Raw genomic sequence first — 53423 nt, 5'->3', positions numbered from 1 at the left:
GGAGAGGGGAGTGAGGGGTGGGCGTGATAGCGTTGACGTGGATGTTTATCTACATCCGTTCAGAATGAAAGAAGTTGAAAAGTATGACACAGGGAACTGTGAAATGGTTCGACGGCGATAAGGGCTTCGGCTTCATCGCTCCCGACGGCGGCGCGAAGGATGTCTTCGTTCATTACTCGGAGATCCAGGGAAATGGATTCCGGTCGCTGGAGGAGAACCAACGCGTTCAGTTCGACATCGAGCAGGGCGCCAAAGGGCCTCAGGCAATCGGCGTAACCGCCGTCTAGCTTGCACGACGACTGTGGGCTGGTGGGAATTCCCACCAGCCCACTTTTCGTATAACCGTCTGCGCGGAGCAGATTACGTTCGCGCTCAACGCATTTCAAGCCGTGACGCGGTATCGAACCAAGTAGCGTAGGCTGAAGGTCTATCGGCGATATCTCGCACGCGACCATCTCAGATCGTGTCGTCACCGATGTGAGTGATTGAGCCGTTTCGGCGGCTCAGACGGGACCATCCCATGGCGGTACAAGAAGCCCCCAAAGTCTCCGATCGACGACACGACGGACCCGAGAACACCCCGCGATTGCGTTTGAAGCGAAAGGGGCCGACGAGTGGCTATGTCGACGGCGCCTGGTGGCCGCATAGCGAGGATCTTGAGCAGGAACTTCCCGACCTGCTCAGCGTTCTGTCGGTCCGTCTCGGACCCGTGTCGCGGGTGATGTACAACATCGCCGAGTGGGCGGAGGCGCCGCGGAAGACGGTCGTGGACGGGCGAGTCGTCCGCCTCGACGGATACAACCGCCAGCCGGCCAACACGATCGGGGTGCTGGACGGCAACGGTAACCGCATCACCCTGATGGTGGTTCCCACCGCCACCGATGCCGATTTCGCACACACCATCGCGATGGCCGCCGCCACGCCCGGCAACGCGTCGACGGTGAGCTCTCTTCTCACGACCGGCACGTGACGTCGCTCAAGCCTCGACGGGCATCGGAACAGCGCTGATGGGCACCACCCGCTTGTCTGTCAACGACGCCTTCGCGCTGCATACGCAAACCTCGACGACACCCGCGCACACCGTTGCACTGCTCGTCATCGAGGCGTCGGATCGACTGAGCCACGAACGCCTCAACAAGCTGGTTTTGGCCGCTTTGCCACAGATTGCACGCTTCCGAAGCGAGCTGGTGAGCAAACCGATGCTGATCGGACAGCCCGTCTGGGCCGAGATCGCCGACTACGACCCCGCACCGCAGATTGGCACGGCCACAGTGCCTGCGCCCGGCGGGCGCCGCGAGCTGGCCGATCTCGTGGCGGAGCTGAGCGCCAAGCGGCAAACCTCACGAGGACCGCTCTGGGAGGCTTGGACCATCGATGGATTAGCCTCTGGCCGTTGGGCATTGGCGGTGAAGATATCGCCGGTGCTCGCCGATGGAGGCCACGGACTCGAATCGATCTGGCGGCACCTGACAACCGCCGAGCCGAACGGTGACAACCGGTTGCCGACCGAGGCAGGTCCAGGCCCCACACCGTCCACAGGAGAATTGCTGGCAGACTGGCTGTCCGAGGTCATCGAGGGTCAGGTGACCGGGGTCTGGATGGTTGCCGAGGCCGTGACCAGCGGACTGCTGGCGGTGCGTCGTCGGCTGCGTGATGTCGTCGACTCGCGGATGGATCCCGAGACCGTCTCACCGATGCACGCCGCCGTGCCGGACACGGTGTTCAATGCGGCGCTGACGAAGCGGCGGTCGATGGGACTGACATCGATTCCGTTGGCCGACGTGCGAGCGATCAGCGACGCTTTCGGTGGATCCACCGCGAATGTCGTGCTCACCGCCTGTGCGATGTCGCTGAGGTCATGGCTACAGCGCCACGAAGCGGTACCCGATGACCCGCTACTGGTGACCGTCCCGCTATCGAGACCGACGGGCGACGCCGCCGAGGACGCCCATCCGCTGGGCATCGGACATGTGCGGCTCCCGGTTCACGTCGATGACCCGGTGCAAGTACTGACCGACCTCCATACCTCGACCGAGCGGTTGAACATCGCACACCTTTATCGTGACGAATCGACTGATTCCCCAGTCGATCTCGCGACGGTGGCATCATTGCTCCCACCCTGGCTGGCTCGCGCAGGCCTGCAGATGTTCAGCGGCGTCGGACTCAGGCGACGCGCGTCAAACTCCCAAGCAACAGTCTCATTCTCATCGGAGGATCCCGGCCGCGCATACTGCGCTGGCGCCAGGGTCGTCGCCATGTATTCATCTGAGCCGCTTACCGAGGGCTGTGGACTGAACATCTGCGTCACCACCCATGGCGAGGCGATGAGCCTGTGCGTTTCCGCGTGTCCCGACAATGTGCCGCGCGTCGATGACATCGCCAGCGGTGTCGCCGAGGCGATCGGCGTGCTACTTGCCGCCGCCGAAGACTCGCCGCGCGGTGAGGGGAGGTCTGTAGTGACCGAGCTGACGTCGCACAGGTCTCGACAGGCAGAACCGATGCGGTCATGAGGCGGCAGGTAGGGGTCGAACTCCAGGTCGAGATCACCGATCCGACCGAGTTGGAGTTCCAGATCGCAGTCGCGCCCCATCCGAATACCGAAGTGCACGAGCAGCTTTCGATACTCTTGGACGGGAAGCCCGTCGAACCGACCGAGATTGGCGGCGCCCATGGAAACCGTATGCACACACTGTCCGTGCCCGCCGGCACGTTGACGGTGGATTACGCTGCGACGATCGTCGGCCGCACGGATGCCGCGCCCGTCACCCCCTACGACCGGTTGATGTACCTGCGGCCAAGTCGCTACGCCGAAGCAGACAAGTTCTACGGTTTCGCCGCCACAGAGTTCGGTAGTTACCTCGACTCGACGACCCTGCTCGAGAACGTGTCGTCCTGGGTTGGCACCCGGCTGAAGTACGTTCCTGGCTCGAGCGACCCGATCGACGGTGCGGCCGACACACTGCTGGCCGGCGAGGGAGTGTGCCGCGATTTCGCGCACCTGGTCGTAGCGCTGCTGCGGGCGGTCAACGTCCCGGCCCGGGTGGTATCGGTGTACGCCCCCGGGCTGTACCCGATGGACTTTCATGCGGTCGCTGAGGCCCTCGTCGACAACGCCTGGCGCGTGGTTGACGCCACGCTGCTGGCACCGCGCCAGTCGTTGGTGCGTATCGCCGCCGGACGCGATGCCGCCGACATCGCCTTCCTGACCAACCACAAGGGCGCGATCACGCTGGACAAGCTGCAGGTGACGGCTGTCGTCGACGGTGAGCTGCCCAACGACTCGATCGACCAACTGGTATCGATCGGCTGACACCACCGCCGTCACTCCCGACGAGTTTTCTCTAGACTGGTCGTAGCCGACGTGCTGCCGTTGTCTTTCGTCGATTCCGGCCGGTGGTCCGCTGTCACCAATGGTTCGAACACGAGCCCGCTCCACCGCCCGCGCGAACACAGGACGAATCTTGGCAATCACCGACATCGGTGCGTACACCCACCTGACCAAAGCGGACATCGAGGCCCTCGGTGTCGAGTTGGACGCCATTCGCAGCGATATCGAAGAGTCGCTGGGCGAACGCGACGCGGCCTACATCCGGCGCACGATCATGTTCCAACGGGCGCTCGAAGTGGCGGGGCGGTTGCTCATCGGCGTCAGCCGGTCGCGCACCGGCTGGCTTTTCGGTACGGCGTCGTTGGCCTTCGCCAAGTGCGTCGAGAACATGGAGATCGGCCACAACGTGTCCCATGGGCAATGGGATTGGATGAACGATCCGGAAATCCATTCCACTACCTGGGAATGGGACATGGTCGCCGTATCGGCGCAATGGAGGTACTCGCACAACTACCGCCACCACGTGTTCAGCAACGTGGTCGGTGTGGACGACGACCTCGGGTTCGGCATCATGCGGATCACCCGCGATGAGCCCTGGCAACCGGTCCATCTGCTGCAGCCTTTGCGAAACCTGTTGCTGGCAGCCATCTTCGAGTGGGGTATCGCGCTGCACGGCGTCCATTCCGAACGCGACCGCGCCGAGGGTGACACGGTGCGGGTCACGCGGGAGAGAAGGAAGTTGCTCCGCAAGATCGCCCGTCAGGGTGTCAAGGACTACGTGCTCTTCCCGGCGCTGAGTGGACGGCGCTGGCGTCGCGCGCTGGCCGCGAACGCGTTGGCGAACCTCATCCGCAATCTCTGGACGTATGTGGTGATCTTCTGCGGCCATTTCCCCGACAGGGCCGAGAAATTCACCGCCGAGGCCATCAACGAGGAGAGTCGCGCCGACTGGTACCTGCGGCAGATGCTGGGCGCCGCCAACATCGACGCCGGTCCGTTGCTGGCGTTCTCGACCGGCAACCTGTGCTACCAGATTGAACACCACCTGTTCCCCGACCTACCGAGCAATCGCCTTGGGGAGATCGCGGTGCGGGTGCGGGCCGTCTGCGAGGAATACGACCTGCCCTACACAAGTGGTTCGCTTGTGCGCCAATATTTTCAGACGTTGCGAACGATCCATAAGCTGGCGCTACCCGACCGCTTCCTCACGGCGACGAGCGACGACGCCCCCGAGACCGCTTCGGAGCGAAAGTACGCGTGACCGGCGTACTGTGGTGAACATCGGGCCGCTTGCTCCGCAAGCCGAGATGTCCGGTTGAAAAGGACCAAGCGAATATGACCGTCACCGTCACGCTCCCCAACGGAAAAACAGACAAATACATGCGGTTCGGCGACGCTTACATCAAGCACGGCGACGGCACGCTCGACGTCGTCCGCGGTGGCGCCACACAGTCTCACAGATACGCGGTGGGGGAGTGGACCGACGTCAAAGGCGACGAAAGCCGCTGGAAGAAGCGGCGGTTCTGGGGCTAGGCGGCTACACCGAGTAGCCTTCAGCGCTTCTTGAGATCGCCGAACACATCGGCGGAAGCGGATTTAGCGGCGGCTTTGGCGTGCTTGTCTGCCCGTTTCTCCTTCAGAGACTTACCGGACTTCTTGGACATCGACTGTCGAGGAGACTTGTCAGACATTGCTGGCCCCTTGATCGCGGGGGCCTGGATGGTCCCGATGTCACGACACTACTCCACGTGTCGACCGCGCAGCTGTACCCGCAGGAGCCCGGCGATCCACCGCCGGTGTAGCCTCGAGGTGTTGGGAACCCAGCCATTCCGGAACGTGTCAGCCGACTTCCGCTGATCGCACCGAGCAACCGCTCATGCCGGACACGCCGGTACCAATCCTTCAGTTGGGACCGCCTTGAACGCATCGCCCACATCTGTCCTCGGCTCGAATTCCACTCAGCATCAACGTAATCCACACCGCACACGCATCAGCATACTCGGTACGCCCGCGCCGGAATCCTGCGGGCTGGCCCGGTTCACCGCGGGTCTGTCCCGTGCGCTGAGCGGCCAGGGTGTCGAGGTAAGCGTCGTGGGGGATTCCGCGAGCCCTCATTCGAGCGATCAAGCGCTCGACCAGGCCGACGTCGCGATCGTCCACCAGGACTTCTGCGCCGGCGGCGACGATGTACTCGACATCGTCGAGGGCTTGTCGATACCGTCGATCGTCATCATCGGACACATCCCGAAAAGACCGACAGCACACCAGACTTCGGTGCTGGAGGCGATCGCTGCGTCGGCGGCTCACGTAGTCGTGATGTCCGAAGCGGCACGGCAACGGCTGTGCCGCGACTATGACGTCGACCGTCGTAAAGTCAGGATGATCCCGCACGGCGTGACCGTACCCTCCGCCATCCGCATGAAGCGTCCCAGCAGGCCCACCATCTTGACGTGGGGCTGGTTGGCGCCCGGAGACGGCGTCGAGCGTGTCATCGAGGTGATGGCCTCACTGAACGACGTTCCCGGTCGGCCGCGGTATCTCGTCGCCGGCCCGACGCATCCGCAGGTCCTGGCCGTCGAGGGCGAGGCTTACCGGGAAGCCAGGATCGAACAGGCGCACGAGTGCGGCGTCGCTGGTTCGGTGTCGTTCGACCCCGGCCACTACGACGGAACCATGCTGGCCACGCTGTTCCAGCAGTCCTCGGTCGTCGTACTGCCCTACGACTCCACGGAGCAAGTGGCCTCCAGCGTGCTGGTCGAGGCGATCGCTCACGGCAGACCGGTGGTGGCCACCGCCTTTCCGCACGCCTCTGAACTCCTCACAGGTGGGGCCGGCGCGGTCGTCGACCACGACGACTCCGCCGCGCTGGCGGCGGCGCTCCGCCAGATCGTCACCCAGCCCCGGCTCTCGGGCGCGATGGCCGCAGAAGCGCGCCGTATCGCGCCCGACATGGCATGGCAGGCGGTAGCAGGTGCCTACCTGCGACTCGCTCAAAGTCTCCTGGTTGTCGAACCGGTGCGGATATGACGATCCGTGGTCGACCGGGGTGATGTGGAGATGCACGACCAGTTGCTCGCCGCTGTCACCGGTCGACGCGGAGTAGATGCCGCCGACCGGCTCTGCGAGGCGTGCGTGGTGCTGTTAGGCGTCGACGCGGTCGCCATTTCTCTGGTCTTCGACGGCGTCAGCAGCGCGACGCTGGGGTCAAGCGGTGCCTCTGCGCGCAGATACGACGAATTGCAGTTCATCCTCGGTGAGGGCCCGTGCCTGGACTCGGTCACCGGCCGTGCGCCGGTTCTGGTGAATGACCTCGAGGACCCCGACGAGCGCCGCTGGCCGGTTTACGCGCCGGCCATGGTCGATCTCGAAGTCCGGGGCGTCTTCGCGATGCCGGTCGTCATCGCCGGTGAATACGTCGGTGCCCTGGATCTGTTCCGGGTCGAGCCGGGTCCCCTCGAGCGAGACGGTCTCGCAGGCGCCGTCATCGCCGCCGAGATGGCCGGCGTCCCGCTGCTCGACATGCTCGACAATGACCTTCGCGCCGCCGTCACCGATCCCGGCAGCAATGAATGGTCAGAATTACACGCGTTGGCCAGAGTCGAGGTCAGCCAGGCAACCGGCATGTTGGTCGCGCAACTTGGGGTCGAACCGGCCGAGGCCCTGGTCCGGCTGCGCGCGCATGCCTACTCGACCGGACGCAGCGCAACTGAGGTGGCACGCGACATCCTCGATCGCCGGGTGCGGCTGGAGGCGGACTGATGCCCGATTTGACCCCGCGTTCACAATGGAGGGCACCGTGATTGACACCCCTCGTGAAAGCCGCGTCCTGGAGGCGGTGGTCGCCCTCGTGGACACTCTCCTCGAGGACTTCGACGTGGTCGACCTGCTGACCGAGCTCACCGAACGGTGCGCCGAATTGCTCGATGTCTCCGCCGCCGGTTTCCTGCTGGCCGACCCGTTCGAGCAACTGCGGCTACTGGCGGCTACCTCCGAGCAGGCCCGCGAACTCGAGCTGTTCCAGCTTCAGGCCGACGAGGGCCCGTGCGTCGACTGCTACGCCACCGCCCGGCCGGTCTCGGTGGCCAATCTGCGCGAGGCCGACGAGCGCTGGCCGAGGTTCGTTCCCGCTGCGCTGGAGGCCGGCTTCGCCTCCGTGCACGCCGTACCGATGCGCGCGGCTGGCCTTGTGCTGGGCGCGCTTGGGCTGTTCGGCACGAAGACGGGAAAACTCGACGACGCCGATCTTCTCGCGGCCCAGACCTTGGCCCACATCGCCTGTGTCGCGCTGCTGCAAGGGAGTGCGCCCACCCCGGCGACCGTTCTGCCACAATTGCGCGCCGCGCTGGCCAGCCGGGTGGTCGTCGAGCAGTCCAAGGGTCTTCTTCGCGAGCTGCTCGACGTATCGGTCGAAGACGCGTTCACCATGATGCGCTCGTATGCGCGCGCCAACGGTGAGCACCTGACCGACGTTGCCCGTCTGCTGATGACCGATCGGCGAGCCCGGCCCCGTCTCGTTGCGGAAATCTCCGAATTCGCCCAGCGGACAACGGGTTAGGGACGATTTCGGGCTTGTGCTCGGCGCACCGCCTCAGCCACCACGCGTTCGGCGACGACGTGCAGCTTGACGTTCTGCGACTGGCTCAGCCGCGTCAACCGGTCAAACGCCTCCTCCGCGCTTGCGCCGGATCGGCTGCGGATGATCCCGATCGCCTGGTCGATCACAGCACGGCTGCCCAACGCGCGCTGCAGTTGCTGCGTCCGCTCGCGGGCATGTGTGAGTAGTTGGCCGTTGTACACCGAAACCGCTGCGGGACCGGCGAATTGAGTCCCCAATTGCACCGCGTGTTCGCCGAAGGCATCGCGGGCACGGGCATACGCGTTGATCGCACCCACCACCGTGTCGTCGACGAGCAGTGGTAGGGACAGCGCCGAATGCACCGCCATCCGCGCCACCCGTCCGCCGAAATGAGGCCACCTGCTGTCTGAGCCCAACGACCCGCTGACGGTGGGCCGTTCGGTCTGCATCGCGGTCAAACACGGTCCCTCGTGCAACTCTTCGTACTGGACCCTGTCGATCTCGTTGACGAACTCCGCCGTTGCCGCCCACGCCTCGATGCGCGGTGTACCGTCGTGGAGCTGCCTCAGCGCGATGCCGGCGCCGTCGACGCCCGGTATTGCGCGTGCCGCGAAGTCCGCCACGTCCGCGAGTAGCGCTGTCATGTCGCGCGCATCCGCGACCATGCCGGCCACCCCCGCAAGGCCGGCGTACAGATCGGCCTCGTCGGCGTCGCGCTGCGCGGCCGGCAGATCGGCCTCCGAGGTCGATGGCCGTCCGGGTTGCGCGTCGTAAACCGCCATGGTGGGTCCCGAATCTACCCGTCTCACCGCGGCGATATCAGCTCACGAGCGCCAACGCGTGTGCCCGCCGCAACTTGCCCGACGGTGTCTTCGGGATCATGCCCGGTGCGAGCACCACGACGTTGCGGGGCCGCACGTCGACCTCGGCGAAGACCTCATGCGTGACCTGCCGCTCCACGCGGCGTACCTCGCTGGAATCCTCGAAGTTCTTGCATTCGACGGCCACGGCGAACGTTTCGCGCGACAATCCGGCGTCCAGCCGCACCGCGACGGCGCAGCCGGGGCGCACGCCGTCGACGCGGCCGGCCGCACGTTCGATGTCGGTCGGGTAGATGTTGCGACCGGCCATGATGATGACGTCCTTGACGCGTCCGCACACCACGATCTCACCGTCCTCGGTGAGGTAACCCAGGTCGCCGGTGTCGTACCAGCCGCGCGTGTCCTGGGCGGGGATGAAGCCCGCCAACGTGGTGTAGCCCCTGGTCACCGGGTCGCCGCGGACTTCGAGGACGCCGACGCCCCGCGGCGGCAGGTCGGCGCCGTCCTCGTCGATCACCCGTACCTCGAGACCGTGCAAGGGCTGGCCGAGCTTGACCAGCCGGCGGGTGTGGCCCTTGTTCGCGGGCACTGCGCGGTGCAGCACGGCCAGCAGGTCGGCATCGACCTCGTCGACGGCCATGCCGCGGCCGCATTCGGAGAACGACACTGCCACAGTGGTTTCCGCCATTCCGTATGCCGGCACGATCGCCTCGGGTCGCAATCCGAACGGTTTGCCCGCCTCGCAGAGATCCTCGACGTCCTGCGGGTCCACCTGTTCGGCGCCCGACAACGCCCAACGCAGCGACGAAAGGTCGTACTCGCCGGGCGCGGCCTGCCGTCGCAGCCGCTTGGCGAACAGTGTGTACGCGAAGTTGGGCGCGGCCGTCATGGTGCCCCTGTACTTGTGAATTAGCTTGGCCCACAACAACGTATCGTTCAGGAAGTCGACCGGTGTGATCTTGACCAGCTCGGCGCCGAAGTACATCGGGACGGTCAGATAGCCCGTCATCCCCATATCGTGGAAGCACGGCAGCCAACTGACGATCACGTCGTTGTCCAGGTCGAAATCGCAGCCGACCGTCATGGCCTCGGCATTGGCGACGATGTTGGCGTGCGTGATCTGAACGGCCTTGGGCGAGCCCGTGGACCCCGACGTCAGCTGCATCAGCGCGACGTCGTCGTCGGTGGTTTCGACCGGGTCGATGGAAGCGCCTGTCAGCAGTTCCTCGATGGTCAGCACCGTCATGCCCAACGACTCCAGCACGGGGGCGGCGGCCATGAACGGGTCGCTGACCACCACGGCCTGCGCGGAGATCATGTTGATGACGGCGGTGGTCTCGTCGGCCCAGCGCAGCAAATCGGTGCGGGGCGTGGGTTGGTGCAGCATGGTCAGGCTGGCGCCGCGCATCCAGGCGCCCTGCGCGGTCGGCGCGATCTCGACCGGGGCACCGGCCAGCACGGCGATCGCGTCGCCGTGACCGATGCCCGCCGCGGCCAGCCCACCCGAGATCCGACTGGCCCGCTCGTTGACTTCGGCCCAGGTGTGCCGCACCGGGGCGACCGGCTCGCCGGTGACCATCCCTCTGGTGCTCCACCGGGCGTTCCGGTACATGGTCTCGGTGAATTGACTCAATGGAATCCCTTAGCCCCTCGGGGTGACGACGCGTATGTAGGTGGTGCGGTAGCCCGGCAGCGATTGCCGGACGAATTCGTCTACCTAGGTGATCCGTCGCTTCGGCCGAAGCGAGGTGCGGAGCTTGTCAGGCATGCCGACTGTACTCACCTCGGGAGCGCTGGTGGTGGCAGCGCGCCGCGTTACGGCTGAGGTGGTGGCTGTGCCACTGTCGGCGGGGAAGTCAGATCGCCGCCGTGACGAGTACCGCGAGGCTGGGATATCAACCCAAGATAGAACGGTACAGCCTCGGTTCGGCGGTCAGCAAACATTTGGCAGCGAATGTCAATCGCGGCCGAGGTCAACCGGCCGCCGAATGTGAACGTGTGGCGAGATTCGGACACCCGAATTCCGCAGAGGATTCACACTCGGCAGCGGCGTGAGGTGTAGGGCCAGGGAGTGTTGCGCTCCGGGACGGACTCCGCGCGGGCCTGCTTGAGTTGCATGCGCAGGTGCTGACGCAAGTCATGCAGCTCCGGATCGGTCCACCGGTTACGGGCCTCGCACGGGTCGTCGGTCAGGTCGTACAGCTCCCACTGGTCGTCGAGCGGCGACGTCCGATATGCCTCACCGCCGATGCCGTTGGCCGCGAGATGACGCACCCCCGGCTCCGTCCACGTCGACGGATCGTCGAACGTCCGTACCAGCTTCCACAGATGCCCCTGGCCGCCGGCGGCGTCTTCCTCGTTGACGCGCACCACCAGTCCCTCGAAGTTCGATGCGACGTGCGCCGGCACCCGAATCCGCAGAGGCGCAGGGGGTTTCGCCGACAGCTTCAGCTTGCGGGCCATACCGGACGCGCCGGTGTCACCTTCGAGCACGTTGTCGCGGGTCATCAGGTACACCGCTCGCGATTCGTCCACCGCTCCGCCGTCGACCACCGGCATCAGATTGCGGCCCGGCAGGTCGTGCACCTCGGAGAAGGTTTCGGCCAGCTTCGCTGCCGCGGCCTCGACGTCGACTCCGGCGGCGCCCAACAACGTCGGGACGATGTCCACGTGCGACGTCGGCGCCGTCACCGTCCGTGGCTGCGTGGCCTGCTCACCGATGCGCGCCACCACGAAAGGCACCCGCGTCGCCTCGTCGTACAGGTTGAACCACTTCTGGTGCAGTCCGCCGTGCGCGCCGAGCAGGTCGCCGTGATCCGAAGTGCGGACCAGCACCGCGTTCTGCGAGCCGCCCTCGGTGACCGCGCGTCGCACGCGATCGATCGGGGCGTCGACCTCGGCGTGCAGCCGGTAGTACAGGTCCCGGTACCGCTGGGCCTGACGGGTGTAGGTGCGGTCGATGGCCGGAGCCGGTCCGTAGCCCGAGTAGTAGGCCTCCCGGTAGGCGATCTGCGCGGCGGGTTTGGTCGACAGGTCCTCGTCGGCGGTCGGCGCCGGCGGGATCGGCGGCGGGTCGAGCGGCAACGGGCGTACCGGACTGCGCCGTTGCCACGCCGGGAACAGCACGATGTCGTGCGGGTTGACGAAGCTGGCCACCAGCAGGAAGGGCCGCATCGCGTCGACGTCTCCCGCACGGCGGCGGTCGTAGCGGTCCCTGAGCCACGCCACCACGCGGTCGGCGATCAGCGGATCGCGCCGGAGTCCCGCGTTGGCCAGCGGGGCGCCATGCGGCTCTGGGCCGACCCAACCCGAAAAGCCATACGGTGCAAGGGGATCGGCGTCGAGATAGCGTTGCACCGCTTTGGGGTCGACGACGCCGTTGGCGTCGTTGGTGGCCAGCGGCTGACCGGTCGACGGGTCGGTCAGGTCGGCGTGCGAGATGTGCCACTTGCCGTCGTAGTGCGTGTCGTAGCCGGCCGCCCGGAACCAGTTGCCCAGCGTGGGTACCTCATTCGGGCGCAGCCAGCGCATGCGGGAATCGTCGTAGACCTTGCCGATGCCGTCGGTCTGCGTCACGCCGTGCAGGTCGGGGTACTGGCCGGTGAAGATCGTCGGGCGACTGGGCACGCATGCCAGCGATCCGGTGTAGTGCCGTTGGAAGCTCACGCCGTGCTCGTCGAACCAGGCGCGACCGGTGAGGGTGTCGCGTCGCCAAGCGAGGACGTCGGGCGCCTCGTAGGGCGGCACCGCGCGCTCCTCGTCGGTCATCACGATGATGATGTCGGGCCGATCTGTCATGGGGCGTTCTCCAATCGCTTCGCCAGCGCGGCGAGCATTTTGTCGGATCCGCGGGCCAACGCCCGGCTGGCCAACCGTTCGACGAGTTGCTGCGTTCTGCCGCGGCCTTTTCGCACGGTGCTGGTGATCGTCACGACCGTCTCGCCACCGCTGGTCGGTTCGAGTTTCCAGCGGTTGCTCACCTTGCCCAAGAACGTGGGCAGGCCCTCGATCTCATAAGCGAGGACATATTGCGGATCACATTCCGTGACGGTTTCGACCAGCGTGTTGCGGCCGATCTGCACGCGCCGCGCCGTCCCGACCAACGCGCCGTCCGGACCGCGCGTCAGGATGCAGGAGTGGTCGACGTCGAGCCACGACGCGATGGCGCCGAAATCGGCGAGTACATCCCAGATCTGCGTCGGGCTCGCGGCAATGACGCGGTTGCGGTCGGCTTCGGCCACGGCCCCACCGTACGTGAAACTGACGACGCCGTCAGGCGAACACTATCCCGTGTGAGCCGGCGGGCGGGGCAGCGCGTCACGATAGGCGTCCTCGTAGTCCTCGATGCCGATCTTCACCGTCGGATCGATCCCGTTGAAGTAGTTGGTGAGCGCGGTCCGGAAGTCGACGAAACCGTTCTCGAGCGGTTTGAGCTGGCCGGTGACCGGATCGATCAGGCCCGCCTCGGCGAAGAACCGTGGATCGCCGATGTTGTTGTCGAGCAACCGCTGGGCGACCGCGTACTGCAGCGCTTCGGAACTCTCCTGGACGATGTACGTCGGGTTGTCGGGCACCGGCGCATCCCCGACGAAGATGTCCTGTAGCGGGTCGCCCGGCATCTTGCCGTAGAAGTCGAGAAAGCTTTTGACACCCGGAACTTCGCCGCCGACCGTCTTGGCGAACTCGAACCACTCTTGGCGGCTCTCATACGCGCGAACCTCTTGCAGGTTGCCGTACTTGATGGCGTCGTTGTCGGCGATGTTGGCGCCCGAGTCGATGATGCCGCGCAACGTGCCCGCCGACTGCAGATCCGCGGTGTCGACGGTGCCGCCGTCGATGACGGACTGCTCGAAGTTCGCTTGGTACTGCATGCCGTTGAGGTAGGCCTGACTGTTCAGGGTGGCGGCGGCCTGGGGGTCGGTGTCGATGACCGCGAAAAGGTCCCGGGTGATGGGCATCTCGGGATTCTTCAGATCGTCGAGCGGCGCGAAACCCCGGGTGTTGTCGAGCGGATTGCCCAGCATGTCGTCGATGTACGGCTTGTTGGCGTCGGCGAGCGCCCGCGCGAGGTCGGGATTGACCTGTCCGAGCGACTGGCCATCGGTGCCGCGGATGTCGAGCAACTGCGGGGAGTTCTGTCCGGCCCACTTGTCGACCGCGTGCATGGTCTGACCTGTCTGCTCGGCCTGGAACGCCTGGGTGGGATCGGTCAGGTCCGTCGGGACGGCGCCGGCGCCGGTGCCGTTGAGCAGATTGCCTGCCGCCGCACCGTTGTCGGCCCACTGGTGTGTGAACAGGTCCTCGATGAAGCCGCCGTTGGGGGTATTGCCGTCCGCTCCGGCCAGCGCGCCGTGGACGGCCATCGGGTCGCGTCCTGCGGCGTTGAGCATGTCCTGCACGGCCGGGTCCACGAGACGCTGGCCCAGCCCGATGTTCTCTTTCCAGGCGATGTCGGGCGCTTCGTGCATGTTCTGCAGGATCTGCTCCGACTTGTCCAGCAGCGCGTTGTCCAGTGCGGTGCCCTGCTGCAGCTTGGCGTCACCCGCGGACACGATCGCAGCGACATCGCGGTATTCGTCGAGGCGCGGGAACGGCTTGTACGGGTCGGGCCATTCGAGGGTGGGGTTGCCCTTGTCGTTGGTTCCGGCGGTGGGGGCGGTGGGCCCGCGCAGCGGCGCCTCGAACGTTTCGCGAATGCCCGACGGCAGGTTCTGCATGCCACCGCGGGTGGGTACATAGCCGGCGTCGCCGGGTTTGGCGTCGGGATTGACTCCGGCGACCGTGATGTTCTCGTTGGAGACCAGCTGCAGGGCGTCGGCGACGCGACCTCCGTTGGGGCCGAGTTGGTCCATCATCGCGCGAATCTCGGCCGGGCTCTTGCCATCCAGCGACCGCGACAGCTGGTTCAGGTAGTCCATCTGGCTGGCCGGCAGCACCAGCTCACCGCGCGCCAACGCGTCCTGCTCCTGCGGAGTCAGCGTGGTGTTCTCCTCGAGCCGGGCGAGCTCTTCGGGGGTGAGCTCCCCGTCCTGCAGCGAATCCCCGTCGGCGCTGCCCTGCTCGGCGGGTGTGGCCGGATCGCCACCGGTGGCCGCGGACAGCACCCGCGCCAGGTCGCCGTCGACCTCCTCGGCGGCGGCCAGCACCGCGACCGCGCGGTTCTGGACCTCGGCCATCTTCTTCTCGAGCTGCGCGATGTCCTCGTCCGACCACCCGGTGGTGTCGGGCGGGGTCACCGTGTTGGTGGCCAGGTCGATCTGGACCGCCGGTGCGGCCGCCGCATAGTCGAGGAGGCTGTTGAGGCCGTTTTTGACCGAGCGGGCATCGGCCGCGGCTTTCTGAGCCCCCAGCGACACCAGAATCGCTTCCTTCTGCGTGGTGTCGAGCCTGGTGGCCGACTGCTCGATGGCCTGCTGCGCGGCTTCGCCGGCCCGGCCCTTCCACGACCCGAACACCGAGAGATTGCGCAGCGCCTCGGCGGTCTCACCGCTGGTGCGGGCCCGGTGCGCGGCGGCCTTGGACACCTCGTCGATCTGCTCGGGTTGCCAACGCGCCACGTCGGCCAACGTCATCCCCACGGGTCAGAGCCCCATGGTGCCCAGATTCGCTCCCGCAGAGTCGATTTCGGTAGCAGCGTTGTCATCGGTGCGGACATACTTCGCCGCTGCCGAGCGCAGATCCTCGGCGTGTTTGAGGAGTTCGGTGTAATGCGCGGCGGACTCCTCCTCCCACTTCGTGGTGGTTGCTGAGAGCCCCGATGCGCTCGATCCGATCCAGCCGGGCGCGGCGGCGCCCATTCGCTCGTGCGCGGTGCCGTGGGCAGACCTCAGGCTGTCGGCGGCCGCGTTGACGTGGTCGGCGGCCATCCGGACCTCCAACGGGTCTACCCGCAGATTGTCGCTCATTAGCCTTTCCCAACGCTCGCCGACGGTCCAGGGGACACACATGTTTGCCGGCCAACATTACCATCGCCGAGATACCCCTAGATGCACGAATTTTGGGAGCGTCCCTGCGGGTGCTGGTGGAGCGCGGGAGTTTGCTGGGTCGGTTACCCCAACCGCGCGACGAGCGCGTCGGTCACTTCGGCGGTCGACGCCCGCCCGCCGAGGTCTCCAGTGCGGGTCTCCGGTGCGGCCAGTGTCGACGCGATGGCGCCCATCACCTCACCGGCGGCGTCCGCGTGCCCGAGATGCTCGAGCATCAGCGCCGCCGACCACACCGCGCCGATCGGGTTGGCGATGCCCTGCCCGGCGATATCGGGGGCCGACCCGTGCACGGGCTCGAACATCGACGGGTACTGCTTGGTGGGGTCGAGATTGGCCGACGGAGCTATCCCGATCGAACCCGCCACCGCGGCGGCGAGGTCACTGAGGATGTCGCCGAACAGGTTCGAGCCGACGACGACGTCGAATCGCTGTGGCTGCAGCACGAATTTGGCGGCCAGCGCGTCGATGTGCTCGCTGTCGAGCCGCACGTCGGGGTAGTGCGACGCCCGCTCGGCGACCACCTCGTCCCAGAACGGCAGCGTGTGCACGATGCCGTTGGACTTGGTCGCCGACGTCACGTACCCGCGGCGGGTGCGGGCGAGCTCGAACGCGAAGTCCGCAATGCGGCCGACCCCGTTGCGCGTGAAAACCGACTCCTGGACCGCCATCTCGTCGGGGAAGCCGCGGTTGAGCCGTCCGCCGATCTCGCTGTACTCACCTTCGACGTTCTCGCGGACCACGACGAAGTCGACGTCCTGCGCCGTGCGCAGCGGGCTTTCGACGCCGGCGAACACCCGGATCGGCCGCATGTTCACGTACTGGCGGAACGCGCGGCGGATCGGGATGAGCAGACCCCACAGCGACACGTGGTCGGGCACGCCCGGCCACCCGACCGCGCCCAGGAAGATGGCGTCGAACCCGCGCAGCGTCTCGATGCCGTCGTCGGGCATCAAAGCGCCCTCGTCCGCGTATCGTTGACACGACCAGTCGAACTCGGTGTACGACAACGCGATTCCATGTTTCTTCGCGACCGCGTCGAGCACTGCGCGCGCCGACGCGATGACCTCGGTACCGATCCCGTCACCGGGTATGACGGCGATTTCGGTCATGTACCCAATCCCAAGAGGCTGATCATCAGCGGCAGCAAGATGATGATCAGGATAGCGCCCGCGATGTCGAACGCGACGCCGGAGCGGATCATCTTCGTGATCGCGACGACGCCCGAGCCGTAGACGATCGCGTTCTGTGGGGTGGACACCGGCAGCATGAAGCCGAACGACGCCGCGAACGTCGCCGCCAGCGCCGGCACGAACGGGTTGATGCCCGCGGCGATTGCCACCGGTATCACGATCGGCACCACCACCGCGGCCGACGCGGTGTTGCTTGTGGTTTCGGAGACGATGATCGCCAGGATCACCGCGAAGATCGTGATCGCGATGCCGCTCGTCAGGCCGAGCGCGTCGTTGACGGAGGTGCCGATGGTCTCGGCTAGCCCGGTCGAGGAGATCAGCGAGCCGAAGATGATGCCGGTACCGAACAGGATGATTGTGCCCCAGTCGATTTCGGCGGCGTCCTTCCAGCGCAGGGTGAACTCGCGGCTCTGCCAGTCGGTGGGCAGCAGGAACAGCAGCGAGGCGCCGAAGACCGCGACCACGCCTTCGTCGAGGCGGTCGCTGACGAATTCGTAGGTGGTGGACTCGGTTCCGGTGATCACCGCGACCACACCGGGCAGGATCCACAGCGTCACGGTGACGCCGAACGCGATCAGGGTGTTCTTCTCGGCCCGCGACAGCTTGCCCAGCTTCTCGCGCTCGCTGGCCACATACTCGGCGACGCCGTCGATGCGTTTGATCTCTGGTCTGTTGAGCCGCAGCAGGATCAGCGCCAACAACAGGAACATCACGAAGCAGATGGGAATCGCCAGCACCATCCACTGTCCGAAGCTGATCCGCTCGCCGGTGGCCTCTTCGATCAGCCCGCGCCCGATCAGGTTCGGCGGGCTGCCGACCGGAGTGAGCAGGCCGCCCACGCTGGCGCCGTAGGCGAGCATCAGCATGAGGGCCGCGCCCACCCGCAGCCGTTGCGGATCGAAGTCGGGTTCGACGTCGCCGCGCTGCTGGAGCAGTTTGGCGATCACCGAGAGGATGCCGATCGCCGTCGGCAGGAGCATCGCCACCGTCGCGGTGTTGGAGACGAACGCCGACAGCAGACACGTGATCGCGCCGAACGCGAGGATGACGCCGGTGGTCGAGCGGCCGGCTCGCGGCAGGGCCAGGATGCGGAACGCGAAGCGTCGCGCCACACCGTGTTTGAGCATCGCCTGGGCGAGGATGAACGCCCCGATGAACGTGAAGATGGTCGAGGATCCGAACGGGCCGAGCACGTCGTCGACGGGTGCGACCCCGAGGAACACCGCGACCGCCACGCCGAGTAGGCCGCCGATCGGGATCGGCACCGCCTCGGTGATCCACAGCGCGATCACGCCGAGCAGAACGGCGCCAAGCACCTGTTGCTCGCGGGGGATGTCCATCGGCAGGACGAGGAAGACGGCGGTCAGCAGCGGTGCGAGGAACAGGCCGAGCGTGCGGCGGCCTTTCTCGAACCGTTCCTCTCGCGGTGAGAGTTTCTGTTCGCCCAGGCTTCGGTAGGTCGCGCTGCCGAGCAGTGCCTTGTCGACATCGGTCGGTGTGACCTGGTTCTCCGTGCTCATTGCCGGCTCCGTCCACCCGGTGGTGTGTGCAACGCCACAATCGCCGGGAGGGAGTGCCCGGTGAGCGGGCGGGGCTAAACATCGCGAGCGCATCCAGCCGGTCGCCCGAACGTGGGTTACCCGCACGCATCCGGCGCGATCAGTGTGCGGGTAATCCACGTTCGCGCCAGAAGTCGGCGGCGCAGGCGGCGGGCGCAGGCGGCGCGGGAGAAGTCAGGGGCGCAGGCGGCGGGCCAGGCCCGATGCGCGCACGGCCCGGCGCTGCACGGCGGCCCGCACCGAGGCCTCCGGACCGACGACCCGGATCTTCTCTTTCGCCCTGGTCACCGCGGTGTAGAACAACTCGCGGCTGAGCAGCCGCGAATCCTCGGGCGGCAGCAGCACCGTGACCTCGTCGGCCTGGCTGCCCTGCGACTTGTGAATCGTCATCGCATGCATCGTGTCGACCTCGGCGAGTCGGCTGGTCGCGAACTCCAACCGTTCCGTGCCGGCGATGACCGCGCGCAGCACCCCGTCGCGCAGCATCGTCACACCCGTGTCGCCGTTGTAGAGGTTGAGCCCGTAGTCGTTCGCGGTCACCAACACCGGCCGCCCGGCGTACCACGTCGACCAGATCGGCTCGCCGGTCAACTCCGATAGCCACCGCTCGACCTGGTGGTTCCAGTACCGCACCCCGAACGGGCCGCGGCGATGCGCGCACAGCAACCGGTGTTCGGCCAAGATGCCCAACGCCGCGTCGCCGTCACCGAGAACCGCCGCCGTTCGCAGCGCAATCGCGTTGGGCACCAATACCTTACGGAGCTGCTCCGACGGTTCCTCGGTGTCCACCCATTCGATGTGGTCTCCGCCCGAGCGCAACACGTCGATGACCGCGTCCGCGTCGCCGGTGCGGATCGTGGTGGCCAGCCGCCCGATCGACTCGCCGAATCGGTGCGACGTCTTCAACTCCGCGATCCGGTCCTGGCCAAGACCGTCGACCAGATCGGCGAGGACCGCACCCGCCTCTACCGACGCCAACTGGTCCGGGTCGCCGACCAGGATGAGCCGGGCCTCCGGCCGCACCGCCTCCAGCAGTCGCGCCATCATCGTCAGCGAGACCATCGACGTCTCGTCGACGACGATCACGTCGTGCGGCAACCTGTTGTGGCGGTTGTGCCGGAACCGCGCCGACGTGTCCGGCCGGCTCCCGAGCAGGCGGTGCAACGTCGTTGCGTGCAGCCCGGACAACGCTTGGCGGTCGGCGGAGTCGAGTTTGTCCACCTCCAGTTGCACGGCCTCCTGCAGACGCGCCGCCGCCTTCCCCGTCGGCGCCGCCAGCGCGATCCGCAGCCGTGTTCCGCTGGTGAGGAGCGCGAGCAGGCGGGCGACCGTCGTGGTTTTCCCCGTGCCCGGCCCGCCCGTGAGCACCGTCAGACCCTGCGACAGCGCCAGTTCCGCGGCAGCGCGCTGCTCCTCGAAGCCCGGCGGAAAAAGCCTGTCCAGGTCCGGCAAGGGCGCGGTGGGCCTGCCGGCGGTCATCGACAGGATGTCGCCGCACACCTGCTGCTCCTCGAGCCAGTACCGGTCGAGGTACAGCAGGTCTCCGTCGACGTGCAGCGCCGGTGGCCGACCGGTCAGCGGGTGCGCGGCGATGGCGGCGAACCAGTCGTCGACGGCGGGCCACGGTAGCCCGTCGATGCCGACCTGCTGCTCGACGGTCCGCAGGTTCAGGCATACCGACCCGTTGCGCAGTGCGCGCACCACAAGCCCAACAGCGAGCGCGACCCGTTCGTCGGGCGCCTTGACGAGATCACAGAGCCGTTGTGCAACATGTACATCCGACGCATCGAGAACTTCGGCGTCGCTGAAGGTGCGCAGCAGCCCGGTGGCGCTGATCGCCCGCCGCCACTCCACGCCGGTCACGCCGCGGCCCTGCCCGCGTCGAGCAGATCCGACAGCGCGGTGATCAACGCCGTCGGCGGTTGCCAGCTGAACACACCGGCGGGATGACCGTCCTCGATCGGGGTGTCCGGCCCGCACATCCCGCGCAGAAACAGATACAGCACGCCGCCCAGATGCCGCTCGGGCGTGTACCCGGCCAGCCGCCACCGCAGAAAGCGGTGCAGCACAACGCTGTATAGCAACGCCTGCAGCGGATAGTCCGAGTGCAGCATCGCCTCGGCCAGCCGCGGGCGGGAGTAGTCCGCCGCGGTGAGGGGCCGGTTGGGGTCGCCCAGCCAGTTCGTCTTGTAGTCGACGACGAGGTAACTGTCGTTGATGCGCAGCACCGCATCCACCGAGCCCGACAGGTAGCCCTTCAGTGGTTGCGGTCCCAGGCCCGCTCCGGTCAACCGCTCCGCATACGAAGCCAGCGGGTCGTCCGCGGGTAGGTGTGCATGTAGCAGCTCGCCGACGTGAGCGAGCCGGATGTCGGGCGCAGACCCGCGCAAATCGCCGCCCGCCAAGGGGAATTCGAAGTCCATCTCCAGCATCCGGTCCCGCAGCCCGATCTGCCGGAGCGTGGCGCCGTCGGCCAGTGGTCCGAGCGGCGTGTCGTGCATCGGCACCATCGCCGCCGCCAGCTCACCGGCGTCGACGTCGACCGGCCACCACGCGGAGTGCTCACGGATCCGAGCCTGAAGTTCCGCGGCGAGATCGACGGCGAACGGATCCGCGGTCTCGAGCACCGCGTGCACCAACGAGCCGAACTTCGCGCCGGTTGGCAGCTCGGCCATCGGCGATGGCACGTCGGCCCCGATCGTCTCTGTCGTCAAGGGGATTTCGGCGACCTCGTCGTCGAGTTCGACCACTTCGGGCTCACTGCTGACCGGTGTCGCCTCGACCGCGCGGATCAATCCGCTGTAGGACGTTCGGCGCCACGCCGTGTCGATGAGACGGTGGAAATGGCGGGCCCGGACTCCGTCGGGATCGGGCGGCTCCGGGCGCGCGGGCCTCGGACGCGGCACCAACTCCTCGATCACCGGTCCGCCGACGGCCTCCCACTCTCTGAAGCGCGCCATCGCATCGTCATCGGAAACCTTGCCGGGGACAACGACATCCGGAACCATCGGCTCGCCGGGCCGCCGGCCGCGCAGCAGCCGTGACAGTCCACCGTTCGGCTCGTCACGGGAGGGCGCCCACCAGGCGACCAGTTGCGACTGGGCCCGCGTCATCGCGACGTACATGAGGCGGCTGTCGTCGCTGGCGTCCTCCTCGCGGCCCGCCTTGGACACCGCGTGGAAGTCGGGGCTGTCGTTGCCGCCGATATGCAGGCACCGTGTGTCGCCTTCGTGGTAGAGCACCAGCTCGGGTTCGAACACGTGACGATTGAACGCGAACGGCAGATAGACGACAGGGAACTGCAGGCCCTTGGCGACGAACACAGTCATCACCTGAACGGCCGCAGCGTCGTTGTCGAGGCGGCGGAATCGCTCAGCGGCGCCGCTGCGTTCGTCGCGCTGGGCCCGCAGCCAGTCCCGCAGCGCGGGCAGCGTGAAGTGTTCGCGGTGGGCGGCCTCCTGCAGCAGCTGGGTCATGTGGGCCAGGTCGGTCATCTGGCGCTCACCGTTGCGCCACGACAACACGCGATCGCCCATGCCGGCCAGTTGCGCAGCCTCGAAGATCGCCGCCACCCCGCGCTCTCGGGCGTGACCCGCCCACTCCCGCAGCGTCTCTGCGATGCGGTCGGTCAGCCGGTCGCCGCCCGTGACGAGTGACTCTGCCGTCTCGCCGAAGAACATAGTCGCGGCCGCCGCGCGGACCACACCGGGCCGGTGCGGCTGGTCGAACGCCTCGAGCAGCGCCAACCAGTCCTCGGCGGCGTCGGAGCTGAAGATGTCGGAGTCGCCGGTGTACACCGCGGGAATGCCCGCGTCGCACAGCGCCCGGTAGCAGACTCGCGCATCGCGGTGGTTCTCGACGATGACCGCGATGTCACCCGCACCGAGGGGACGACCGTCGAACGTGGCGCCGGCGTCGATCAGCGCACCGATGTCGCTCGCCAGATCCTTGGGGATGTGGGCGCGCAGCTGATCGATCGGCAGGACGCTGGTTCCGCTGCGGCCGAATGTGTTTCGACGCACAACCCGCAATCGGAACGGATCGCCGCACGGTGCGCCGACGAGCCGCGAACCTTCGTGCTTGGCGGCGACGTCGTGCACGACGATCTTCTCGTGGCCCAGTTGCGCGCCGCGCAGCACCGCCTGCAGCCGGTTCACCAGCGCCTCGTCGCTGCGCCAGTTGGTGGCCAACGTCTTCTGGACGTCGGCCTTGGAGGCGGCGCTCAGATAGGTGACGATATCGCCGCCGCGGAAGGCGTAGATCGCCTGCTTGGGGTCGCCGATCAGGATGAGTGTCGATCGTCCGGTGAACGCGCGGTCGATCACGCGCCACTGCACCGGATCGGTGTCCTGGAACTCGTCGACCATCACGATCGGCCAACGCTGGTGCATGCGCAGCTGCGCGGGGGAGTCGTCGGCCTCCAGCGCATCGGCCAACCGGCTTAGCAGATCGTCGTAACCGAGAATCCCCTTGCGCCGCTTGCGGACCTCCAGCTCGCCGAGAACGTCTCTGGCGAACCGGACGCAGACCTGGGCGCGTGAGTCCGGTGCGGGGTCCTTCGGCCGCAGCTCGGTCGCCGGGTGCTCGACGACCTGTTTGGCCAGCCGCAGCGCATCGGGATAGGTCAGCAGCGGGTTGTCGCGTTCGCGACCGAAGTGGTGCAGGTAGAGGTCGTCGACGATCTCGGTGACCAGTTCCTCGAGGCTTTCGACCAGAGTGACGCGCGAGTCGCTGTCGCCCGCGACGCCCAGCGATTTGAGCACCAGCTGGCAGAACTGGTGTGTGGTGGCGATCGTCGCGGCGTCGAACGCGGCCAGCGCGTCACGCAGATTGCGTTCACGGTCGGCGAGTTGGTCGGGGGTGCCCTGGAGCAGATGGTCGATGATCTCGTTGGTGTCGACGCTCGACGGATCGATGAAAGCCTGTACGGCGTCGACGATGTGACGCCTGACCCGGTCTCGCAGTTCCTGGCTGGCCGCGCGGCTGAACGTGATCAGCAGCATCTGGTCGAGCGTCGCAACACCCTCGGCGAGGTAGCGCGTGACCAGCCCGGCCAACGCGAAGGTCTTACCGGTGCCTGCGCTGGCTTCCAGCACAGTGGTGGAGCGTTCGGCGGGTAGCTCACCCAGAAGATCGAAGGGTTCCATCAGGTCTCCAACGCCCGCAGCATCGGCAGCCACAGCCGACCGGCGTAAGTGTCGAGACCGCGTCCGACGAGGTGTGCCAACCACGTGTTCTTGCCGAACGCCAGTTGGTAGGCGGGTTCGGCCTCCTCGCCGGGATACATACCGGAGCGCCACTTGTAGCCGGCCCGCTGCTCGGGGTCGCCGTGGCCGTGCACGGCCTCTGCCCACGCGTAAGACGTCTTCACCGGCAGCGGGAGCGGTTCGCGGCGGCCCTGGTCGTACATCGCCACCAGATCGGCGAGCAGATCGCGGGCATGCTCGGCCGGCCTGCCCATCGACTCGACCCGCGGCGTGGTGCCGCGTCGGGCCCGCCCGATGCTGACCGCCTTGAACTCGCGACCGGGTTCGTGAGCGAGCAACGCCAGCAACAGGATCCACGGTTGCAGCAGATGACGGCCGTCGAGCTTGGAGTAGGTGACCGAGACCAGCCGCTCACCGTAGACCGGCGTGACGGTTCCGGTGACCCGCCGGCCACCGCCGATCTCGACGTCGATGTCGATCGCCGTCGCATCGGCGCCTCGGTACGGTCGCGCGACGTCGGAGATGAGCGAGGCCTGCTCACAGATCTCATTAGCGCGACGCCATCCGAGGTGGCCGGGAGGCAGTGTGCCGCGCCGCCACTCGGCCTGGCGCGCCTGGTCGGGATCCATGCCGCTCAACATGTCCCGCAGCACGCGATCGCCGACCGTCCACTCCTCGAGCGCATCGATGTCGACGGGCATCGAATCCTCGACCCCGTCGACCTCCCACGGCAAGGTGTAGTCCATGGCGCGGAAGAACCCCTTGACGGGATCGCGGAAGAATCCGGCGAGATCGGCGAGCACGACATCGTCGGGTGGGGGCGGGGGCAGCGGTCCGGAGACGAAGGCCGGCCGTTCCGCGCGCTCGGCCGCGCGGGTGAGCGCCGCGCGTTGCACCGTGGAGTCGAACGTGAACGGCTCTTTCGGGATCAGCGCGCCGGGGATGACGTTGCGGGTGTCGAACGGCTGCAGTGGATGATGCACCACAAGCGTGTCGCGGACGGGCTGCTCGGTGGTGCGGTCCAGGGTGTCGAGCAGTTCGGCCAGCGGAACGGCGGGCGGTCGCTCCTGACCGGAGTACTCGTTGGCGCCGGTGTAGGTGATCACCAGCGTCTTGGTGGCCGCGCCGATGGCGTCGAGCAGCAATTGCCTGTCCTCGGACCGGATGTCGCGTTCCCCGGTCATCGGGTCACGGGCGAGCGCGTCGTCACCGTCGACCACACCCAGCCGGGGGAACACTCCGTCGTCGAGACCGACCAGGCACACCACCCGGTGCGGCACCGACCGCATCGGCACCATCGTGCACACCGTCAGGGTGCCGGTGCGGAAGTTCGCGCGGGTCGGCCGGCCGGCGAGGTGGCGGTCGAGCAGGGCGCGGACGTCGGACAGCCGCATCAGGGTCTCTGCGCGAGTGCCCGCGGTGGCCAGCACGTCGGCGAACTCGCGCTCGAGTTGCGCTGTCTGCCAGGCATCGTCGTCGCCAACTCGGGTCAGCAAGGCGATGCTGTCGGTCAGCGCCTGCAGCCACTGCTCTAGTGGTCGCGTCCCGGTGAGGGATTGCACGGCATGTCGCAGGCGGTCGATGTACTCGGCGAGCTGGCCGGCCAGGTCGACCCGGTTGCTGCTCACGTCGTCGAGGGGCAGCGTGGTGTCGAGCCAGGCCTGGGAGTCGTCGGACATGGCCACCCCCGCCAGCGCCCGGTCGATGCCGAAACGCCATGTGTTCTGGACGAAGTCGACGCCATACGGCCGGCGGTGCTCGGTGTCGAAGCCCCAGCGGATGTTGGCCTGGCGAACCCAGCGGGTGATGTCCTCGAGGTTGTCGTCGGTGAAGCCGAAGCGGGCCCGCACCGGCGCGGCCTGCGCGAGGTTGAGCACCTCACTGGATGTGGCCCGCCCGCCGGCCAACGTCAGTAGCTGGGACGCGACCCCGAGCAGCGGATTGGTCTGGACGAGCGATCGGTCGGCGAGCCGCACGCGCAACTGATGTGCGGGGTGCACGCCCTTGATCATGTCGCCCAGCCCGAAACCGGCCACGATCAGCGGCGCGTAGGTCTCGATGTCCGGACACATGACGAGGATGTCGCGCGGTTCGAGCGTCGGGTCGTCGGCGAGCAGTCCGAGCAGGACTTCGCGGAGCACGTCGATCTGGCGGGCCGGCCCGTGGCAGCTGTGCACCTGTACCGAACGGTCGATGGCGGTGTGCCTCCGGCCTTCTCGACGGATCGTGTTGTCGCCGATGTCGGATTGCAGCCAACCGAGGAGCGTGTTCGGATGGGCCCGGCCGCCGAGATATTCGTCGGTGCGGGCATCGTCGGGCAGCGCACGCTGCAGTTCGCGAAGGTCGCGGCCGAGCGTGGCGAGCAGAGGGTGCCCGACACGGCGATGGCTGGTGTCCTCGCGACGAGGGATCTGGCCGTGTGTTCCCTTGAGTTGCTGCCAGAGGTCGTCGCTTGGATGCGGCAGCCACAGATGCAGGTCGTGGTGAGTGGAAAGCGCGTCGAGCAGTTCGATCTCGGTGCTGGGCAACCTGGTGTGCCCGAACAGCGACAATCGCTCGGGCAGATCGGTCGGCGACTCCCTCAGCCTCACAACGGTTTTGGTGTGGCGGACGTGCGGTGTGTCGGCGTCGATGTGCGCGATGAGCGCGCGCCACAGCGGCGGCTGCCAGGCGAGGTCGGCCGGGATGGTGCCGTCGGCGCCGTTCTCCCAGTCGACCAGCAGTCGCGGGCGTTGGCGGGCGTAGGAGGCGAACAGCCCGGCCAGCCTGCGGGCGACGGCGTAACGCCGGCCCTGCCTCAGCTCCCTCTCCTCGCCGGATTCGAAGTGGCCGAGGTGGGTCGCCAGCGGTGTGCACCAGTCCTCGGTGCAGGAGGCGTCGATGACCTCCATCAGCGGCCACACCATCGCGTCGGGCGACCACGGGTCATCCTGCTCGGTACCGGTGAGCTCGGCGATCAGCGAGCGGGGATTGCGAAAGGCGATGCCGGCGCAGACGCCGTCGCTGCCGGCGCCACGCCCGAGCGCGTGGCTCAGTCGCTGGCTCAGCCAACGCTCGACACCCTTGGCCGGAACGATCACCAGTTCTTCGGCGAACGGGTCAGGTAGGGGATGGGAAAGCAGGGCGCCGAGCCCGTCGGCGAGAAGATCGGTGCGTTCTGCCCGATGGATGTGAAGCGCCATCGCAGCCCACGATAGGAGGTCGGTACGACGCGGCGCGGGGTTTACGGTGGCGGTGGACGTTTGCAAGCGAGGAAGCCAGGGAAGCCAACATTTCGATGATTCGCTCGATGGCCGCGATGATGACCATGGCCGCCTGCATTCCGTTGGTCGCGACGCCGGTCGCGAACGCCCAGCCATCGTGCGGTCCCGACCAGGCCGACGCGCTGCGCCTGGCGTTCGCGCAGCTGCCGTTCGAGCCGCTCACCGGCGCCAAGTGGGACACCACGCCCGTCGACAGCAACTATGACCCGTGCGCGGAGCTGTCCACGATCCTGGTAACCACCGAGGGCGGCACCGGTAGCTCGCCCGTGCAGGCGCTGCTGTTCCATCGCGGCGAATATCTGGGAACGGGCACTTCCAAGGCGTACGGCTTCACGTCACTGGATGCCGCGGCCAGCAGCGACGACATGGTGGTGCTGACCTACAAGGTGCCGGGTGAGTGCACTGCGTGCGAACCCGCGGCCATCCACAGCGCGCGGTACCGCTGGAATGGCGATCGCGCCGTGATGCTCGATCCGCCTCCACCGACGGCCTGAGGAAGGAGCGCGAGGTGAGCGAAACGACGTCACCGCGCCTTGGCCCGAAATTCCACGAGGCGCTGGGGTTCGCCGCAGAACTGCACCGCACCCAGACCCGCAAGGCCAGCGAGGTCCCGTATGTCGGGCACCTGCTGTCGGTTGCCGGGCTGGTGATCGAGGCCGACGGCACCGAGACCGAGGCCATCGCCGCACTGCTGCACGACGCCGCCGAGGATCAGGGCGGAGACGCGACACTGGTGCGCATCGAGGAGCGGTTCGGCGCCGACGTCGCCGCCATCGTCGAGGAGTGCAGCGACACCGTCGTCACACCCAAACCGCCGTGGCGCGAGCGCAAGCAGAGCTACATCGAACACCTGAACACCGCCTCCGACAGCACGATTCGCGTGTCGATGGCCGACAAGCTCGACAACGCCAGGGCGATCCTGCGCGACCTGCGCCGCTTCGGCCCGAAGGTGTGGCAGCGCTTCAACACCGACGACCCGCACGAGCATCTGTGGTACTACCGCTCGCTGCTCGAGGTGTACCGGCGCCGCAGCGACAGCTGGCTGGTCGACGAACTGTCCCGCGTCGTCGAGACATTGGCCGAGGAGATCGGCCCGCCGGTCGCCGCTACCGTCTGAGTATGAGCGCACGCGACACGGTGTGGATCTCGGCCGCAGAGGTGGCGCGGCAGCTGGATGCGGGTGAACCGCTGACGCTGCTGGACGTGCGGTGGAGCCTCGCGGAACCCGACGGCCGCGCCGCTTACGACCAAGGACATCTGCCCGGGGCGGTGTACGTCTCGCTCGAGGACGAGCTGAGCGATCACACCGTTGAAGGCCTTGGGCGGCACCCGTTGCCGTCCGGATCCGCGCTTGAAGCCGCCGCCCGCCGGTGGGGCGCGCGGACCGGCGTGCCGGTTGTCGTCTACGACGACTGGAACCGCGCCGGGTCCGCACGCGCCTGGTGGGTGCTGACCGCCGCAGGCATCGACGAGGTCCGCATCCTCGACGGCGGCCTCGCGGGGTGGACTGCGGCGGGCGGCCGGCTGGAATCCGGCGTCGTCGAACCCGCGCCCGGCGACGTGACCGTCGCCCACGACGACCTGTACGCCGGGGCTCGCCGGACAGTCACGGCCGACGCGCTGCTCGAACCGGATGGGCTGGTGCTTGACGCGCGGGCCCCCGAACGGTTCCGCGGCGAGGTCGAACCGGTTGATCCGGTCGCCGGCCACATTCCCGGTGCGCTCAACGTGCCGAGCACCAGCCTGCTGGCCGACGACGGAACACTGCTGGCCGACGACGAGTTGGCTCTGGCGTTCGCCGATGTGGGCGGCGGCGAGGTGGCGGTTTACTGCGGGTCGGGTGTCACTGCGGCGGTCACGATCGCGGGCCTCGCGGCGGTGGGAGTGGACGCCGCGCTGTTTCCCGGCTCATGGTCGCAATGGAGTTCGGACCCGTCGCGTCCCATGGAACGCGGCTCCCGACCATGACGGAGGCCCTCCAGAGATAGCGCGACCTGGAGGGCCTCTGTGATGAGTGGCTGTGGGGTCAGCGTTGGTAGCCGGGCTGAACCTGCTGCAGATGAGGGATGCCGTGAGTGTGGGGGGCGCCGGGGGCCGGGTGCGCGGTGACCGTCGGCGTTGCGACGATGCTGGGCGGCCGCGGCGCGGGGGAGTTGGTCTCGGCGTTGGCGGCTCCGGCGAAGGCGAGGGCCCCGGCCAGGATTGCGGCTGCCGCGATCGGCAGGGCGAAGAACTGGGCGGTGCGGCGGGTGGTGTTGGCGTTCATGTCGGGATCTCCTCGTCGAGTCCGGTTGTGCGCCGGTCTTCCGGCGATGACTCAACAGTGCTGCACCGCGGCGCCGATGTCTGTCGACCGACCGGCGGGTGAGCCGGACGAATTCCGTGTCCACCGATCGGGGGACAGGTCATAAGCTGCAGGAGGCGGATAGGAGCACCCCATGGACGTTCTGCGCACGCCCGACGACCGCTTCACCAACCTCGCGGGCTATCCCTTCGCGCCGCACTACGTCGACGTCACCGCGTCCGACACCGAGGCGCTGCGCATGCACTTCGTCGATGAAGGCCCACGCGACGGCAAGGCCGTCGTCCTGTTGCACGGCGAACCGACGTGGAGTTACCTGTACCGCACCATGATTCCGCCGCTGGCCGCCGGCGGGTATCGGGTACTCGCACCCGACCTGATCGGGTTCGGCCGCTCCGACAAGCCCAGTCGCATCGAGGATTACACGTATCTGCGTCACGTCGAATGGGTGACGTCATGGTTCTCGGTGCTCGACCTGCGCGACACGACGATCTTCGTGCAGGACTGGGGTTCGTTGATCGGATTGCGCATCGCCGCCGAACACGACGACCGCGTCGCGCGCATCGTCGTCGCCAACGGCTTTCTGCCTGCCGGTCAGACCCCGGCCAAGCTACCTTTTCGGATCTGGCGGGCGTTCGCGCGTCACTCACCGATACTGCCTGCCGGACGCATCGTCGCCTTCGGCACGGTCACCGACGTGCCCGCGCGCATCCGGGCCGGATACGATGCGCCGTTTCCCGGCAAACGATTTCAGGCCGGGGCGCGCGCGTTCCCGGCGCTGGTACCGACCGAGCCGGACGATCCGGCATTACCGGCCAACCGCGCGGCGTGGGAAGCGTTGGGGCGCTGGGAGAAGCCGTTCCTGTGCGTATTCGGCGCCAAGGATCCCATCCTCGGCCGCGCAGACCGTCCGCTGATCGACCATGTTCCCGGCGCAGCCGGGCAACCCCACGCCCGCATCAACGGAAGCCACTTCGTACAGGAGGACTGCGGGCCCGAGTTGGCCGAGCGAATCCTGGACTGGCGCACCTAACCCCGGGTGACGGTGTTTCTCGAGGTGACGTTCACCTCGGGGTCCCCGGAGTGGTAGGTCACCTGGTTGTCGAACCCCGACGCGCCGATCTGGTCGACGCTGTCGATGGTGACCTGATTCTCGACGCCCGACACCGACACGCTCAGGCAGTGACCCAGCAGGGTCACCCTGTTGTTGACGCCGCTGACGCTGATGTTGGCGCCATTGCACTCGATCGTCTCGTTCTCGTCGACCCCGGACACGCTGTACTGCCCGCCCGCGGGCGCGACCGCGACCTTCGGCGGCTCGTCGTCCGGAAGCCACGTAGGCGCCTCGCGCGATGGCCCGATCGTCACGCTGCCGCCGCGGGGGTCATCCCCGGTGGCGATGGAAATGCCGGGGCGGCCCGCGATCTCCTCCGTCGCCGACGACAGGGTCCACACGAGCGCGCCGATACCGGCGACGATGACCACCACGACGACCCCGACCAACCCGAAAATCAACCCGAACGGCGCGCCGCTCTTCGTCGGCCCCGGGGGAAACGAGACTCCGAACCCCGGTGCGCTGTAGGGAGACTGCGCGGGGTAGGGCTGCTGGTGCGGCGGACCGTAGACCGGCGGGGGCAGGGCCGACGTCTGGTAGTCGGTGCCGGGCGGCTGTGAGGTGCCCAATTCGACCGCGCCGTAGTCGGCCAGCGGTTGCTCCAGCTGCCGGATACGCGCCTCCGGGTCGTCCTCGGGTTTCATGCGCAGATGGTGCCACACCGTCGTTTGTGCCGCCTGAATAACGGCAACCCGACGATCATGATTGGGAAGCTGCGATCCACCGTCGTCGACTGCCGTGACCCGATGCGGCTGGCCACCTTCTATGCGGACGTCCTCGGCGGGCAGGTCGAGAAGCAGGACGACACCTGGGTGGTGCTCACCGATCCGCAGGGCCGACGGCTGGCGTTCCAGTTCTCGCCCGAGCACGAGCCGCCGCGCTTCCCGGATCCGCGCGGATCGCAACAGTTCCACCTCGACATCGCGGTGGACGATCCCGACGCCGCCGAACATCAAGTGCTCGACCTCGGCGCCACCCGGGTGTCCGGCGCCGAGGAGGACGCGAAGTTCCGGGTGTTTCGCGACCCCGCCGGACACACGTTTTGTCTGGTCTGGGGCATCGACGACTAACGGTGAAGGCGATTTGCTGACCCACGGTTATCGCGGTCCCGAAGTTGGTACTCATATTCCGTGGTGGCTCCAGGATTCGTTGCCGTGGGCAGCGGTGCTGCCGGGGTGAGTGCCGCGGAGACGTTCCGCAGCAAGCACCCCGACATCCCCGTGCGCATCCTGACCACCGACCCGGCGCTGCCGTACGCGAAGCCGCCGCTGAGCAAGGACTTCCTGTGCGGCCGCGACACCAGGCTCGCGCTGCACAGTGAGCACTGGTTCGAACGCAATGCCGTCGACCTCGTCCGCGGCATCACCGTCGAGCGCATCGACGTGGACCGCCAGGAGGTCGTGACGGCGGGTGGTCAGCGCTATCCCTACTGGCATCTCGTGGTCGCCTCCGGGTCCATCCCCGTGCGACCGCCCATCCCGGGTATCGAGTCGGCGCTGACGCTGCGGTCGTTCGCCGACGCGGTCGCGCTCAAGATGGCCGCCCGCTACTCCGATTGCGCCGTGGTCATCGGCGGCGGCCTGATCGGCTGCGAGGCCGCATCCTGTCTCGCCGAGCGCGGGGTCGCGACGATGGTCGTGGCCGCCGAACACGTCCCGCTGCAGCGCCGGTTCGGGGTCGAGGCCGGTGAGCGCGTCGCGAAACTGCTGTCGGACAACGGGGTCCGGTTCGCCGGTGAGACGACCGTCGCTGCGATCGAGGACACCCGTGTGGTGTTGGACAGCGGTGAGGCCGTCGACGCCGACCTCGTCGTGTGCGCGACGGGTGTGCGCCCCGACATCCGCCTCGCCGAAACCGCCGGACTTCAGACCCGCGACGGGCGCATCGTCGTCGACGCGCACATGCACACCTCGGCACGCAACGTGTACGCCGCGGGCGATGCGGCGCTTGCGCACAACGTCACCGCCGGCAGGCCCATCGCCGCCGAACACTGGCGCGACGCCGCGCATCAAGGCCATGTCGCCGGCCTGACCGCGGCCGGCTACCGCGCAGTTTGGGACACCGTGCCCGGGTTCTCCTGCACCATCGGCACTTCCGTGCTCAAGTACCGCGGCTGGGGTGTCGACTTCGACGAGGTCCGGTTCGTCGACCACCACACCGGGTTCACGGTCTGGTACGAGGCGGGCGGCGACGTCGTCGGTGTGCTGACCCTCAACGCCGACGACGACCACCGCCGCGCCGGCGAGTTGCTCGGCGCGGGTTGACGGACGTCTTCAGCCCGACACGAGCCCGTGCTCCAGTGCGTAAATGCTGGCCCCGATGCGGTTCGAGACGCCGATCTTGGCGTACACGTGCTCGACGTGATTGCGCACCGTCTTCTCGCTGAGCACCAGCGTGGCGGCGATGGCCTTGTTGCTCGCGCCCTGTGCGACCAGTCGCAGCACCTCGACCTCTCGGCTCGTGAGACCGTCCGGGCGGGGCTGGCGCCTGCCCGACGCGTGCCCGGACGCGTGCAGGACCGCATCGGCGGCCGCGGAGTCCAATTGCCCCTTCGACACCCGTTCGCGCAATCGCCTGGCCGCGCCCGCGGGGCCGAGCGCCTCCCGGTACGGCCGCGGTTCGAGCGCGCTCTGGTAGCTGACCGCGCACGCCAGCAGCCGATCGGGCATCGAGAGCTGCCATGCGCCCAGACCCCGCGGATACCCGGAGCCGTCGAGACATTCGTGGTGGTTGGCCGCCATCGACGCGATGTCCTTGAGGGCCGGCACCTGAGAGAGGATCCGCTCGGTCAGGTATGGATGCAGCCGCATGCGCTCGAACTCCGCCATGGTCAGCGCGGTGGGTTTCGACCAGACCTGGTTCGACACCCCGATGCGGCCGAGATCGTGCACATACCCGGCGCGTCGTGTCGTCGCGACGGCCTCGTCGTCGAGCCCGAGCACCTCGGCGGCGGATGCGGCGAGATCGGCCACCGCGCGTGAATGTCCCAGTGTGAACGGGCATTTGAGGTCGACGAACTCGCCGAGGGCCATCAGCAGCGTGTCGAGCGACCCGGAGTCCAGGCGCGTTCCGCGATCGGGTGCCTGCCGCAGGGCCGTCGCCCACACGTCTCCGGTCGACGGGACCGCGAGCACGTCGGCGGGATCGGCGACGAACGCGTCGACAACCGCGGGGTCGAACTGACCGCCGCGCCTGCTGCGGGCCATCGCGACCGCGCCGTCGATGCCGAACTCGCGCTGATGCACCTCGACCATGTCGGCGACCTGAGCGACCCGCATCTCGATTGGTATCGCGTCGCCGGACGCGCCGGTCGGCAGTCCGCCGCCGTCGTAGCGTTCGAAGGTGTACCGCAGCGCGTGCTGTACGTCGGCGTCCAGTCCGATGCGCTCGGCAAGCAGGCCGGCCGACGTGCAGTGCGAGTGGATCAGCTGCGAGATGTGCCCTCGCGCATTCGCATACAGGGTCGCCACCGTCCTCAACCGGGTCAGCAGTGACTCCCCGCGACCGATGTTGGTCAGCAGGAAGCGTTGATACGGCAGGCCCGACCAGTCGACGAGGTAGGAGCTTCGTCGCACCGCGATGTCGTCACCGAACCACCGGGCGTACTCGTGCGAGTCGGCGTGACAGCCGATCCACATGATCAGCGTCGCGTAGTAGATGCAGTCACGTTGCTTCGCAGGCAGTTTCAGTTGGTCGGCCAGCCGTGTGGCGATGAGTGCGGATCGCAGCATGTGCTCGGCGGGCTGACCCAGTCCGAGGTCGACCGCGACAGAGAGCGCCGCGAGCACTTCCGCCCGGGTCGGAGTCTTCTGCGGGGTGCGAGCGCCGGTCACAGCCCGATTCTGCACCGTTTGCATCGCCGGATCAGTGCGATAGGTCAAGACGGACCGCGTCGCGGTGACGAGTGACGTCGAACGCCTCGAACCGGCCCTGGGCGACCACGCAGATGCCCCGCTGCGGCAGCTGGAAGTCGGCCAGGTTGCCTTGCACCGGATGCGGCCCGACGGGACCGAGATCGACGCCCTGCACGACGGCCGACGAGTCGGCAACCGCCCACACCCGCCGGGGCGCGATGCGGAATTCCTGCCCGTTGGGCAGGTTGCCGGTCAGCCGGACCTTACCGATGCCCAGCACCGGCCCGACGATGCGGCTCATCGCCATCAGCGTTCTGCGGTGGCGTGCCGCGGCGGCCGGTATGCGTGACCCGACGACGCTCATCAGGCGGGTGGCCGGTGTGGTTGCGATGTCAACGCGCCAATCCAGCACTCCGACAATGGAAATCGACAGCGACCACGGTGTCAGCCAATTGGCGTCGATGGCGCAGACAACCGGGTCGACCGGTGTTGCCGAGCTGAAGTACCGTGAGCAGCTCTGCGGGCCGGGTGTGGTGGCGTAGAACGTCCACACTCCGTCCGGCGTGCGGTGCCACACCGACTTGTAGGCCGGGGAGAACGACGTCTCGGGAAAATCCCTGTAGGCGAGGTAGTGGCCGTTGGCGAACGGCAGGCCCATGACGCCGAAGCCGACGACACGCTCCTCGTCGCCATCGGGCAGCGGCATGGTCTTGGTGGCGGCCGCGGAGGCCTCAGGTGTTTTGGTCATGCCGTGATCCTGCGCCGCCGGGCAGGCCGCCGACATGAGGCAAGCGCCCCAAAACTGTTGCGATTTGTGAGTGACTTCGATCGGTGAGCGAACGAAATCACTCACAAATCGCTTGGGAGGACCGGGCGCAGCCCCGCCAGCAGCGAGCGCACGCCGAGTCGCCACCGCTGCTCGATCGACGGCGCGGACGACCCCAGCCACCGCCCGAGCTCCTGGACCGCCAGACCCTGCGCGAGCGCCAGCAGCACGTGAGCGATGTCGGCGACGTCACCTGATAGCAGCCCCGCGTCGACGCAGCGCTGGATCCGGCCGGTGAATACCGCGCGCACCGAGGCGCCTGCCGCCGCTTCGTCGGGCCCAGGCTCCAATTCGGCGAACGGCCGCGCGAACATCAGTTGAGCGAGCCGGGGATACGACCGGCAGAACGACCGGAAGACCGGCACCAGCCGTTCGAGATCGGCGAGTGGATCCTCGGTCAGCGGAACCGTCTCCAGTTCGGCGCCCAGCAGCCGGAAGCCCTCGAAGACCATCGCCCGCAGCAGTCCCGCCTTGTCGGAGAACAGCTCGTAGACCGCGGGCACCGACGTGCTCGCCCGCTCGGCGACCCGGCGCGTGGTGAACCCCGAGATGCCGTCCTCGGACAACGTCGCGATCGCCACCTCGAGCAGGTGGTCCTTCAGCTCGGGCGTGCGCTGCTTCGCCCTCGGCATCGGGCTGCCTATCCGAGGCTGAATTCGGTTGCCAGCCCGTCGATTCCGGCCCGAATGGCGTCAAGCGCGGACTCGCGGGCCTTCAGCTTGGTCGCGACGTACGCGCCGGTGTGCACGGTGTTCACCAGTTCCGTGGCCACCTCGTGCGCCCGCGCCAACACGCGATCGGCCTCGACGATCTCGTCGAGCCACCCACCGTAGACGGCTTCGTCACCGGCGAACGTCGACGCCAGCGCCGCGCCCCTCTGATAGACCGCCGGGGTCAGACGGAATCGCATGATCTCCAGCGCGGCGACCGGGATCGTCATGCCGATCGCCACCTCGATTGCCTGGCAGCGGGTCTTCGGCTGACCGACCCGGTGGTCCCCGGACAACAGCAGGAACGACCCCATCGCGATGGCCGGACCCGTCGCGGCCATGACCACCGGCACCGGGAAGGTCAGGCACCGCACCGCGAGCTCGAACCCGCCGGCGAGCATCCCCAGCGCGGCCTGCGCGTCGCCCGACTGAAATACGCTCAGGTCGAAACCACCGCTGAACACGCGCCCGTTGCCTGCCAGCACGACGGTCTTGGCGGCGTCCTTCTCCGCGCGGTCGAGCGTCTCGTTGATCGCGGTCTGCATGGCCGGGCCGAGGACATTGACCTTGCCGTCGTCCAGCGTGATCGTGGCGACCGACTCGTTCAGTTCATAGTCAACGAGGCTGCTCATCGCTTCTCCTTATTGAATGCGGACGGGCAATCGGATCGATGTTACGAAACATCGATACGATTGCCAAGGATTTTAGGGTAGTCGGCTACGCGCGACGCCCGTCTGCGGCCCTCGTACCGTTCAAGAAGCCCGGCAGCGAGGGGTTGCCGGGCTTCATCGCACCTACCCGGGTTCACGCGATGCGGTGCCGCGCCGTGTTGGTCTTGAGGATCTGGGTGTGCGCTTCCTCGAATTCGGCGTCGATGTCGACCCGCCGGCCGGGGACCGTCCCGTTGCGCGGTGTGCGCTGCGGCCCTTCGGTTTCCGTGCGGTACCGATCGCGGAGTTCGTCGACCGAGGACCGCACGCGGTTGATCTCCTGGCGCAGGACGTCTTCGCGGCTCTCGCTCGCCGCGTAGTGGTAGTAGGTCAGCAGATGACGCAGCAGCTCGAGCTTCTGCTTCTCCTGGCGGGCCAGGTCGTGCGTGGTCAACAGCTCCAGCCGCTCGACCGGATGCAGCGTCGACCAGTCCAGCACCGCCGTGGACCGGTACCGGTGGCGCGACCCCTTCTTCTTGGCGTGCCCCTTCTGGTCGTAGTAGGTGACGGCGCCGTCGAACCGGGATGCGATGGCCTCGCCGAGTTCGCGACGGTCCAATGCCGAATCCCAGACGATGCGCCATTCCTGTCCGGGCGCCAGATACGGGATCTCGGCGGGCAGGTTCAGCGGCGTGATGTCGACATAACGGTCGTCGTAGACGTTCTCGTACTTGGCCACCGTCGGCGGATGCGCGAAGTCGAACCGGATGTTGTACGCCGGTGTCCGGCCGAAGTTCTTGACCACGAGCTCGATCAGATGCCAGTCGTTGGCCGCCGGTTCCATGAACATCGCCACGTTGGGTGCCATGAGCTCTTCGCTCTGCCGCCGTCCCCGCTGATACTGCCGCCAGGCGTACATCAGGGTGGCGATTCCCACCACGACGGCGAGCCAGGCGGCCAGCGCCGTCCACATGCCGGCCGAGAGGCCGAGGACCCCATCCGCATCCACGCACCGCTGTATATCACGCAGCCGCGGATCACACACCCTTTGCTATTTTGGCGTGCGCGTCGACAAGAGCGCCCGTCACCGACAACCGTGACCGGCGGAATTCGTCACAATAGGCTTGCCGGCCTCAGCTGCGCGGTATTGCTGACCAGCTCGCCGAACGACGCGAGCCCCAAGTCGGCGACCAGTTTCTCGGCCGTCGCATCACTCGGGTGGACCAATCGCTCACCGCGTGCCGCCCAGTCGAGGTCCGACCACCTCACGCGGGCCGGTAAGCGCTTCCAATACTGCGGATGCTCACGCAGGTACAACTCGACACTGGAGTGCACGGCCGCGTTGTCGGGGAGCTTGCGCAGCGAGATCGTGTGGGCGGTCTCGGCGAGCGCGTCGTACTGACCGGGGGTGGGCAGCGTGTCCATACGTTCGTCGGCAATCGACAGCCCGGCTCGCAGCGCCCCGTCCAGCATCCAGTCGAAGCTGATCTCGACCAGCGGGGTGCAGGCCCCCGGTCCTCCGGCGACGTCGCAGTGGGCGCCGCGGAACCAGACTTCCTCCATGCGCTTCGACGCTGAGGTTGTCAACCGTTCGCCGGGGCGCCCGTCGATCGCGACAGCGTGCCTGCCCGATTCGACGTTGGGCATCGGCGCGGGCATCGACCGGCGCGTCAAGCCCGGGATACTCACCGCGTCCCAGATGCCCAGAAACCGGACGGGGACGGGGATTTCGCGCTGCTGCTCCAGCCGGGAGGCGATTTGGGTGACGCGCGTCCAGTCCTGCTGGTCGCGGCCGGTCCGCGGCAGGGCATACGCGCCGAGCACGAAATCCATCAGCTCCGGAAGCACCCCGACGGTGGCCAGTAGGCGGGTCAGGGTTTGGGCGCAGTAACCGCCGCGACCGACGCCGAACAGATAGATCGGGTCGCCGGGGTCCCAGCTGTCGACCAGGAAGCGATAAGCCTCGGCGATGACACCGCGAGCATCGTCGGCGGCGGCCCTGAAGGGCCGCAGCGTCTTTCCAGGGTTCGGCGTGGCTCCCGGGTGATACCAGGTGAGCTGCTCGGGGACGTCGTCGAGAAGATGAAAGAGTCGATGCGCGTTCGTCGCCAGTTGGGGTTCTGGATAGCCACGAGTGCGGTCGAAGCACAGCACTAGCTTCTTCATAGCGGCCCCCCGGCCCGAAAAATTGACGCTAGGGTCTTCAAGTTTGCCCCCGCGCGGCCCACTTGTCCAGAAATTTGTGTCTTTGGACCCGTTATGCCGTAGGCACCTGCGAAAATGTCAGGAGCCGAACCGTCGGCCGAGTTCGGCGCACAGTTGCCGAACGTCGATGCGCCCTCCAGTCGTGGGAACGCTAGGACAACGGGATCTGCACACCCGGGCTCAGCGGATCGGCATGCGCCTCGATGAACTCCGGCACCGTGCCCGGCGGCGCGTCGTAGGCCAGGCCGACCAGCGCCTCGGCGCCGGGCGGGATCTCAACGAACCCGCCGCCCACATAGAACGTCGCCTCGCCGTCGATGGAGTAGACGGTGTTTCCGGCGTGCAGCTTCTGCAGGGTGCCGAGGAACTGCGCGGTGGCGTCGCCGTCGTTGACCACCGACAGGCGTACGACGACGTATTCACCGGTCGCGGTCTTCTCCACCGGGGCCTCGGTCGACGAAACCGTCGTCCCGGTCTCGACGTCGACCACCGTGAACGACAGCACTCCGTCGACGGTCGCTCCGGCGAGCGGCGGCAGCGCCCCTGGCGTGGTAGTGCCGGCCTGTTCCTCGGCCGTCGTGGTCGGCTGGCCGGCGGTCTCAGGCGGCGACGTCGTCGTGAATGACCTGAGGCCGTCGTCGTTGTCATCGCGGAACAACCCGTAGGCGAGGGCGAGAATCAGCACGAGCAGCAGGGCGCCGCACACGGCGAGGTAGCGGGTGAGCAGTGTGCGGTTGTCGTTGGAGCGCGGTTCGGCGCGCATCGGTGGTTCGATGGCCGACGGCGGCTCTGCGGGCTGCGACGTCGGGCCCGGCGAACGGTGCTCGGTCCACGTCGAACCGTCCCAATACCGTTGGCCGCCAGCGCCATCGGGGTCGGGTTACCAGCCTGCGGGGGTGGGTGGTCTCGTCACGCGAGCGGTCCTCCCGATAGGCGCCGAGCAAACGGGAGATTAGCGTAGCCGTAGCCCCCAGACCGGCGCTTTTTCGCACGTCGGACCCGGTACCGGCGAAGTCAACCGCCCATCAGCATGCGCCACTGGTCGAGGTTGCTGGCCCGGTAGACGTAGTTGGTCTGGCGCACGTCGGACAGGGAGGCGCTGGGCTCGGCGGAGTACCAGTGGCCGGGGAACACCGTCGGGTCGCCGGAGAGTTTGGCCAGCGCCTGCAGGCTGCGGAACATGTCGTCGACGTTGCCACCGGGGAAGTCGGTGCGCCCGCACCCTTCCAGGAACAGGGTGTCACCGGCGACGAGCCGCCCGTCGAGCAGGAAGCACTGGCTGCCCGGAGTGTGGCCGGGCGTGTGCAGCAGTTCGATGTCGATGTCGCCGACCTTGACGACGTCGCCGTGCTGGTGCGCGGTGAGCTCGCTGCGCGCGATGCCGGTGATCTTCGAAACCCAGTCGGCCTCAAGCTGGTTGACGTGCACCGGCACACTCGTGCGCTCGAGCAGTTCGGCGAGCCCCTTGAGTTCGAAACCCATCATCGAACCGCCGACATGGTCGGGGTGGTGGTGGGTGACCAACACGCCGGACAGCCGCATGCCGTCGGCCTCCAGCGCGTCGACCAGATCGCCTGCGGCGTAGGCGGGATCGACGATCACCGTGTCGCCGGTCTCGCGGTCGCCGATCAGGTAGGCGAAGTTGCGCATCTGCTGGGCGATCATGTCACCGGCCGCGAAGTCGCGACCGGACAACAACTGACGGAAGTAGAGCCGATCCGAAGCCATGACCGTCAGCGTATCCGGGTCCAGATTTCGGGGCTCAGTCCTGGCTGCGCAGCCGCACCATGCGGATGGTGCTGCTCTCGTCGAGTTCGACCAGGTCGGTGTGCGAGCGCAGGAAGTCGCTGAACGACTTGAACCCGAGGGACTTCTCCGAGAACGACGGGTCCATCCGCCTCATCTGAGCCTTGACCGCCGAATTGTGCAGCCAGTCGGAGTCGTCCTTGCCGTGCGCGATGCGCAGCGCCCGCTCGAGCAGCGCGGTCCCGGCGGCCTGCGGGTCGGGCTGTTCTGCGTCCTGCTCGGCGTCGGCCTTGGTGCGTCGCCGCTTCGGGGTTTCCGTCTTGACCGCCGGAACGCCGGGCAGCGCGTCGTAGGAGACGTACTCGTCGCAGGCCGCGGTCAGCGACCGGCTGATCGACCCGGTGATGCCGATGCCGACGACGTAGCGCCCGAGGCGTTTGCACCGCTGCGCGAGCGGGATGTAGTCGGAGTCGCCGGCGACGATGACGACGTGGGTCAGATCGGGCAGCCGGAACATGTCCTCGACGGTGTCGACCGCGAGCCGGATGTCGGCCCCGTTCTTGCTGTACGCGGCGGCCGGGAACAGCTGCACCAGGTCGACTGCGCGCCCGACTAGCTGGTCGCGGTAGTCGGCGTTGACGTCGGTCGACCAGTCGGCGTAGGCCTTGGTCAGCACCAGCGTGCCGAACGACGACGCGTAGTCGATGATTGCGCCGACGTCCACGGTCGCTTGCGTCAGCCGACCCGGATTCTTGTGAAAGCCTGCAGCCTTGTCGCGCTGAAACGAGTTGCGCCCGTGAATCTGGTCGTACCGCGAGATCACGATGTTGTCGAAGTCGAGGTACACCGCGACACGGGTCGCGCCGGGTTCGGTCACTGTTCCGTCCTATCACTGTCCGACTAGAGTCGGACTGTAACGGTTGCGGTGATCAGCGGTTTGGCGCGGCAATCGGCGAGAATGTACCCTCTTTAAGGCTCGCGCCGCGGTGCGCGAACCGCGAAGTAGGCAGGCCCCCTTAGCTCAGTCGGCAGAGCGTTTCCATGGTAAGGAAAAGGTCAACGGTTCGATTCCGTTAGGGGGCTCGGTGAGCGGGCGGACATCCGCCCGGATCCCGGGGCGGTGTAGCTCAGCTGGTTAGAGCGCACGACTCATAATCGTGAGGTCGGGGGATCGAGCCCCCCCACCGCTACAGGCAACATCGAACGCGTAAACGAAGGACGAAGAACCGTGGCCTCCAGTACCGACGTACGGCCGAAGATCACTTTGGCGTGCGAGGTGTGCAAACACCGCAACTACATCACGAAGAAGAACCGCCGTAACGACCCGGACCGGCTCGAGATCAAGAAATTCTGCCCGAACTGCGGCAAGCACCAGCCGCATAAGGAATCGCGCTAAGACGAGTCAGCCCGCAGGCGTCGCCCAGGGTGGTAGGTAGGTTCACTAACTGTGTCGTTGTCCGAGCGGATCGTCGGGATGCAATACCGCTACCCCGACTACTACGTCGTCGGTCGCGAGAAGATTCGCGAGTACGCGGTCGCGGTGAAAAACGACGATCGCGCATTCTTCGATGAGGGCGCCGCGGCCGAACTCGGCCACAAGGCCCTGCCTGCACCGCTAACCTTCATGAGCGTCTTCGGATACATGGCACAGATTTCGTTTTTCGAGCACGCCAACGTGGGGATCAAAGACGCCAAGATCGTGCAGGTCGACCAGGTGGTCAAGTTCACCAAGCCGATCTTCGCGGGCGACAAGCTCTACTGCGAGGTGCAGGTGGACTCTGTGCGGCAGGCCCACGGCACCGACATCGTCGTATTGAAGAACATCGTCACCAACGAAGCCGGTGACGTCGTGCAGGAGACGTTCACGACCCTGGCGGGTCGGACGGGTGACGGAGAAGAGGGTTTTTCAGATGCCACTGCGTGAGTTCGCCTCGGTGAAGAAGGGCGACGAGCTTCCCGAGAAGGTGATTCCGTTGACGCGGCAGGACCTCGTCAACTACGCGGGGGTGTCGGGTGACCTCAACCCGATTCACTGGGACGACGACATCGCCAAGCAGGTCGGACTGGACACCGCGATCGCGCACGGCATGCTGACCATGGGCCTGGGCGGCGGATACGTCACCGAGTGGGTCGGCGATCCGGCGGCGGTCACCGAGTACAACGTGCGGTTCACCGCTGTCGTGCCGGTGCCCAACGACGGCATCGGGGCGGAGATCGTCTTCAACGGACGGGTGAAATCCGTTGAGCCCGAGACCAAGACGGTGACCATCGCGTTGTCGGCCACCACCGGGGGCAAGAAGATCTTCGGCCGCGCCGTGGCCGTCGCGAAGCTGGCGTAGCCATGGCCCTGAAAATCGATATCAAGGGAATGGTCTGGGAGTACCCGGAGCCCTACGTCGTCGGCACGGAGCAGATCCGTCAGTACGCGAACGCGGTCAAGGCCCACGATCCGCAGAGCCACAGCGTCGAGGCCGCCAAGGCATCCGGCCACGACGGACTGATCGCGCCACCGACGTTCATGTCGATCTTCGCGGTGATGATCCAGCGGCACTTTTTTCAGCACAACGACATCGGCTTCGAGACGATGCAGATCGTGCAGGTCGACCAGAAGTTCAAGTTCCATCGACCGATCAAGGTCGGTGACGAACTGACCGGCACGATGGAAATCCTGACCGTCGACGAACGGTTCGGCGCCGACATCGTCACCACCCGCAACAAGCTGGTGGACCAACACGGCGAGCTCGTGATGGAATCGTTCACCACGCTGATGGGCCACGAGGGCGACAATTCGATCTCGGCCGGCTGGGACCCGGAGACGGGACAGGTCGTGCGCAAGCCCGTCGTCCATGATCCCGCCGAGGATCCCGATGGCGGCGATAGCGTGAACGGCGAGGCATCTGTTTGATGACCGGCCTGCCGGTCGGAGCGTGATCACCGGCTCGTCGATCGCATCATGATCGGCTCGCCGGTGGATTAGTAACTACCACGGGTGGCGCGCTACACTCGGTCCTCGGGGTTTTCCCAGTCCAGCGCGCTGTCCGTCGGTTTGAAGATCGGCCGATCGGGGAGCGCGCGAATTGTGTGAGCCCCGAACGGGTGGCCTGTCGCAGTGCCACTCTGAAGGGGCGTAGCTCAACTGGCAGAGCAGCGGTCTCCAAAACCGCAGGTTGCAGGTTCAAGTCCTGTCGCCCCTGCTCAACTGAATACTCGACAAGTGTGGACACTGGAAGGTGACCCACAAACCAGATGACCAGACAAGGGAGCATGCGGTGAGCGACGAGCACGACGATGCCGGCTCCGACACCGAGAACGCCCGCGGTGCCGTCGTGACCCGACCGACCCGCCCGTCGGGCAAGCGGACCCGTCGGGCAGCCGCCGGCGAAGACGCCAGCGAAGCGGTCGACCTGTCCACGGGCACCGCGGCGTCACCCACGAAGAACGGGTCGGGCACCGCGAAGAAGGCCGCCAAGAAGCGTGCCGACGGGCCGTCGCGGAATCCTTTCCTGTTCGTCTGGAACTACCTGAAGCAGGTTGTTGCCGAGCTGCGCAAGGTGATCTGGCCGAACCGCAAGCAGATGGTCACCTACACCGGCGTGGTTCTGCTGTTCCTGGCCTTCATGTTGGCCATGATCGGCGGCGTCGACTTCGGCCTTGCCAAGCTGGTCTCGCTGGTGTTCGGCTGACGAGTACGCGCGACGGATGAGAATTTCGAGAGGACTGAAAAGTGACTAGCTTCGAGGGCGATACGCCTTCGGCCGAGAGCGTTGACCTGATCGACGAAACGACTGGGGCGACGACCGACGCGACCACCGACCCGGCGACCGAGGATGCCGACGTTGCCGGTGACGCCGTGAGCGACGAGGCGGCCACCGCGGACGACGCGGCCGGTGAGGCGGCCCCCGCTGAAGCCGAGCCCGAGGAAGAGGATCCGGCGGTCGCGCTGAAGAAGGAACTGCGGACCAAGCCGGGCGACTGGTACGTCATCCACTCCTACGCCGGTTACGAGAACAAGGTGAAGGCCAACCTCGAGACCCGCGTGCAGAACCTGGACGTCGGCGACTACATCTTCCAGGTCGAGGTGCCGACCGAAGAGGTCACCGAGATCAAGAACGGCCAGCGCAAGCAGGTCAACCGCAAGGTGCTGCCCGGTTACATCCTGGTGCGCATGGAGCTCAACGACGAGTCGTGGGGGGCGGTGCGCAACACACCGGGTGTGACGGGCTTCGTCGGTGCGACGTCGCGGCCGTCGCCGCTGTCGCTGGACGACGTCGTCAAGTTCCTGCTGCCGCCCGCCGCGGCGAAGAAGCCGGGCAAGGCCGCCGCTGCGGCCGGTGCAGCCGCCGCCGAGGCCGGGGGCATCGAGCGCGCGCCGATCGAGGTGGACTTCGAGGTCGGCGAGTCGGTCACCGTCATGGACGGCCCGTTCGCGACGCTGCCCGCTTCGATCAGCGAGGTCAACGCCGAGCAGCAGAAGCTCAAGGTGCTGGTGTCCATCTTTGGCCGCGAAACACCTGTCGAACTGACCTTCAACCAGGTCGCCAAGATCTAAGCCAGCGATCTGTGCACGCCTAGGAGCGCTCGGCGCAACAACGTGTGCACAAGTCGCAGAGAACCGAGAGAGGAACAACCAACACCATGGCCCCGAAGAAGAAGGTCGTCGGGCTGATCAAGCTGCAGATCCAGGCCGGGCAGGCCAACCCCGCCCCGCCGGTCGGTCCGGCGCTCGGCCAGCACGGCGTCAACATCATGGAATTCTGCAAGGCGTACAACGCCGCGACGGAGAACCAGCGCGGCAACGTCATCCCCGTGGAGATCACCGTCTACGAGGACCGCAGTTTCACGTTCAACCTCAAGACACCGCCCGCGGCCAAGCTGCTGCTGAAGGCTGCCGGGGTCCAGAAGGGTTCGGGCGAGCCGCACAAGACCAAGGTCGCCAAGGTGTCCTGGGATCAGGTGCGCGAGATCGCCGAGACCAAGAAGGAAGACCTGAACGCGAACGACATCGATCAGGCCGCCAAAATCATCGCCGGCACCGCCCGGTCGATGGGCATCACGGTCGAGTAGTTCGACCGGAATTTCGTGGGAGGGCCAGCTTCGGCCCGGCGATGAGCGCTCGCGCGAAGAGCAATCATCACAGACCACAACTCAGCAACTAGGAGAAACAGATGAGCAAGACGAGCAAGGCATACCGCGAAGCCGCCGAGAAGGTCGACCGCAGCCGGCTGTACACGCCGCTAGAGGCAGCGAAGCTGGCCAAGGAGACGGGATCGAAGAAGCAGGACGCGACCGTCGAGGTGGCGATCCGGCTGGGTGTCGACCCGCGTAAGGCCGATCAGATGGTGCGCGGCACCGTCAACCTCCCGAACGGCACCGGTAAGACCGCCCGCGTTGTGGTGTTCGCGGTCGGCGACAAGGCCGAGGCTGCCGAGGCCGCCGGTGCCGACGCCGTCGGCAGCGACGACCTGATCGAGCGGATCCAGGGCGGCTGGCTGGACTTCGACGCGGCGATCGCGACGCCCGACCAGATGGCCAAGGTCGGCCGCATCGCGCGCATTCTCGGTCCGCGTGGTCTGATGCCGAACCCGAAGACCGGAACTGTGACGCCCGACGTCGCCAAGGCCGTGTCTGACATCAAGGGCGGCAAGATCAACTTCCGCGTCGACAAGCAGGCCAATCTGCACTTCGTGATCGGCAAGGCGTCGTTCGACGAGAAGGCGCTGGCGGAGAACTACGGCGCCGCGATCGACGAGATCCTGCGGGCCAAGCCGTCGTCGTCGAAGGGCCGCTACCTCAAGAAGGTCGTCATCTCGACCACGACCGGCCCGGGCATTCCGGTCGACCCGTCGGTGACGCGCAACTTCACCGAAGCCGGAGCGTAGAAGCCGCCCGTTCGCGGGTTTGCACCGCGGCGTCCGACGACTGAGCAGAGAATGCCCGAGCGTGTTCTCTGCTTTTCGAACCGGAAGCGGGGGCTAGGCGTTGCTGTCAGCGACCTCGGGGATGCGACGGCCGCATTGGGCCGGTAGGTATCTGGCCGACAGAAATTACCCCGGGAACTTCGCGGGTTTTGTCGTCGCTGCCGCCGCGCCTATGTGAAAGTTGACCCATGCGTAAGTGCATCCGGGTCGTCTTTCTCTCTTTGCTGGGCCTGCTGAGCGCTACCGTCCTCAGCGCCGCGACCGCACTGTTGGCAGCGGTCAGTCTGGCCGCTACGACCGCGCTGATCGTGCCGGGTACCGGAACGCCGAACGCGAACGATGTCACCGAATACATGCCGAACTACCGCGACTACTACATGAAGCGCACGGATTGCACCGTCGCCAACAACTGCCAGCTGGACGGTATCGACTACTTCGCATCGTTCTGGCCGATTCCATTGCCGGGCTGGTGCGACCCGGGTCGATGCGAAAAGTTCGACGTGTCCGTCGCTGATGGCGTGAAGAACCTGAATGAAGTGCTGACGACGATGGAGAGCCTCGGTTACGACGGGGATATTGTGATCGCCGGGTATTCACAGGGGTCCCGCGTGGTCACCATCTCGAAGATGCAGTTCGCCAGCGGCCAGTGGAAAGATCTGGTCGATAATGCGGACTCCATAGAGTTCGTCTACATCGGCAACCCGAATCGCCCGAACGGCGGAATCCTCTCGCGGTTCGGATTTCTCGGCCACATCCCGATCCTGGATGTGACGACCGGCCAGCCCACGCCGACCAACACGCCGTTCAAGACAAAGGACTGGGCGATCCGGTGGGAGGGCATCGCGGATTTCCCGCAGTATCTGCTCAATCCGCTGGCCATCATCAATTCGGTCTTGGGCTTCTACTACGACCACGGCACCTATCTCGCGATCAACGAGGACAGTGATCCCGGTGAAACCCCCGCCGGATACACCGTCGCCGAATGGAAAGAGCTCACCACATACCCCGAGAAGCACCCGGATCTCGTCCAGATTCAGCAGTACGGAGACACGACGTACTACACCGTCAGGCCGAAGGTGCTACCGATAGTGCGTCCGCTGCACTCGATCCCATTGATCGGAAAGCCGATCGCAGATTTCTGGGAGCCCATCCTCGAGGTGCTCATCGAAGAGACGGGATACAACCGCAACATCCCGTTCGGGCAGTATTCCCCGATCGGACTGATCCCGTTCTTCAACCCGATCACGCTGGTGCTCAGGATGATTCCGGCTGTTTTCCAGGGTGTGGTCAACTTCCTCGGCAACTTCATCCCGGAGCTGGCGCCGAAGCCGATAACGATCACCCCCGATCCGGTGCCGGCACCGGTCGCTCCTCCCGCTGCGGCGGATGAGCAGGGCGATCCGCCGGGAGCCAAGCTTCTGGCGGATGCCGACGAAAACCAGGGTGACGATTCGCGGCTGCTGGCCGCGCGTGGCGACGCCGACGAGATGATGCTCACCGTCAACAGCGAGGGGGATCTCACGCTGACTGAAGGTGCCGGGACGCCGGTCGTCGAAGGAGCGATCGAGGGCGAGGTCATCACGGAGCTTGCCGAAGGAGAGATCATCGAGGGCGAGGAGCCGCAGGGGCCCGTACTTGCAACCACTCCGATCGTGGCCCAAGAAGTCGCGGACGAGAAGACGACCGACCCCGCCGACGGCAATGTCGTCGTCGCCGTGAAGGACCCCGACGTCAAGAAGGATTCCGAGGTCACAACGAATCCCGCACAGAACCGGATCGATGCCAACGGTCGCAGCGTGTCGCTGGACGCCTCGCCGAACAAGCCTGCCGCGGGGCCTGCGGACGGCGATAACGGCGGCGTGCAACGAATCACCCCGGCGAGCCCCGAACCCTCTGAGGGCCTCACGACCAAGACCGACCCGAACGGGACCGCGAAAGACCTCGAAGGCGCCGGCGCCGCGGACGACTCGCAGGATTCCGAACCGGCCGCAGCCTGACGAGCAGGCTCGGGCTGCTGGACCAGCGTCTCTCTGCGAGCGAAAATGCGCTGTGTGTCACGATTGGGCTCGTGAGGGGCATCATTTTGGCGGGCGGGAGCGGCACGCGCCTGCATCCGATAACCCTGGGTGTGTCTAAGCAATTGATGCCCGTCTACGACAAGCCGATGGTGTACTACCCGCTATCGACGCTGATGTTGGCGGGCATACGCGACATCCTGGTGATCACGACGCCCCACGATGCGGACGGTTTCGAACGCCTGCTCGGTGACGGTTCACGCTTCGGAGTGTCGATCACCTATGCCAAACAGCCGTCCCCTGACGGTCTGGCACAGGCTTTCACGATCGGTGAGACGTTCATCGGCACCGACAACGTGTCCCTCGTGCTCGGCGACAACCTGTTGTACGGCCCGGGGCTGGGCAGCCAGCTCAAACGGTTCACCACGATCGACGGCGGCGCAATCTTCGCCTATTGGGTGGCGGAGCCGTCCGCATACGGTGTGATCGAGTTCGACGACAATGGCTCGGCAATCTCCTTGGAGGAGAAACCCGAGCAGCCCAAAAGCAACTACGTCGTACCGGGTCTGTACTTCTACGACAACGACGTGGTCGAGATCTCCAAGGGCCTCAAGCCGAGTGCCCGCGGTGAGTACGAGATCACCGATGTCAACCGCTGCTATCTCGAGCAGGAGCGGCTGCAGGTGCACGTGCTGCCCCGCGGAACCGCCTGGCTGGACACCGGCACCTTCGACCAGATGACCGACGCCGCCGAGTACGTGCGCACCATGGAACGACGCACCGGTCTGAAGATCGGCGCTCCCGAAGAGATCGCCTGGATGCAGGGCTGGATCAGCGACGACGAATTACGGGAACGTGCCACGCCTTTAATGAAGTCTGGCTACGGCGGCTATCTATTGGACCTTCTGAACAGGGGACGGTGATGTCGCGTCTCCTCGTCACCGGTGGAGCGGGCTTTATCGGCTCGAATTTCGTGCGGTACGTCATCGACCACACGGATCATCAAGTCACCGTGCTCGACAAGCTGACCTACGCGGGCAACCGCGCCTCGCTCGCGGGACTGCCCGACGACCGAATGACGTTCGTGCACGGCGACATCGCGGATGCCCCGTTGGTCGACGAGCTGTTCGCGTCGGTGGACGCGGTCGTGCACTACGCCGCCGAATCGCACAACGACAATTCGCTGGACAACCCGGAGCCGTTCCTGCACACCAACCTCGCGGGCACCTTCACGTTGCTCGAGGCCGCGCGCAGGCACGGCACGCGCTTCCATCACATCTCGACCGACGAGGTGTACGGGGAGCTGGAGCTCGACGACCCGCGCCGGTTCACCGAGCAGACGCCGTACAACCCGTCGTCTCCGTACTCGTCGACCAAGGCCGGCAGCGATCTGCTGGTACGGGCCTGGGTTCGATCGTTCGGTGTGGCCGCGACGATCTCGAACTGCTCCAACAACTATGGGCCCTATCAACACGTCGAGAAGTTCATCCCGCGACAGATCACGAATGTTCTGCGGGGAATCCGCCCCAAGCTCTACGGCGAGGGCCGCAACGTGCGGGACTGGATTCACGCCGACGACCACTCGTCTGCGGTGCTGACCGTGCTCGACAAGGGACGTATCGGTGAGACGTATCTGATCGGCGCCGACGGCGAGAAGGACAACAAGACCGTCGTCGAGTCGATCCTCACCCTCATGGGTCAGCCCGCCGACGCCTACGACCACGTCACCGATCGAGCGGGCCACGACCTGCGGTACGCCATCGACTCGACCAAGCTGCGCGAGGAACTCGGTTGGCGACCGCAGTACCAAGACTTCGAAGAAGGTCTGACCGCAACGATCCAGTGGTACCGCGACCACGAAGACTGGTGGGCCCCCGCCAAAGACGCCACCGAGAGCTTTTACGCTCGGATGGGTCAGTGAAGAAGGCCCAGTTGTGACTGATTTCGGTAAGCCCCTGCGCGCTTTGACGACTCCCATCCCGGGGCTGGTCGTGTGGGAACTGCCCGTGCATGGAGACAACCGGGGATGGTTCAAAGAGAACTGGCAGCGCGAGAAGATGGTCGCGCTCGGTTTGCCCGATTTCAAGCCGGTGCAGAACAACGTGTCGCTCAACGAGAGTGCGGGCACCACACGCGGAATTCACGCCGAGCCGTGGGACAAGTTCATCTCCGTCGCGACCGGCCGGATCTTCGGCGCGTGGGTCGACCTGCGTGACGGCCCCACGTTCGGTGCCACCTTCACGGCCGAAATCGGCCCGTCGCGAGCGGTTTTCGTCCCTCGGGGGGTCGGTAACGCATTCCAGAATCTGGAGCACAACACCGCCTATATCTACCTGGTGAACGATCACTACTCGCCCGATGCCCAGTACACCTCGGTGAACCTCGCCGACGAGACCGTCGCCATCGACTGGCCGATCCCGCTGGACCGCGCGGAGCTGTCGGCGAAGGATCGCGAGAACCCGCGTCTGGCGGACGTCAAGCCCATCCCGCCACGGAAGACCCTGGTTCTCGGCGCCGGTGGTCAACTGGGCCGGGCGCTGCGCGAGGCGTACGCCGGTACCCCCGGTGTCGAATTCGCCGAACGCGCCGACGTCGACCTCACCGCCTCCGGCATCGAGTCCGCGCGCCGCTGGCGCGAATACGAGACGATCATCAACGCCGCCGCCTTCACGGGTGTGGACGCAGCCGAAACGCCGGAAGGCCGTGCGGCGGCGTGGTCCACCAACGTCGCCGGAGTCGCCGCGCTGGCACGTACCGCCGCCGACAACAACATCACGCTGGTGCACATCTCCAGTGACTACGTCTTCGACGGCGACGCCTCCGAGCCATACCATGAGGACGATCCAGTGTCGCCACTTGGCGTGTACGGCCAAACCAAGGCCGCCGGTGACCTCGTCGTGGCAACGGTGGACCGGCACTACATCATTCGGACCTCATGGGTGATCGGCGACGGGAACAACTTCGTGCGCACGATGCTCTCCCTCGCCAACCGCGGGGTGAATCCCTCCGTCGTGAACGATCAACGCGGCCGCCTGACGTTCACATCGGAAATCGCAAGGGCAATCCGGCATCTGACCGACACGCACGCCCCGTACGGCGTCTACAACGTCACCGGTTCGGGGACGGTGAGCACGTGGGCCGACATCGCGCGGCGGACGTTCGAACTCGCCGGTCACGACCCGGGCCGGATCACCGATGTCACGACTAAGCAGTACTTCGCCGACGCAACGAAGCTCGTCGCGCCTCGACCGGCTAACAGCGTCCTCGATCTCGCCAAGATCCAGTCGGTCGGTTTCGAACCCGCCGACGCGGACTCCTCTCTGGTGAACTACGTTCGGCACGAATCCATCGAAACACCCTGAGCGTCAGAGGTTCTCGCCGAAGACGCGCCCGAGTTCGGCCCGTGATCTGATTCCGAGTTTTCGGTAGATGCGAGCGAGGTTGGTCTCGACTGTCTTGGGGCTGATGAACAGCGCGGTGGCCACATCTTTGGTGGTCATCCCCGACGCCGCGAGTTCGGCGACGCGGTGCTCCGACGGCGTCAAACCCAGATGTCCGTTGCTCGACGCGCCGGCCCGCGCGAGCTCAGCGCGCGCCCGCTGCGCCCACAGCGGAGTCCCCAAGCCTTCGAACGCGTGCAAGGCCTCGGTCATCGTCGTGCGCGACGCCTCCTTCTGCCGCTGACGTCGTTGTAACTGGCCGAGCAGCAACAGGGTTCGAGCACGCTCGAAGGGCATCGGCAGGCGCTCATGGTGCGTGAGCGCGCGTCTCGCCATATCGGCCGCCTCGTCGACCTCCCCTTGCGCGGCAAGCCAGAGGCTGCGGCACCGTGCGGCCATGGCCAGCATCCACGGCCTGTCCAACAGTCGCCCGTTGGCCTCCAGCGCCTCGACCATAGGCTCGGTTTCTGCGGCGCGGCCGAGCGCGACCATGGCTTCGACCGCGTCGGGGACGAATCCCGCGGTGATGATCTCCGTGCCTGGCAGGAACGGGAACCGGTCGACCAGCGGCTGCAAGATCTGCAGCGCCTGTTCGTAGTTGCCCAACGACACCTCGAGGAACGCCAGGTTGACCGAAGCCCAGTCAGCCAGCCGGGGGGAACCGCAACGCTCGGCGAGGTCGATCGCCTTCCGGGCGATAGCGCGGGTCTCACCCTCCCTGCCGGCATACGCGGCGACTGCGGACTGGATGGTCTTGGCGACCACGCGCATGTGCTCACCGCCGAGTTGCTGTGCCCGCTCCACGGTCTCCTCGGCGATGCGGGTCGCGTCCTCGTAGCGTCCCCGCCAGATCTCGATCAGTGCGCTGAACACCGCGACGAAGATCAGATCGGTTTCGGCGCCTCGCTCGACGCAGCCCTGACGCACGAAGGCCATCTGGTCCATCGCCTCGTCCAAGCGCCCCACGAACGCCAGCAGCAAGGCGTGGTTGGCTCTGGCGCGGAACGCGATCGGCGCGTCGCTGCTCAGATCCTGCAGTGCCAAGGCCCGGTCGATGCCCGACCAGTCGACGCCGCGACCGCACATGCAGGCGATGTTGGTGCGCACGGCCAGAACCTGGCTCGTGAGGTCGGCGATCCCAATGTCTTCCGCGTAAGCGGCCGCCCGTTCCGCGCTCTGTAGCGCTGCCCCGAACTCACCCGCGTTGAGGCGCGCATACGCCAGCAGCAGCAAGGTGCGGACCCGGACCTCGCGGTCGCCCTCGTCGTGGTCGAGCGCCTGTTCCAACAGGACAACGGCGTCGGTGAAGCTGTTGTGTTGAATCCGCATGCTGGCCAACAAGTTCAACGCCATAGCTCGGTGCACGCCACTCGGAATACGCTCGGTCAATCCGTCGAGCAGCGAGCGGGTGCGCTCCAGATCGCCGGCGTGCAGGTAGTGGTCGGCCGCGCGAATCCGCCGCGTCGGTGTATCACCGCCGAGACCGATTGCCAGCTCGATTAATTCGCCGGCCGCGGCGGGCGCACCGCGCCCCACCGCCGTATCGGCGGCGATGTCGAGCGCCTCCAAGGTGGCCGGATCGGCGCTGGCGGCGGCCAGTGCCATATGCCTGGCTCTGGACTCGTCGAGTACCACCGCCTCGGCCAGCGACCGGTGCATGGCGCGTCGCGCACTCGGTTTGGCATCGGTGTACACGCTGCGCGCCAACAGCGG

At 66.7% G+C, this 53423-nt stretch carries 51 protein-coding genes, 3 tRNA genes and 1 pseudogene (1 of these 55 only partly in view); 30 read left to right on the top strand and 25 right to left on the bottom strand.

Going from position 1 to position 53423, the window contains the following annotated elements; translation table 11 throughout:
• Positions 1-83: 83 nt before the first annotated feature.
• From A5790_RS23300 to A5790_RS23275, 6 genes are all read left to right on the top strand, one after another.
• Entirely contained in the window at positions 84-287 is a 204-nt protein-coding gene (locus A5790_RS23300; RefSeq protein WP_066849749.1) for a cold-shock protein, read from the top strand.
• 233 nt (positions 288-520) lie between these two features.
• On the top strand, positions 521-970 hold the full coding sequence (locus A5790_RS23295; protein WP_066849747.1) for a DUF5994 family protein: 450 nt from the start codon (positions 521-523) through the stop codon (positions 968-970).
• A 37-nt stretch (positions 971-1007) separates the two neighbouring features.
• The gene (locus A5790_RS23290; protein WP_066849734.1) at positions 1008-2510 is read left to right on the top strand and encodes a wax ester/triacylglycerol synthase domain-containing protein; all 1503 of its coding nucleotides are present in this window, start codon (positions 1008-1010) and stop codon (positions 2508-2510) included.
• The gene (locus A5790_RS23285) at positions 2507-3310 is read left to right on the top strand and encodes a transglutaminase family protein (protein WP_066849732.1); all 804 of its coding nucleotides are present in this window, start codon (positions 2507-2509) and stop codon (positions 3308-3310) included. The genes A5790_RS23290 and A5790_RS23285 overlap by 4 nt, the downstream gene beginning before the upstream one ends.
• Positions 3311-3461: 151 nt before the next feature.
• Complete coding sequence (locus A5790_RS23280) at positions 3462-4589, top strand: fatty acid desaturase (protein WP_066849876.1); 1128 nt, start codon at positions 3462-3464, stop codon at positions 4587-4589.
• Positions 4590-4663: 74 nt separating this feature from the next.
• A complete protein-coding gene (locus A5790_RS23275; protein WP_066849730.1) occupies positions 4664-4861 on the top strand; it encodes a hypothetical protein in 198 nt (65 codons plus the stop codon).
• A gap of 20 nt (positions 4862-4881) precedes the next feature.
• Here A5790_RS23275 and A5790_RS26055 read toward each other — a convergent pair whose 3' ends face one another.
• Positions 4882-5019: a hypothetical protein gene (locus A5790_RS26055; protein ID WP_197696865.1), complete on the bottom strand. Its 138-nt coding sequence runs from the start codon at positions 5017-5019 to the stop codon at positions 4882-4884.
• Between the two features lie 400 nt (positions 5020-5419).
• On the opposite strand from A5790_RS26055, the gene A5790_RS23270 reads away from it, so the two are divergent.
• Genes A5790_RS23270 through A5790_RS23260 form a run of 3 tightly spaced genes read left to right on the top strand, consistent with a single transcriptional unit; the run spans position 5420 to position 7883 of the window.
• Positions 5420-6355, top strand: coding sequence for a glycosyltransferase (locus A5790_RS23270; protein WP_231987873.1), 936 nt, complete (start codon positions 5420-5422; stop codon positions 6353-6355).
• 30 nt (positions 6356-6385) lie between these two features.
• Positions 6386-7087 (top strand): GAF and ANTAR domain-containing protein, encoded by a 702-nt coding sequence (locus A5790_RS23265; protein WP_082961867.1) that lies wholly within the window; start codon positions 6386-6388, stop codon positions 7085-7087.
• 37 nt (positions 7088-7124) lie between these two features.
• Positions 7125-7883 (top strand): GAF and ANTAR domain-containing protein, encoded by a 759-nt coding sequence (locus tag A5790_RS23260; protein ID WP_066849866.1) that lies wholly within the window; start codon positions 7125-7127, stop codon positions 7881-7883.
• Here A5790_RS23260 and A5790_RS23255 read toward each other — a convergent pair.
• The 11 genes from A5790_RS23255 to recC form a co-directional block, all read right to left on the bottom strand.
• Positions 7880-8686 carry a GAF and ANTAR domain-containing protein gene (locus A5790_RS23255; protein WP_066849727.1) on the bottom strand — a complete coding sequence of 269 codons (807 nt, stop codon included), beginning with the start codon at positions 8684-8686 and terminating at the stop codon, positions 7880-7882. The two genes, A5790_RS23260 and A5790_RS23255, sit on opposite strands and share 4 nt — an antisense overlap.
• Before the next feature lie 37 nt (positions 8687-8723).
• Positions 8724-10358, bottom strand: a complete 1635-nt coding sequence (locus A5790_RS23250) for a fatty acyl-AMP ligase (protein ID WP_066849724.1) — start codon at positions 10356-10358, stop codon at positions 8724-8726.
• A gap of 401 nt (positions 10359-10759) precedes the next feature.
• Positions 10760-12523 carry a sulfatase-like hydrolase/transferase gene (locus A5790_RS23245; protein ID WP_066849721.1) on the bottom strand — a complete coding sequence of 588 codons (1764 nt, stop codon included), beginning with the start codon at positions 12521-12523 and terminating at the stop codon, positions 10760-10762.
• Positions 12520-12966: an SRPBCC family protein gene (locus A5790_RS23240; RefSeq protein ID WP_066849718.1), complete on the bottom strand. Its 447-nt coding sequence runs from the start codon at positions 12964-12966 to the stop codon at positions 12520-12522. Before A5790_RS23240 ends, A5790_RS23245 begins: the two co-directional genes overlap by 4 nt.
• A 42-nt stretch (positions 12967-13008) precedes the next feature.
• Positions 13009-15303 carry a hypothetical protein gene (locus A5790_RS23235; protein WP_156656492.1) on the bottom strand — a complete coding sequence of 765 codons (2295 nt, stop codon included), beginning with the start codon at positions 15301-15303 and terminating at the stop codon, positions 13009-13011.
• Between the two features lie 3 nt (positions 15304-15306).
• Positions 15307-15630 carry a type VII secretion target gene (locus A5790_RS23230; RefSeq protein WP_066849712.1) on the bottom strand — a complete coding sequence of 108 codons (324 nt, stop codon included), beginning with the start codon at positions 15628-15630 and terminating at the stop codon, positions 15307-15309.
• Positions 15631-15773: 143 nt separating this feature from the next.
• Positions 15774-16820: a tartrate dehydrogenase gene (locus A5790_RS23225; RefSeq protein WP_066849708.1), complete on the bottom strand. Its 1047-nt coding sequence runs from the start codon at positions 16818-16820 to the stop codon at positions 15774-15776.
• On the bottom strand, positions 16817-18421 hold the full coding sequence (locus A5790_RS23220) for a DASS family sodium-coupled anion symporter (RefSeq protein ID WP_066849705.1): 1605 nt from the start codon (positions 18419-18421) through the stop codon (positions 16817-16819). Before A5790_RS23220 ends, A5790_RS23225 begins: the two co-directional genes overlap by 4 nt.
• A 213-nt stretch (positions 18422-18634) precedes the next feature.
• Positions 18635-20281, bottom strand: a complete 1647-nt coding sequence (gene recD / locus A5790_RS23215) for an exodeoxyribonuclease V subunit alpha (protein WP_066849864.1) — start codon at positions 20279-20281, stop codon at positions 18635-18637.
• Positions 20282-20319: 38 nt separating this feature from the next.
• Positions 20320-23607 carry an exodeoxyribonuclease V subunit beta gene (gene recB, locus A5790_RS23210; protein ID WP_066849702.1) on the bottom strand — a complete coding sequence of 1096 codons (3288 nt, stop codon included), beginning with the start codon at positions 23605-23607 and terminating at the stop codon, positions 20320-20322.
• Positions 23607-26849, bottom strand: a complete 3243-nt coding sequence (gene recC / locus A5790_RS23205) for an exodeoxyribonuclease V subunit gamma (RefSeq protein ID WP_066849699.1) — start codon at positions 26847-26849, stop codon at positions 23607-23609. Before recC ends, recB begins: the two co-directional genes overlap by 1 nt.
• Before the next feature lie 107 nt (positions 26850-26956).
• Between recC and A5790_RS23200 the strand changes: the two genes are divergently transcribed.
• The 3 genes from A5790_RS23200 to A5790_RS23190 are packed head-to-tail and all read left to right on the top strand — an operon-like array spanning position 26957 to position 28898.
• Positions 26957-27424, top strand: a complete 468-nt coding sequence (locus A5790_RS23200; RefSeq protein ID WP_197696864.1) for an LppP/LprE family lipoprotein — start codon at positions 26957-26959, stop codon at positions 27422-27424.
• Between the two features lie 14 nt (positions 27425-27438).
• Positions 27439-28047: an HD domain-containing protein gene (locus tag A5790_RS23195; RefSeq protein ID WP_066849693.1), complete on the top strand. Its 609-nt coding sequence runs from the start codon at positions 27439-27441 to the stop codon at positions 28045-28047.
• A 2-nt stretch (positions 28048-28049) separates the two neighbouring features.
• Entirely contained in the window at positions 28050-28898 is an 849-nt protein-coding gene (locus tag A5790_RS23190) for a sulfurtransferase (RefSeq protein ID WP_066849689.1), read from the top strand.
• A 58-nt stretch (positions 28899-28956) separates the two neighbouring features.
• Here A5790_RS23190 and A5790_RS23185 read toward each other — a convergent pair whose 3' ends face one another.
• Entirely contained in the window at positions 28957-29196 is a 240-nt protein-coding gene (locus tag A5790_RS23185) for a hypothetical protein (RefSeq protein WP_066849686.1), read from the bottom strand.
• A 172-nt stretch (positions 29197-29368) separates the two neighbouring features.
• On the opposite strand from A5790_RS23185, the gene A5790_RS23180 reads away from it, so the two are divergent.
• Positions 29369-30265: a haloalkane dehalogenase gene (locus tag A5790_RS23180; protein ID WP_066849683.1), complete on the top strand. Its 897-nt coding sequence runs from the start codon at positions 29369-29371 to the stop codon at positions 30263-30265.
• On the opposite strand, the gene A5790_RS23175 is transcribed toward A5790_RS23180, so the two are convergent.
• Positions 30262-30990: a DUF3060 domain-containing protein gene (locus tag A5790_RS23175; protein WP_066849862.1), complete on the bottom strand. Its 729-nt coding sequence runs from the start codon at positions 30988-30990 to the stop codon at positions 30262-30264. The two genes, A5790_RS23180 and A5790_RS23175, sit on opposite strands and share 4 nt — an antisense overlap.
• 57 nt (positions 30991-31047) lie before the next feature.
• Between A5790_RS23175 and A5790_RS23170 the strand changes: the two genes are divergently transcribed.
• The gene (locus A5790_RS23170) at positions 31048-31416 is read left to right on the top strand and encodes a VOC family protein (RefSeq protein ID WP_066849680.1); all 369 of its coding nucleotides are present in this window, start codon (positions 31048-31050) and stop codon (positions 31414-31416) included.
• 60 nt (positions 31417-31476) lie between these two features.
• Positions 31477-32610, top strand: coding sequence for an NAD(P)/FAD-dependent oxidoreductase (locus A5790_RS23165; RefSeq protein ID WP_066849676.1), 1134 nt, complete (start codon positions 31477-31479; stop codon positions 32608-32610).
• Between the two features lie 9 nt (positions 32611-32619).
• Here the strand turns inward: A5790_RS23165 and A5790_RS23160 are convergent, their stop codons facing one another.
• The 10 genes and pseudogenes from A5790_RS23160 to A5790_RS23120 form a co-directional block, all read right to left on the bottom strand.
• On the bottom strand, positions 32620-34203 hold the full coding sequence (locus tag A5790_RS23160; RefSeq protein ID WP_066849673.1) for an HD domain-containing phosphohydrolase: 1584 nt from the start codon (positions 34201-34203) through the stop codon (positions 32620-32622).
• A 7-nt stretch (positions 34204-34210) separates the two neighbouring features.
• Positions 34211-34948 carry a hypothetical protein gene (locus A5790_RS23155; RefSeq protein ID WP_066849860.1) on the bottom strand — a complete coding sequence of 246 codons (738 nt, stop codon included), beginning with the start codon at positions 34946-34948 and terminating at the stop codon, positions 34211-34213.
• A 101-nt stretch (positions 34949-35049) separates the two neighbouring features.
• The gene (locus tag A5790_RS23150; protein ID WP_066849671.1) at positions 35050-35658 is read right to left on the bottom strand and encodes a TetR/AcrR family transcriptional regulator; all 609 of its coding nucleotides are present in this window, start codon (positions 35656-35658) and stop codon (positions 35050-35052) included.
• Positions 35659-35666: 8 nt separating this feature from the next.
• Complete coding sequence (locus tag A5790_RS23145; RefSeq protein WP_066849669.1) at positions 35667-36368, bottom strand: crotonase/enoyl-CoA hydratase family protein; 702 nt, start codon at positions 36366-36368, stop codon at positions 35667-35669.
• A gap of 172 nt (positions 36369-36540) precedes the next feature.
• On the bottom strand, positions 36541-37359 hold the full coding sequence (locus A5790_RS23140; RefSeq protein ID WP_082961865.1) for a hypothetical protein: 819 nt from the start codon (positions 37357-37359) through the stop codon (positions 36541-36543).
• 140 nt (positions 37360-37499) lie between these two features.
• A complete protein-coding gene (locus A5790_RS23135) occupies positions 37500-38552 on the bottom strand; it encodes a DUF2235 domain-containing protein (RefSeq protein ID WP_066849663.1) in 1053 nt (350 codons plus the stop codon).
• A gap of 190 nt (positions 38553-38742) precedes the next feature.
• The gene (locus A5790_RS23130; protein ID WP_066849660.1) at positions 38743-39354 is read right to left on the bottom strand and encodes a DUF4352 domain-containing protein; all 612 of its coding nucleotides are present in this window, start codon (positions 39352-39354) and stop codon (positions 38743-38745) included.
• Positions 39355-39393: 39 nt separating this feature from the next.
• Positions 39394-39459: pseudogene (locus tag A5790_RS26425) on the bottom strand (DUF2510 domain-containing protein); the annotation flags it as partial.
• 146 nt (positions 39460-39605) lie between these two features.
• Positions 39606-40319 (bottom strand): MBL fold metallo-hydrolase, encoded by a 714-nt coding sequence (locus A5790_RS23125; RefSeq protein WP_066849657.1) that lies wholly within the window; start codon positions 40317-40319, stop codon positions 39606-39608.
• Positions 40320-40353: 34 nt separating this feature from the next.
• Entirely contained in the window at positions 40354-41214 is an 861-nt protein-coding gene (locus tag A5790_RS23120) for an NYN domain-containing protein (RefSeq protein ID WP_066849655.1), read from the bottom strand.
• A 133-nt stretch (positions 41215-41347) separates the two neighbouring features.
• Between A5790_RS23120 and A5790_RS23115 the strand changes: the two genes are divergently transcribed.
• From A5790_RS23115 to A5790_RS23045, 15 genes are all read left to right on the top strand, one after another.
• Positions 41348-41420, top strand: a tRNA-Thr gene (locus A5790_RS23115).
• Between the two features lie 33 nt (positions 41421-41453).
• Positions 41454-41527: transfer RNA gene (locus A5790_RS23110), tRNA-Met, on the top strand.
• A gap of 38 nt (positions 41528-41565) precedes the next feature.
• Entirely contained in the window at positions 41566-41733 is a 168-nt protein-coding gene (gene rpmG / locus A5790_RS23105; RefSeq protein WP_059101288.1) for a 50S ribosomal protein L33, read from the top strand.
• A gap of 51 nt (positions 41734-41784) precedes the next feature.
• Entirely contained in the window at positions 41785-42261 is a 477-nt protein-coding gene (hadA, locus tag A5790_RS23100) for a (3R)-hydroxyacyl-ACP dehydratase subunit HadA (RefSeq protein ID WP_066849653.1), read from the top strand.
• Positions 42248-42676: a (3R)-hydroxyacyl-ACP dehydratase subunit HadB gene (gene hadB / locus A5790_RS23095; protein ID WP_066849650.1), complete on the top strand. Its 429-nt coding sequence runs from the start codon at positions 42248-42250 to the stop codon at positions 42674-42676. The genes hadA and hadB overlap by 14 nt, the downstream gene beginning before the upstream one ends.
• Positions 42677-42678: 2 nt before the next feature.
• Positions 42679-43242: a (3R)-hydroxyacyl-ACP dehydratase subunit HadC gene (gene hadC / locus A5790_RS23090; protein WP_066849647.1), complete on the top strand. Its 564-nt coding sequence runs from the start codon at positions 42679-42681 to the stop codon at positions 43240-43242.
• Positions 43243-43458: 216 nt separating this feature from the next.
• Positions 43459-43531, top strand: a tRNA-Trp gene (locus A5790_RS23085).
• A 75-nt stretch (positions 43532-43606) separates the two neighbouring features.
• Entirely contained in the window at positions 43607-44020 is a 414-nt protein-coding gene (gene secE / locus A5790_RS23080; RefSeq protein WP_066849644.1) for a preprotein translocase subunit SecE, read from the top strand.
• A gap of 41 nt (positions 44021-44061) precedes the next feature.
• Complete coding sequence (nusG, locus tag A5790_RS23075; RefSeq protein WP_066849641.1) at positions 44062-44886, top strand: transcription termination/antitermination protein NusG; 825 nt, start codon at positions 44062-44064, stop codon at positions 44884-44886.
• A gap of 86 nt (positions 44887-44972) precedes the next feature.
• A complete protein-coding gene (rplK, locus tag A5790_RS23070) occupies positions 44973-45401 on the top strand; it encodes a 50S ribosomal protein L11 (protein ID WP_059101294.1) in 429 nt (142 codons plus the stop codon).
• A 101-nt stretch (positions 45402-45502) separates the two neighbouring features.
• Positions 45503-46216, top strand: coding sequence for a 50S ribosomal protein L1 (gene rplA, locus A5790_RS23065; RefSeq protein WP_064400180.1), 714 nt, complete (start codon positions 45503-45505; stop codon positions 46214-46216).
• Positions 46217-46443: 227 nt separating this feature from the next.
• Complete coding sequence (locus A5790_RS23060) at positions 46444-48252, top strand: PE-PPE domain-containing protein (RefSeq protein WP_066849637.1); 1809 nt, start codon at positions 46444-46446, stop codon at positions 48250-48252.
• Between the two features lie 71 nt (positions 48253-48323).
• Positions 48324-49193: a glucose-1-phosphate thymidylyltransferase RfbA gene (gene rfbA / locus A5790_RS23055; RefSeq protein ID WP_066849635.1), complete on the top strand. Its 870-nt coding sequence runs from the start codon at positions 48324-48326 to the stop codon at positions 49191-49193.
• Entirely contained in the window at positions 49193-50191 is a 999-nt protein-coding gene (rfbB, locus tag A5790_RS23050; protein ID WP_066849633.1) for a dTDP-glucose 4,6-dehydratase, read from the top strand. Before rfbA ends, rfbB begins: the two co-directional genes overlap by 1 nt.
• A 13-nt stretch (positions 50192-50204) precedes the next feature.
• Positions 50205-51632: a bifunctional dTDP-4-dehydrorhamnose 3,5-epimerase family protein/NAD(P)-dependent oxidoreductase gene (locus A5790_RS23045; protein WP_066849631.1), complete on the top strand. Its 1428-nt coding sequence runs from the start codon at positions 50205-50207 to the stop codon at positions 51630-51632.
• Between the two features lie 3 nt (positions 51633-51635).
• Here the strand turns inward: A5790_RS23045 and A5790_RS23040 are convergent, their stop codons facing one another.
• A protein-coding gene (locus tag A5790_RS23040; RefSeq protein WP_066849629.1) for a LuxR C-terminal-related transcriptional regulator crosses the window boundary here: on the bottom strand, positions 51636-53423 show its 3' portion. It continues 978 nt past the right edge of the window; 1788 of the gene's 2766 nt are visible here — the last part of the coding sequence; its start codon lies off the right edge, out of view — the gene reads right to left on this strand; the stop codon is at positions 51636-51638.

Source organism: Mycobacterium sp. 852002-51152_SCH6134967, from assembly GCF_001667105.1.
Lineage (GTDB): Bacteria > Actinomycetota > Actinomycetes > Mycobacteriales > Mycobacteriaceae > Mycobacterium > Mycobacterium neumannii_A.
The sequence above is the reverse complement of the archived record's forward strand: the minus strand, read 5'-3'. Positions and strand labels throughout refer to the sequence as shown.

Bases quoted from the DNA above. Each gene is read 5' to 3' on its own strand.
- A5790_RS23230 (WP_066849712.1), bottom strand. From the start codon at position 15,630: ATGAGCGACAATCTGCGGGTAGACCCGTTGGAGGTCCGGATGGCCGCC.
- A5790_RS23200 (WP_197696864.1), top strand. From the start codon at position 26,957: ATGGCCGCGATGATGACCATGGCCGCCTGCATTCCGTTGGTCGCGACG.
- A5790_RS23275 (WP_066849730.1), top strand. From the start codon at position 4,664: ATGACCGTCACCGTCACGCTCCCCAACGGAAAAACAGACAAATACATG.
- A5790_RS23255 (WP_066849727.1), bottom strand. From the start codon at position 8,686: ATGGCGGTTTACGACGCGCAACCCGGACGGCCATCGACCTCGGAGGCC.
- A5790_RS23160 (WP_066849673.1), bottom strand. From the start codon at position 34,203: ATGCAAACGGTGCAGAATCGGGCTGTGACCGGCGCTCGCACCCCGCAG.
- rplA (WP_064400180.1), top strand. From the start codon at position 45,503: ATGAGCAAGACGAGCAAGGCATACCGCGAAGCCGCCGAGAAGGTCGAC.
- A5790_RS23185 (WP_066849686.1), bottom strand. From the start codon at position 29,196: ATGAACGCCAACACCACCCGCCGCACCGCCCAGTTCTTCGCCCTGCCG.
- A5790_RS23290 (WP_066849734.1), top strand. From the start codon at position 1,008: ATGGGCACCACCCGCTTGTCTGTCAACGACGCCTTCGCGCTGCATACG.
- recB (WP_066849702.1), bottom strand. From the start codon at position 23,607: ATGGAACCCTTCGATCTTCTGGGTGAGCTACCCGCCGAACGCTCCACC.
- A5790_RS23175 (WP_066849862.1), bottom strand. From the start codon at position 30,990: ATGAAACCCGAGGACGACCCGGAGGCGCGTATCCGGCAGCTGGAGCAA.
- A5790_RS23145 (WP_066849669.1), bottom strand. From the start codon at position 36,368: ATGAGCAGCCTCGTTGACTATGAACTGAACGAGTCGGTCGCCACGATC.
- rplK (WP_059101294.1), top strand. From the start codon at position 44,973: ATGGCCCCGAAGAAGAAGGTCGTCGGGCTGATCAAGCTGCAGATCCAG.
- hadC (WP_066849647.1), top strand. From the start codon at position 42,679: ATGGCCCTGAAAATCGATATCAAGGGAATGGTCTGGGAGTACCCGGAG.
- A5790_RS23295 (WP_066849747.1), top strand. From the start codon at position 521: ATGGCGGTACAAGAAGCCCCCAAAGTCTCCGATCGACGACACGACGGA.
- A5790_RS23150 (WP_066849671.1), bottom strand. From the start codon at position 35,658: ATGCCGAGGGCGAAGCAGCGCACGCCCGAGCTGAAGGACCACCTGCTC.
- A5790_RS23190 (WP_066849689.1), top strand. From the start codon at position 28,050: ATGAGCGCACGCGACACGGTGTGGATCTCGGCCGCAGAGGTGGCGCGG.
- A5790_RS23180 (WP_066849683.1), top strand. From the start codon at position 29,369: ATGGACGTTCTGCGCACGCCCGACGACCGCTTCACCAACCTCGCGGGC.
- A5790_RS26055 (WP_197696865.1), bottom strand. From the start codon at position 5,019: ATGTCTGACAAGTCTCCTCGACAGTCGATGTCCAAGAAGTCCGGTAAG.
- A5790_RS23285 (WP_066849732.1), top strand. From the start codon at position 2,507: ATGAGGCGGCAGGTAGGGGTCGAACTCCAGGTCGAGATCACCGATCCG.
- A5790_RS23155 (WP_066849860.1), bottom strand. From the start codon at position 34,948: ATGACCAAAACACCTGAGGCCTCCGCGGCCGCCACCAAGACCATGCCG.
- A5790_RS23170 (WP_066849680.1), top strand. From the start codon at position 31,048: ATGATTGGGAAGCTGCGATCCACCGTCGTCGACTGCCGTGACCCGATG.
- A5790_RS23245 (WP_066849721.1), bottom strand. From the start codon at position 12,523: ATGACAGATCGGCCCGACATCATCATCGTGATGACCGACGAGGAGCGC.
- A5790_RS23125 (WP_066849657.1), bottom strand. From the start codon at position 40,319: ATGGCTTCGGATCGGCTCTACTTCCGTCAGTTGTTGTCCGGTCGCGAC.
- A5790_RS23265 (WP_082961867.1), top strand. From the start codon at position 6,386: ATGCACGACCAGTTGCTCGCCGCTGTCACCGGTCGACGCGGAGTAGAT.
- A5790_RS23130 (WP_066849660.1), bottom strand. From the start codon at position 39,354: ATGCGCGCCGAACCGCGCTCCAACGACAACCGCACACTGCTCACCCGC.
- A5790_RS23300 (WP_066849749.1), top strand. From the start codon at position 84: ATGACACAGGGAACTGTGAAATGGTTCGACGGCGATAAGGGCTTCGGC.
- hadB (WP_066849650.1), top strand. From the start codon at position 42,248: ATGCCACTGCGTGAGTTCGCCTCGGTGAAGAAGGGCGACGAGCTTCCC.
- recC (WP_066849699.1), bottom strand. From the start codon at position 26,849: ATGGCGCTTCACATCCATCGGGCAGAACGCACCGATCTTCTCGCCGAC.
- A5790_RS23225 (WP_066849708.1), bottom strand. From the start codon at position 16,820: ATGACCGAAATCGCCGTCATACCCGGTGACGGGATCGGTACCGAGGTC.
- A5790_RS23135 (WP_066849663.1), bottom strand. From the start codon at position 38,552: ATGAAGAAGCTAGTGCTGTGCTTCGACCGCACTCGTGGCTATCCAGAA.
- rfbB (WP_066849633.1), top strand. From the start codon at position 49,193: ATGTCGCGTCTCCTCGTCACCGGTGGAGCGGGCTTTATCGGCTCGAAT.
- A5790_RS23220 (WP_066849705.1), bottom strand. From the start codon at position 18,421: ATGAGCACGGAGAACCAGGTCACACCGACCGATGTCGACAAGGCACTG.
- A5790_RS23140 (WP_082961865.1), bottom strand. From the start codon at position 37,359: ATGTGGACGGCGCTGGCCGCCTGGCTCGCCGTCGTGGTGGGAATCGCC.
- A5790_RS23060 (WP_066849637.1), top strand. From the start codon at position 46,444: ATGCGTAAGTGCATCCGGGTCGTCTTTCTCTCTTTGCTGGGCCTGCTG.